We start from the raw sequence: 57671 nt of genomic DNA, 5'->3' as shown, positions 1-57671 counted from the left end.
GGACTGGGCCAGCGGTTTCCTCGCGGATCACAACCTGACCAACGCCGCGCAGATCCAGAAAAAACTCTCCGATGTCGCTCTGCAGGGCGGGCAGTATCTGGCGGGCAGCGCGTTTCTGATCGGCAAAGGGACGTTCGGCTTTGCCATTAGCTTCGGCATCATGCTGTATCTGCTGTTCTTCCTGCTGAAAGACGGGCCGTTCCTGGTGCGCCAGATCCTCGACTCCCTGCCTCTGTCCGATTTCGCCAAGCAGCACCTGTTCGCCAAGTTTGTCGGCGTCTCGCGGGCGACGGTAAAAGGCACGGCGGTTGTCGCTGTGGTTCAGGGTACGCTTGGCGGGATTGCGTTTGCCATTGCCGGTATCGACGGCAGCATCCTCTGGGGAGCACTGATGGCCTTCCTCTCCCTGGTGCCTGCGGTGGGGTCGGCGATTGTCTGGGTTCCGGCCGCCATTTTCCTCTTCGCGACGCATCAGATCTGGCAGGGGCTGTTCATTGTCGGCTTCTTCGTGATTATCGTCGGGCTGGTGGACAATATCCTGCGCCCGCTGCTGGTAGGCAAAGACACCAAAATGCCGGACTACCTGATTTTGATCACCACGCTCGGTGGTATGGAGCTGTACGGCATTAACGGTTTTGTGATTGGCCCGCTGATTGCCGCGCTGTTTATCGCCTGCTGGAACCTCTTCTCCGGGCGCGATCACGAAGGCAATGCCGAGGAGCTGGACGCAGACTTTATCGAAGAGGGAAGAAACCCTCGGGATCTCTGAAAGCAGACATTCCGAAAGGCGGCCGCATGCCGCCTTTTTTTTCGCCATAAATCAGCGGTTTTCTATAATCTTAAAAGAACGCTCTTCCATTTTTGTCGCAGAGGAAATCAACAGGTGCGAATCGCCACGATCACAAACTGGGCTTATGGCGTCACGGTGTGCCTGACCATTGCCTCCGGCATCGTCATGCTGATGGCTTCCCATGCCGATAACATCGAACGTGAAGCCGTTAAACAACGGCAAATCTTCGATCAGATTACGGAAGAGATCGAGATAGATACCTGGATGCTCTCCGATCTGGCGCGCCTTTACGTGATCAAAAAAGAGCCCGATGTACTTAAGAAATATCAGACGAAAGAAGCTGAACTGAAGAATATTGAACACACGCTGCGCCAGCTCAAAAACACGGGAGCATCGGGCGAAGAGCTGGGACTGCTGTATGACGGACTGAAAATAGTAGACGAACTCCAGGATGAACAGCAGGCGGCCATTGACGGCATCGCCCGGGGCGAAGAACAGCAGGCCGTTGCGCTGCTTTTTGGTAACAGCTATGAGCTGGAACTCGAACGGGCACAGAACAATATTGAACGCTTTCGTATGCTGCTGGACAAACGCATTATTGCCGACGTGCAGGCTGCGACCAAAACGTCGAAAACGCTTCGCACTGCCTCTGAGGTGATGGTCGGCCTGACCGCCCTGCTCTTCTTGTTTGTGATGGGCTTTATCCTCAAGCGCCGCGTGCTCCGTCCGGTGGTACGTCTGAGTGACGTGGTTCATCGTCTGGCATCGCAGGATTACGCCGTCGAAACGCCAAACTTCACCCAGGTTGATGAAATAGGCGATATGGCGCAGGCCATCCGCATCTTCCGCGAGAACGGGCTGGCAAGGCAGCGGCTGGAAAAAGAGCGCGATGCTGACTGGGCCATCCGCGAGCTGCTGGCGCGAATGACCCAGCGGCTTCAGGGCTGTGAAAACTTTGCCGACGTGATGAATGTGGCGGAGCTGTTTGCGCCCAATATCGCGCCGGGGGTTTCCGGGCGTCTGTATATTCTGGAGCGCGATCCGTGGCAAATGCGCTGCGCGGCTGAATGGCTGTCGCCTGAAGGGGAGAAAAATCCCTTCCATCCTGACGAATGCTGGGCCGTCCGGCGTGGTCAAAGCCATCCGCCGGTGAACGGCGAGCCGGATATCGGCTGTTATCATCTGCCTGAATCACAGGCACAGCAATCATTGTGCGTTCCGTTAATTGCTCAGGGCGAAGCGATTGGGTTGCTCTCATTCCAGAACATCACGCCTGAAACGGCACCGTCCCGCGCTTATCTGGAGCTGATGGCTGAAGCGCTCGGCCTGGCGCTGGCCAACCAACGTCTGCGCGATGCCCTGCTGGAAAAAGCCCTCTTCGATCCGCTCACCGGCTTGCGTAACCGTCATCATCTGGAAGATACCCTGCGCACCCAAATGGCGCAGGCGGTGCGCAATGAAGAGCCGGTAAGCTGCCTGATGATCGACATCGACCACTTTAAAAGCATCAATGATCGCTTTGGTCATGAAGCGGGCGATCAGGTCATCAAAAGCGTGGCCACCATCATACAACGCGCCGTACACGACAGCGGGCTGGCATTCCGCTATGGCGGCGAAGAGTTTCTGGTGTTGCTTTCCGGCGTCGATGAAGAGGCGGCGCAGGCGTGCGCCAAAGAGATTTATAACGGCGTGCATGAACTGTCGCTGCGCTATGGGCTTTCAGAGATTGGCCCGGTGGATGTGTCGATTGGCGTCGCCAGCTATCCGCAGCACGCTCAGAGCGATAACCTGCTGCGCGCTGCCGACGTGGCCTTATACCGGGCGAAAGAGCTGGGCCGTTCGCGTATTGTGAGCTTTGGGATGCTGGAAGCGGGCTGACGGTGATTTTCGCGCCCTGAGCTTCACCGATTCAGGCGCGCGTGATCGCCCAGAGCACCACAATCCCCAGCGCATTACTCCGTTTTTCCACGTACAGGGTAGAGTTGGAATAAACGTTACCCTTCGGGTTACAGATGCGGATCTCTTTTTTTAACTCCGGCTCGTAGACTTCTGCCCCCGAGCAGCTGTGGCGGGTACTGGATTCATACCGGTAAGGTTTGCTCCATGAGGAATAGTCTCCCTCCAGTAGCCAGGCCGTTGTAAAAATCACGAACATGGCAACCGGCAGGCTGCAAATGAAGAAGCCGAGGTATAGTTTTATCGCGCCAGCAACACGCTTGCCTTTGAGTCGTCCCTTTCTGATAAAAATAACCATCGGCACCAGCGCCAGCAGCAACGCCCCTCCGGCCAGATACTGCTCCCCGCGGATCGTAAGGTACGTCACGCGATAAACGTTAACTGACCAGACCACAAAACCAGATAGCAGGGCTATACCGCCCGCGATGAGTGGGAGCCAAAAGGTATAAGTCTCTTTTTTCATGGTGGACATATCCTTGTCATTTTTGGTTGGTGAGAAGATCAATCATCGCCCGGGTGGCCGCCGACTGGCGTCGGTGTGGCGCGAAGAGCACGGAGAACGGCCGCGACCGTCCACGCAGGTGTGGCAGCACCTCGACTAACTGCCCGCGCTGTATCCTGTCGCGGACGATAAATTCATAGCTCTGACAGATCCCCATCCCCTGCTCTGCCAGCGAAACCACGCCGAGTACATCGTCTGAGATTTCGATAGTTGAACCCGGCAGCCAGTCAATATCACGTTCCTCATCACGAAACACCCATGGGGCAATGCGCCCGGTACGCGGCATGATAAAGGGCAGACAGGTGTGGCAATGCAACTCCTCCAGCGTCTGCGGGCTCCCCATGCGGTGCAGGTAATCAGGCGATGCAACCAGCAGCAGCGCTGCGTCTTCCAGCTTGCGCGCGACTAACCCACTGTCGGGCAACTGCCCCAGGCGAATCGCCAGATCGAATCCCTCCGCAATCAGATCAACGTTGCGATTGGTGATGTTCAGCTCCACCTGGACGCGTGGGTAGTGTTGGGCAAAGCGCGCCAGCAGCGGCGGCAGACGGTAGTGCCCATAGGTGGTTGGAACGCTCATTCGCACGCGACCGGTCAGATCGCCTTCCTGGCCCCGCCCCTCGCGTTCGGCGTCATCAAGCAGTGCAAACGCAGACCGCGCCTGCTCCAGATAACGGCGTCCGGCCTCCGTCAGCCCCACGCGGCGGGTCGTTCGCTGTAATAACTGCCGTCCAAGACGCGCTTCCAGGCGGGAAACCGCACGGCTCAGGACAGAGGGTGTGGTGGAAAGGACAACCGCTGCGGCCGTAAAAGAGCCGTGTTCAACGACAGTAATGAAGACTTCAACGTCTCCGAGATAATCGAATTTGCGGCTCATTTTGCTCTTTCAGGAACAAATGTTTTTCAATCTTGCTAATTTATCCCCTCCGGAGTGATGAGTAAAGTGAGCTGCATTCATCACCAGAGGGTAAACACTATGGATCTTCAACTCACCGGTAAGACCGCGCTGGTTACGGGCGCAACCGCAGGCATTGGTTTGGCCATCGCCCGCACGCTCGCTCAAGAAGGGGTTGCCGTCACCCTTACCGGACGCGACCCGGCAAAGCTGCAAAAAGCCGCGGCCACCATCACCGACGCGACGCCTGACGCACAGGTCTCCACCGTTGTCGTTGACCTCGGTACCATGAATGGAGCAGAAACCCTGTTCGCCGCCTGCCCTGATACCGATATTCTGATTAATAACCTGGGGTTCTACGAAGCCAAAGCCTTCGCGGATATTAACGACGAAGACTGGCTGCGCATGTTCAACACCAATGTGATGTCCGGCGTCCGCCTCTCACGCCACTACTTCCCGCGCATGCTGGAACGGAACTGGGGACGGGTGATTTTTATATCCAGCGAAGTGGGCGCCTTTACGCCGCCAGACATGGTGCATTACGGCGTCAGCAAATCAGCGCAGCTTGCTGTTTCGCGCGGTATGGCCGAACTGACCCGGGGAACCGGCGTGACGGTTAACAGCGTGCTGCCGTCGGCGACGCGCTCGGACGGCATTATTGAGTACCTTCGCCAGACCGCGTCTGCCCCGGATATGACCGATCGGGAGATCGAAGCGCATTTCTTCCAGACCTACCGCCCCAGCTCGTTGATTGCCAGAATGATTGAGGCAGACGAGATCGCGGCGATGGTCGCTCTGTTAGCCAGCCCACTGGGCGCGGCATCCAACGGGGCGGCTGTACGCGTCGAGGGCGGCACGTTCCGTTCCATCCTTTAATGCTGAACTCACCGGAGCCTTTTCATGTTCATTCGCACCCGTAGTCTGTCCGCCATTGCGCTGGCGGCGCTGATCGCTTTCCCGAGTCTCGCCAGTGCGGCGACGCTCCAGCCCCTGGAACGCTGGCGCAGCTATGCTGGCGTGAGCTGGGATACCCCGCAGAATGGGCAAACGCCGACGCGGTTTTCCGGCTCGGTTAACGCGCCCATTGCCGGTATCCATTTTGATGCAAAGGGCCGGGCCTTTGTCAGTACGCCCCGGCTGGTTTCTGCCGCCGCCCCCGCCACGCTGAGCATTCTGGATACGACTGTTCAGTCCGGCCCTGCCCGCCTGACGGCGTTTCCGTCACGCGAGGGGAACGCGGTAAACACCGATCCCGCGCAGAACCTGCGCAACGTGCTTGGCTTTTATATTGATCGTCAAAACGGCTGGCTATGGGCGCTGGACATGGGGTTTGTCGCAGGCGAAGCGGAGTCGCCCGTGGGCTCGCAGAAACTGGTCGTGCTGGATCTCAACACGGGCCGCACCCTTAAACGTATCGCCCTGGATGGCGTGGCGGACCGCAAAGCCAGCTTCCTGAACGATGTGGTTGTCGATGAGAAACGCCGTGTCGCCTATATCTCCGACAGCGGCTCGCGGAGCGCACCGGAAAACCGCGTGGGCCTTATCGTCGTTGATTTCGCCACCGGCACGGCGCGACGCGTGCTCGACCGTCACCCTGCGCTACAGATTGAGCCGGGCGTCAAGGTGGTTTCACACGGTGCGGAGGTCTGGCCGGGTAAACCCTTATTAATTGGCATCAACGGTATTGCGCTCTCCCCGGATGCGGACACGCTGTACTGGACGGTCACAACGGGAACCCATGCCTGGGCAGTGCCCACGGCATTGCTGAGGCAGGCAGGATCAACCGATGCGCAGATTGCCGCCAGTATCCAGGATCTTGGCGTGGTGGGCGGTAACACCGACGGTCTTGTAACCGATGCAAAGGGCAACCTCTATATCACGGATGTCACCCGCAACGGCATTGTCCGGTTTGATCCGAAGCACCGCGCTATGTCGCTTATCGCCGCCAGCGAAGACGTTTACTGGCCAGACACACCGGCAATCCGTCCGGACGGGGATTTGATCTTTACCTCGAGTCGCCTCAATGACCACTTCGCGGGGGCCGTTAAACCCGGAGAGGAACGCTATGATTTGTGGCGTTTGCCTCTCGGTACCTGGCAGAATAAAAGCGAACAATAAAATGCCCGTGCAGGGCGAATACTGAATGACTGCGACGCCACCCATCGGGTGGCGTTCATTTTGCGTTTACTGTCAGCCTGGCAAAAAAGATAAACTTTTCGTGATATTCTTTTGTTAACCCACACGCCTTATATAATCAAATTAACCCGGTCTGACGCACGCGTTAAATCTATTACCCTCCATGACGGGTATTTATTCTGGGTTAGTCCTGCCGAGATGAGATAAAAATAATCGTCTCATCTTTCATCCTTAAATTAATCACTGTTGCGCACACTCGTAATATGCGCGTGGCGTGCATTACTGTTTTGCAATGGAAAAACGTCTATGTCGAAACTGGATTTGAGATCCAAAAAAACCTGGGGAGCGCTGGCGTCTATCGCCGTTGTCGCGGGCACACTGGCAGGCGCATTTGCGTGGACAGCAGGATGGTTTGGATCACGTACTGTCAGTCAGGCACTGGTCGGTGAAACACCAACGCCATTTCCGCCAGGCTTTCGCCGCGCACATGGCAAAGGGATCTGTTTTGCCGGAACGTTCGTTCCGAATGGTTCCGCAGTTTCGCTGTCATCCTCTCGTCTCTTCTCGCAGCAGAAAGTTCCCGTGGTGGGACGATTCTCCATTGGTACTGGCGATCCCCATGCTCCGGATAGCACGACGAAAACCCTGAGCATGGCACTGCTGCTGAAGACGGACGATAAACAGCAATGGCGGATGGCGATGAACAACGAGCCTTATTTCGCCACCCACAACCCGGAAGGATTCCTGGCCTTGCGCAAAGCAACCGCTGTTGACGCGGCCACCGGCAAGCCGGATCCGCAACGTATCGCAGACTTTTTGCAAGCGTACCCGGAAGCGGAAAAATACCTTAAATGGGCGGCACAAAAACCCGCTCCCGGCAGCTTCGCCGGTGCGACGTTTTACAGCATTAACGCCTTCTACCTGGTGAACGCGCAGGGGGATAGACAACCGGTTCGCTGGATGATGCGCCCGCACGATCCTTTCATGTCGCTGAGCGATGAACAACGGCAGAAAGCCGATGACAACTTCCTGTTTGAACACCTGCAACAGAGGCTGGAGCAGAAGCCCCTTTACTGGGATTACGTTCTACAGCTCGCACAACCGGGCGATCCGGTGGATGACCCTTCTCAGCCATGGCCGAACGATCGCAAGCAACTCGTGGCCGGCACGCTGGAAGTGACTCGTGTCGAAGCGCAATCCCAGGGTGCGTGCCGCGACGTTAACTTTGACCCCTCGATCGTTCCTGCGGGTGTGGCGGTATCGAACGATCCCATCTTAAACGCGCGTTCCGCTGCCTATTCGCACTCGTTCAGTCGCCGTGAGCGGGAAATCGGCTACGGCAAGGCAACCGAAGCCGTGCAAAAGCAGGAGGTTAAATGAACACGAATAAAGGTATGCGAGAGCACGCGCCACAGCATTTCAACACCCTGGCGCGAAGCCTGCACTGGCTGATGGCGGCGATGATCCTGGCCATGCTGTTCATCGGCGCCGCCATGATGACGTCATTACATCATCGGATTTGGTTAATTGACCTGCACCGGCCCCTGGGTATCGCCATTTTACTGCTGGCGGTGATTCGTCTGGCCAACCGTGTGTTTAGCCGGACGCCCCCTCTCCCGGCCGATTTGCCCGTATGGCAGGTCTTTGCAGCCAAAGCCTCGCACTGGGTGCTGTACGCGTTAATGCTGACAATGCCGCTACTGGGCTGGGCACAGCTGTCGGCAGCGGGAGTACCCATCGTGATGTTTGATGGATTCAACCTGCCGCCTATCGTTCCAGCCAATCCGGCCGTTTATGCGTGGTGCCATGACGCCCATCGTCTTCTGGCCAGGGTACTTTTTGCGGTGGTGCTGGTCCATCTTTCTGCTGCACTCGTTCATGCATGGATCTACCGGGACGCGGTTTTTGCCAGCATGGCGAAAGGCGGTAAGCCGTCTCAGAAACCCTGAAGAGGACAACATTATTGATGCGGGTCAAAGGAAGATGGCTGGCTGACTAAAGAACAGGGCTATGCGGTCGATATTTATCAGGATACTTGTCAGCCTGTTTCGCAGGCTGACAACAACTCCGGGCGATATTAACGGCCCTTTTCTGCTCAGAGTCATTCACGCGGCCACCTGAGTAAAATTATCTCATGGAGAGAAAATGAAAGTTCGTCTTCTGGCAATTGTATCTGCATCCTTAATTCTTGCGGGCTGTGCTGGCTCGGTGAAACCCGACACCGTGAAAGCGGCTAATGGCAGCGCAATTGATATTTACAGCGTTTCTGCACTACCGGAACTGAATGACAACCGTATTGCCGATAACACACTACGTGAAGTGACCCCGACGCATGCCGCAACAGGTATGGGGCTTGCCGTTCTCGGCGCGTTAACCGGTAACATTAACTCCGGTGACTTTGATAAAGAGAACTATAAAGGTACAGCGATCGAAACCCTGCAAAACCCGACGAACAGCTGGTTTGTTCCTAAAGCGAAACAAAATATCAGCAAGTGGCTGAACGAAAAAAGCAATGGCCACGTTTACAAGCAGCCACTCTATATTGGTAAAGCAACCTGGGCGCTGATCTATAAAGACGCCACCGCGACCACACCTCTCTATCAGCTGAAATACAAAGTCCTGTTCTATAAACGCCCGGAAAGCGGAAATATGTTCTCTGCATTTACGGTAGCGGAATGCGCCCCTACGCCAGTTGAAGCGCCACTGAGCGACTGGAGTGCAAATAATTACCAAAAAGTGACCACTCAAACCGAAAGCTATATGAAGAGCTGTCTGCTGGAACTGGATAACCAGCTGCCGCGTTTGCTGAAGCTGTAATGTGATTTGCTGTACGGCCCGCTTCGTGCGGGCTTGTATCGAGTATGCTCATCCTGAAATACCATGAGGTTTCAGGATGAGAAAGATTAATACCATTAGCCTGACAACCCAGGCAATTAAAGGTGCCAAGAGTGGGCATACTTTTAATCAGTTGCAACGTGACAAAAAACGCTGTGAGACACCTACCGGCCTTTCATGATTTTATGCGCTTTCCATGCAAGGCTAATAGGTATGAGATACCAAACCGCAATAACGCCAAAAACTGCAACAGGTAAGTAATATAACAAAAGAGAGAATGCATAGAAGACGGGAAGGAAAATCAGCGGTGTCAGAATAAGAACCAGACAAATAACCCCGCCATAAAAACGCTTGCTTAGATCATCCACTAATGTTGAAAGCGTTTCGTTGGCATTTTCATCTCTGCTCAGTACACCTTTCAGACGAGATAATTGCTTATTAGTGAAACCACTATCTTGCAGGTCCTTTTCTGTAAGTTCACTGGCCACATGCCCGCCTTGTTCATGATTATTATGCTTATAAAGAATAACTTGAAGGTGAGCCTTTTTAAACAGCATCGTAACTCTCTGGCTAGCGTTTGTGCATTACGTTCTCGCGGCCTGACAGATTCATTGCCCGGTGTCATGCCTGCCGGGAATACAACATTCTGGCGCCGCGCCTCCCCTTCGTGATCACATTTTTCCCCCCTGGCTATTCACTTACTAAAAAGAGGTGTTATCATTCACCTCGTAAATACCTTTCAACTCTACCGAGGCTTTGATGCTGGAGAATGTAATCATCTGATAATCAGCACCCCGCCCTTTCAGGCCGGACTGATTATCAATGCGCTGAAATCGAATGCGGACACCGCTGTGTGTTTGCACGTTTTGCACATGATGATTAAACAGGTTTTCCAGTATGAATTTATCCCGTCAGGAACAACGTACCTTACACGTTCTCGCTAAAGGTGGACGTATTGTGCACGTCCGCGATGCATCTGGCCGCGTCACTTCTGTTGAATGCTACAGCCGGGAAGGGCTTCTGCTCACCGACTGCACACTCGCCGTCTTTAAAAAACTCAAAACCAAAAAGCTGATCAAATCCGTCAACGGTCAGCCCTACCGCATCAATACCACCGGGCTGAACAACGTTCGCGCCCAGCCTGATAATCGATAAGGAGAGGATTATGGATATCCCACGTATTTTTACTATCAGCGAAAGTGAACACCGCATTCACAACCCCTTCACGCCAGAGAAGTACGCCACGCTGGGCCGCGTGTTACGCATGAAGCCAGGCGCGCGCATTCTCGATCTCGGCAGCGGCTCGGGAGAGATGCTGTGTACCTGGGCACGTGACTACGGCATTACCGGTACCGGCATCGACATGAGCCCGCTCTTCACCGCTCAGGCAAAGCTGCGCGCAGAAGAGCTTGGCGTCAGTGAACACGTTCATTTTATTCATAACGACGCGGCGGGCTATGTCGCGGATGAAAAATGCGACGTGGCGGCCTGCGTAGGGGCCACCTGGATTGCGGGCGGCGTCGCCGGGATGATCGAACTGCTGGCAAAGAGCCTTAAGCCAGGCGGAGTGGTGCTTATCGGCGAACCGTACTGGCGTCAGCTGCCTGCAACGGAAGAGATTGCCCAGGCCTGTGGCGTCTCGTCGGTGGCCGATTTCCTCACCCTGCCCGACCTTGTCGCCTCTTTCGATGAACAGGGCTATGACCTGGTCGAAATGGTACTGGCAGACCAGGAAGGCTGGGATCGGTATGAAGCGGCTAAATGGCTGACCATGCGCCGCTGGCTGGAGAAGAACCCTGACGATGACTTTGCGCATGAGGTTCGGGCAGAGCTGACGAATGCGCCTAAACGCCATGTGACGTATACGCGGGAATACTTTGGCTGGGGCGTGTTTGCCTTAATCGCACGATAAAAAGGAGCAGGCGATATAACCCAAAGGTTATATCGCCTTTTTGCAGAGTGCGCACAATATTATGCCTGTCGTATTTAATTATCGTTAATTGTTCCCTTTATTCGTCATCGTAATTACGGGTGGTTATTCTTTTACTGGCGCGAGATGAATACCAGGGGATCGTCTATTGAGAAAAACCGATGAGGCGAATATATTGCCCGTAAAACAGCCAGGCACATTAATGAAGGAAGCATGATGGATATTGCGCTGCTTAACAGGGGATGGAACAGAACCTGGTCAGATACGATGGTGAATCTGGAAGCCCGAAAGGTCATCGAAACTGCAAATCGACTGTCAGCTTACTATTTACAAGATGGTCTAACACGTATCAAGTTTGTTGAGGAAATAAAACAGGTCGTAGAAAAAGAGTTCGCGACAGCACGGCGGGCGAAAGCCGATGAAGAATGCATTGAGTGCATCCAAAATCTGCGTGCTGAAAAAGAGAATCTTCTTGAGCAAGAGCGCTTGTTAAGAACCAGGTCCGCTCAGCTTTATGCGAAAGTCGAGTTCGTCAGAGAAAATAACAAGATAGTCGGATATGTTATTTCAGCTGTGAATGTGGTGCTTTCAGGGATGGTTTTCTTTGGTGGTTTTATGATGTTATCCACTATGGGGCCAATTGGTATGCTGGCTGGGGCAGTCCTGATTGCCGATGGTATGAACGGATTAACGAAAGAAGTGCTCAACTTTGATCAGCCAGCAGGACATAAACCCTCGCAAGGTATCATTGCTGACTCCGCGATGCATACCGCCCAATTTATGGGATTTAATCCTAACACGGGCCTGGCTCTCTATAATGGTGTTTCTCTTGTAGCCAGTGTGTACAGCATTGTAGGACTCGCTCGAAAAACTGGAGCCTGGAGATTATTCCGCTGGCTTACACACGATTACTATCGCAAAGTCAGCACAATGAGCACTCCTACGCTAACAATGAAGATTGTCGGTTATGGTGTTAAAGCAAAAGTGATTTTCGACCTGGTGACAACAGAAAATGGAACCAGTTAATCCTTGATAGCTTTTCGGTAACGCCAGGATTTATAGGAAATTACCGGCGGCTGTGCAAAGGACATAATGGCAACCCCAAAGATCATCGCCAGCCCCCATGCAATTACTCTATCAGGTGAGCTGAAGACAACAAGTAGTAATAGGATAAAGGTACAAACAGCCACCACTCCCGCCAAGGTAACAAATCGTCTGGCGAGGTCATTTATGGCCTCTCCAAGCGTTCCCCCATATTTTTCAATATTGCTTTTTATTTTCTGCAATTCGGGCTGCGTAAACCCTGAACGTAACAAAGCCTCATCAGTCACTTTCATATCGTCTCGTCCCTTATCTCCCAGAAGTGCTTTCTCATCCGCTGATTGTGAAAATAATCATACTGATGGACTTTACAGCAATCCACTTGATGTTTGTGCAATGTATCAAATTTCAGGCAATAGAAGCTATAAAGCCCCGTTAGTGTTACAAGCAACAAGCGAAGCGTAGCGACTGCATCAGTGTTCAGAAGGAGCACACCTTATCAGGGTGCTCGTGTACCTTTCGGAGCGTGAGCGAAGCGCTGGCAGAGACTGCGTATCGTGTGCAGGTACGTTACCACTATTCACATGTTTACGTGGTTTGATCTTACCCAGCAATAGTGGGCACGCGACTAAGTGAGTTGGACTGACCCCGCCCCGGTAGACGATCCTGCCCTATAGTAACACTCCTCGCAAGGGCAAAAAAACCGCTTCAGGATGCAGATTGGTTCATGAGTTTGCCTGCAAATGAAATAGCCCGGGAGACGGAAAAACTGACAAAAAGCCTTTCCTCCGACTGGCAGTCACGAATAATCGACCTTTACCAAAAAATGCAGGCCTGGGAGGAGGCCAGACAGGCCGAAGAAGCAGCCATTGAGAACTTCAGGGCTCTGCGCCAGCATCAGACCGAAACTGAGCAGGCCAGCAAAGACAATAGGGCGCAGTTCAGGGAATTGCTTAACCAGAGCGGCGGCATCGTAACACCGGAGAGGAAAGCTCTTCGGGCTGAGTATCTGGAACAACAGGAAACAGCCACAGAACTGGCCGGGCTGATTACTGAAAAAGAAGAGCTGCTGCCGGTACTGGCTGACGCGACCGCATGTAAGGCAAACGCCTATGTGAACTGCCATCATGGCATCACTGAGGAGCGTATCGATAAGCTTTTACGAGACTTTTTTATTTTCCACGGTGCCGAATTGAGCAGCCTGCTCAGGATGAAGTACAGACAATTTGAGCGGAATAGCTCAGCGCATATACCGGGCATTATTGAAGGGACAAATGATGCAGATACGTTGTATCGTGAATTTATCCTGAATCTAATGCTGAAGTGGAAGAATGAAATATTGCCGTTGAGATTCCGGGACGACGTGATGAGTCTGACCGGTTCAGCACCGGTATCAGGATCACATGACGACAGAAAAAAAAGAAAGCTGTTCTGACCTGAACAGAAAAGCTCACTTAAGCCCGGCCAGTGCCGGGTTTTTTTATGTCTGTAGCCTGACTGCATGTCTATACTGCATGAAATCGCATGACTTTATGCACTTGCATTTTCACTTCCTAGGCCAGATAAGGCGCGGTTAAGAGCCTATCATGCAACTGCATGAAAACCACTCCATAAAGTGGACAGGCGTGGCGGGGCTACGAGCGCGCCATTTGGGGTAAAAGCGTAATAAATTCCTTTTTGTTCCTGCTGGCATTTTTACAACCCAAGAGTCTTATTCTAATATGTTTAGTCAGGTTCTCTAATAAAGAAAGGACTAACTTTTCTTCGATCATCTATAAATATATTCATATAATCCTTAGCTCTAGAAAAAGCCACGTACATTAATCTATTAGCAATATCGCGAGCATATTCATTTCCTTTTTCAAAAGATGATTGATGAGGCACCACCTGATCATGATACCCAATAGAGATTACATAATCATATTCCTCACCCTTCGAACCATGTATAGTAGATACAGAGACAACATTTTTGTCTTTGTTAATCATCTTACTAATTGCGCCCATACCAGCCCTGATTTTTGCCACAGAAGCCGCTGCATTACATATTTTGTAATCTGTCTCAAGTTTAATGGATTTTTGATACTTCATTTCTAAAAAATCATATAACTCCCTCAACCACAATATGAAATTATTTTTTACTGACTGAAACTCCTTTAAATCACGCTTAAGTTGTAATGGCGTCAAATGACTCAATTCAGGAACAGAATCAACAATTTTCCTTGCAAGAGAACTTCTTCTTTGGTAGTTAATAACATTTACATCCAAAACAACCAAACTTATCAACTCGTAAAATACAGTATTCCTAGCACAATATAGGGGGTTTGTTGATTGAAAATCATAAACGAAGTTTTCTGAAAGGTCATATAAAGCATTAATTAGCGCCATAAGATAGTACTTATCAGGCCCTATAATAGCAATACCGGAAACGCTATTATATTTTGCCTGGTATTGATTTATTAAATTAAACACTCTTTGTGGCAATTCATCTTGAGAAATATCTTTGATTATTGGAGATTTCCCCTCAAATTCACGCAGAGAAGTAACATCATTTCGCGAAGCAGAATATTTTTTGTAATATTTAACCAGTAATTCAGAAGATCGATAGCATCCAGACAAAGTTTCATGCTTTAATTCAGATAATTGCAACTCAGATTTAATTATATCTTTATCCTTTATAGAAACGCCAAGATCTTGATAAATGGCTTGGTCATTATCACCGACAATAAATACTGAGACGCGATTATACCTAGTTATATATGACAATGCTTTAAGCTAAATCAGGCTTGTATCTTGTGATTCATCTAAATAAATATTACCAATTAACTTGGAAAGGTGCTCACATATGTTTTGATTGTTTTCAAGAAATTCCACTCCAAGCTTAATAATATCATCAAAATCAATCAGTCTATTATTTTCCTTAAAGGCATTATACTCCTGAATTACAAGTAACTCTTTGTTCTTATTATCTAACGAATGGCAATAAGGTTCCACAAATGCGTTACCTTGCTCATCACAATTATAACGTATTCTTACTCCTAGCTTTTTATCAGTTTCTATGCTCTGGATTATTTTTCTTTGTTTATATTCTGAAAGTAAAGAAAATCCATCTTTTAACCTTGATATAGCTCCAGCATACTTTTTAACAACCCACTCTAAAAGAAAAGAATGAATAGTCCCGCACCAAACTCTATCTACCTCTATACTTAGATTATCTATCCTGCTAGAGATCTCATCAGCTGCTGCGTTAGTGTGAGTTAACACAATATGCCAACGAAAACCTTCGTTTCGATATAAATTATCCTCTAACATACCAATCAATAGTTTTGTTTTACCAGCCCCAGGGCAAGCGCTGACCAATAGATTATCTTTAATATTAATTAATTGTCTCTTTTGATCATCCATGATGAACCTCAAGCAAAGAAGTTAAAGGATCGTTAGGGTAATGTGCTTTAAATATGTCCAAAGCAGCATCTATGTTATCTATAATAAATGCTAAATCATCCTGTCCCAATATATTATTTAATAAATCAGTCCCATCTCTATTCTTAATAACCTCACTACGATATCGAACCATCTTTGCTAGAGTGAATTTATTAAAATCACCAGTGAACCCTAACGACTGACAGAGTGCCTTAGGGATAGGAAAATCTGCATTAAGCTTGTCAACAAGCATCATTGCAAACCAACCTTTTTTATGCTTATTAGCTAACTTTAAAGCGTAGCAGCCTATTTTTTGTCTATCAGAGGATTGGAATGCTTCTTGGTATGGTATGTAATATGCTCTTTTCTCAAATGATTCAGCGGCTATCTCATCAAAGTATCTTACGGCGCCTGATAGCACTAAATCAATTTCGAAAGTATACTTAGAAAAATAGGCACGAATAAAAGCGTTATTTCTAACTATTTTATCTAGAATTACTTTACGAGCGACACCAGACTCTGCTGAGTTCACAGCTTTATTATAGTCATCTTGAGATAAATAATCAGGCTTATTATCTCCATACAAATTTATGTCGTCATCGGTCAAAATTGCACATTTCTTTTTAATTCGGTCTGAGTGAAATAAAGATGATAGCAATTCAAACCCAGTACCCCGTACAGATATCAAGGATATGCCAAGTTCGTCAAGTGTAATACCGAAACTATTTTTAACGAGATGAGGTATTAATATTTCTTCAGCATCACCTTCAATTAGGATAACATTCTTGGCAAAGAGAATATCTGTTCTTATGGCATCAAGGAATCTTTCAATGCGATTAATTTTCTCTTTTTCCAATCCGTTAGATGGAGAGCAAGAAATTGTTTCAAGACCATTTTTTACAAGCACATTTGTAGTGGATATATTTGATACTGAAGATATATGAGTTGAATGAGTAGATATAAAAACTTGCGTTTTGTTATTTTTCAGATTGCTAAATAAAGATTTTTGTATGTGCGTATGAATATGAGCCTCAGGCTCTTCAATTATTAAAAAATTAGCTAAGAGGTTTTTACTGATACCTTCTTCGTACTCATACAATTTCAAAGCTAAATATATTAAATTAGCGCCACCAAGACTCATCTCTGATAGCTCTGATACATATCCTTCACAAAGAGAGTCGCCAGCCTTGAGTTGAAGAACCTTTACCAACTCTTTTAGCTCACAGGGCAATTCAGATGTAACATTCAAAACTGGCGAGTAAGTGGTACCAACAGCATTAGTGATTGATAATAATATGCCCTCAGAAAGTCTCTTAACCTCTTCAATCGATGATATTCTGTCATTCACGCTCTTGATGTTTTCGCTCAATGTGTCATCATTATCAATTCCTTTAGAAACATATTCTAAAAGCTTTTGAAATGGGTTGAATCGATTATTCTTAAGTTCACTTACCACATCTCTCAAAGCACGAGCATAAGTACAACTGATATTATCCTGAATATTATACCCACGTTGTCTATTACCAATTAAATCAATCCGCTCTAATTTTGGGTCAGGGAATAAATAATCATTAAAATCACCAACCACATGAGTGTATAATCCATCATCGCTAAAATCTGCTGTGCCTTGACATAACACTAAGGATTCATACGTGGTCTTATCAATCGAATATTGTTCTTTCAGTATGTTATATGCGCTTCTACGCTCATCAACATCTCCAATATCATTTAAATTGAAAAGTTGTTCTCTGATGTAAAACTGCGGTCTGTAAATATAAGTTATTCGCCCTGTTCCACCACCATTAACGGTAGTATTTAATTGACATAGTAACTCTGACTCTTCATCCCCACCTATTTCATCAAACTCCAAACTAATTATAACCCAATGACCAAACGCTGTCCCTAGCCCTCGATGAAAGTCATTTTCTACAAGATATCGCTTATAATATGGCAAGGTATCGTCAAGTATAAGTCTCATCGCCTCAAAGACATTTGTTTTCCCCGATGAATTTTCACCTACAATTGTATTGACGCATTCTTTTTTGAAGGAAAGAGACGTTGCCTTAAAATTTCTAAAATTTCTTACCGAGAGGGTCTTAATAAACATATGCTTTTCATCCCTTAAATATAAAATCAGAATACCATTGCATCATTTTTTTTCTACCAATGAGATATTGAGCATGGTTATAAATACCTCTGATTGAATTTTTGTCAACATGGGCCAACTGAAGCTCAATCCAAGCAGTATCAAAATCATGATCGTGAAGAATAGTAGAAAAAGTATGCCGAAAGCCATGACCAGTCACTCTCCCAACATAGCCAATTCGCTTGATTAATTGATTAACACTAGCTTCACTCATAGGTTTGTTCGGATCATTCCGCCCTGGAAAAACATAACGATAGTTCCCTGTCATGACTTTGAGTTCATGGAGTAAATTTAACGCTTGAGTCGATAATGGCACAAGATGTGACCTACGCATTTTCATCCTTTCAGCAGGAATTTCCCAAATAGCGTTATCCAGATCAAATTCTTGCCATAATGCCGCGCGTAATTCGATGGTTCTCACGCCCGTAATCATCAGTAATTTCGTTGCAATCTGGACAAGCTTACTCCCGGAGTAACCCTCTAAGGCGCGCAGAAAATCAGGTATCTCATCAGCTTTTAGGAATGGGAAATGATTGGATTGGTGTACTTCGAGAGCGCTGGAGAGATCAGCCGCAGGATTGTACTCCGCCTGCCTGTTGCAATTGCGTAGCGAAACACTTCGGAGCAACGCTGCCGCACTTTGCACATTTTCTCCAACGCACCACGTTTCTCAATTTTACGCAGAACGTTCAGCAGCTCTAGCGGTTTAATCTCTCCCACTGGCCTTGTTCCGACATAAGGGAAAATGTCGTTCTTAAACGCTTCCACGATGTCTGATGCGTATCCTGCTGACCATTTAGCAGACTTCATTTGATGCCACTCTCTCGCTATCTTTTCGAACGAGCTTTCAGACTCTGTTTGCAAAGCAATCTTCTGCTCTTTTCGAACTTCACTCGGATTTTTTCCTTCGGCAACCAGTTTTCGGGCATTGACACAACGGGAACGGGCATCTGTAAGTGTGATGGTTGGATACACACCCAGCGAGATCATTTTTGGTTTACCTGCAAAACGATAACGGAACCGCCAGCTCTTGCTTCCATTGGTTTCTATAAGCAATGACAACCCTTGCCCATTTCCAAATGTATAGGCGGCTTAGCGCGGCGAATCTGCATATCGTTTAAAGGCATGTGTATAGGAATCAAAGATCGAACAGGATTCCTATACACAATCCGCCTCGGATTCTACTGGATGGTTACGGATAGTGAAGGACTAATAGGAAATAAATCCTTTATAAATCAGGTTATTAAAGGATTAATACACGCGTTTGAGGAAATTGAAATGGTGCCGATAATAGGAGTCGAACCTACGACCTTCGCATTACGAATGCGCTGCTCTACCAACTGAGCTATATCGGCCCTGGGAGGCCGGTTACGAGCGTAACCACGGGGCAAAAGGTTAGATCTATCCGGGTGATGCGTCAATGCCCTTTTGAATCAAACGGCTATTTTTGCATCACCCGTGATTATTTACGCACGAATCGTATCGTCGCCGATGCCGATCCACTTATAGGTGGTCAACGCTTCCAGGCCCATCGGACCACGCGCGTGCAGTTTCTGCGTGCTCACAGCCACTTCCGCGCCCAGACCAAACTGTCCACCGTCGGTGAAGCGGGTTGATGCGTTCACGTACACGGCAGAAGAATCCACTTCATTAACAAAGCGGTCGGCGTTGCGCAGCGTGCGCGTCAGGATGGCGTCAGAGTGCTGAGTACCATGCTCACGGATGTGCGCGATAGCGTCGTCGAGATCGGCTACGATCTTCACGTTCAGATCCAAAGACAGGAACTCGTCGTCATACTGCTCCGCGTTTACCGGCACCACCGTCGCCGGGCCGTCTTTCAGCAGCGCCAGCGCCTTCTCGTCCGCGTGCAGCGTGACGCCACTCTCGGCCATCTGCTTGCTCAAGGCTGGCAGGAAGGTGTTTGCGATACCCTGATGCACCAGCAGCGTTTCCACCGTATTACAGGTGCTTGGACGCTGGGTCTTGGCATTCACGATAATCTTCAGCGCCGGTGTAATTTCGGCGCTCTCGTCCACCACGATATGGCACACGCCGATACCGCCGGTGATCACCGGGATCGTCGACTGCTCGCGGCATAGCTTGTGCAGGCCCGCGCCACCGCGTGGGATCAGCATGTCGATGTATTTGTCCATGCGCAGCATCTCGTTCACCAGCGCACGGTCCGGGCTTTCGATGGCCTGCACGGCACCTGCCGGTAAGCCGCACTCCTGCAGCGCCTGCTGGATGACCTTCACCGTCGCGGCGTTGGTGCGCCAGGTCTCTTTCCCGCCGCGCAGAATAGCGGCGTTACCGGTCTTCAGGCACAGGGAAGCGACATCCACCGTCACGTTCGGGCGGGCTTCATAAATCACGCCGATAACGCCGAGCGGCACGCGGCGGCGCTCCAGACGTAAACCGCTGTCGAGCAGTCCACCGTCGATCACCTGCCCGACCGGATCGGCCAGATTACAAACCTGACGGACATCGTCGGCGATGCCTTTCAGGCGTGCCGGGGTCAACGCCAGACGGTCGAGCATCGCTTCGCTCAGGCCATTACGACGCGCTTCCAGCAGATCCTGTTCATTGGCGAGGAGGATTTCCTGCGACTGCGATTCCAGATAATCAGCGATTTTTTCCAGCACGCGGTTTTTCTCGCGGCTGGAAAGGAGCGCCAGTTTGTAAGAGGCGGCCTTGGCGGCGGCACCCATTTGTTCCAGCATGTTCTGGCTCCTTAACGAATAATCATGTCGTCACGATGCACGGCAACCGGGCCATACTCGTAACCCAGAATGGCGTCGATCTGCTGCGAGTGGTGACCCGCAATACGGCGCAGAGCATCGCTGTTGTAGCGGCTGACGCCGTGAGCGATGTCGCGACCTTCAAGGTTACGGATACGGATCACTTCACCACGGGAGAAGTTGCCTGTCACGTTTTTAATTCCTTTAGGAAGCAATGAACTCCCTCTTTCCAGAATCGCCGCGGTCGCCCCTTCATCCACGGTCAGTTCACCTGCCGGCGGCGCGCCGAAAATCCAGCGTTTGCGGTTTTCCAGCGGGGATTCCTGGGCGTGGAAGCGCGTGCCGACGGAAATGCCTTCCATCACGTCGCCAATGACGCCAGGACGGCTGCCCGCCGCAATGATGGTGTCGATCCCGGCGCGGCAGGCCACATCCGCCGCCTGCAGTTTAGTGCCCATGCCACCCGTTCCCAGGCCAGAGACGCTGTCGCCGGCGATGGCGCGTAGCGCATCGTCAATGCCGTGCACATCGGTAATCAGTTCAGCTTCCGGGTTGGAGCGCGGGTCTGCGGTAAACAGCCCCTGCTGGTCGGTCAGGAGCAAGAGCTTGTCGGCACCGGCCAGGATCGCCGCCAGCGCAGAGAGGTTATCGTTATCACCCACTTTGATTTCAGCGGTAGCCACGGCGTCGTTTTCGTTAATCACCGGGACGATATTGTTGTCCAGCAGCGCGCGCAGCGTATCGCGGGCGTTAAGGAAGCGTTCTCTGTCTTCCATATCCGCGCGCGTCAGCAGCATCTGCCCGACGTGAATGCCATAGATTGAGAACAACTGTTCCCAGAGTTGAATGAGTCGGCTTTGTCCCACGGCGGCCAGCAGCTGTTTAGAGGCGATCGTCGCGGGGAGTTCGGGGTACCCCAGATGTTCACGCCCGGCGGCAATCGCCCCGGAGGTCACAATAACAATACGATGCCCTGCGGCATGCAGCTGAGCGCATTGACGTACAAGCTCAACAATGTGGGCGCGATTTAGGCGGCGCGATCCGCCTGTTAAAACACTGGTGCCGAGTTTTACCACCAGCGTCTGGCTGTCACTCATGATTCTCTGCCGTTCAACGATAAGGGAAAGTGATGTCGAACGAACGTTTTAACAGGTGTCAGGCCCGTTGCCAACTGCCACAGCACATCGCGAAACACTTTGTTGCGCGGGATCAGGAAGCGTAGCGGCGGATTTTGACAATTTTATTACCGAAATAATAAATCACAGTTTTTTAAAATTAATCTTAATTTGTCATAAAAGTTTCATTCCGTAACGTTAAAACCCTTTCTGTTTTTTCACGGGACTTAAGCATGAGCTTATCGTCCAGCGAATTTTTAAGCGCGTTTATAAGACAGGATCGAAAATGAAAAAGAGCACTCTGGCATTAATGGTTATGGGCGTTGTGGCTTCCGCATCTGTTCACGCTGCCGAAGTTTATAATAAAAACGGCAACAAACTGGACGTGTACGGCAAAGTTAAAGCAATGCACTACATCAGCGATGACGATTCAAAAGATGGTGACCAGACATACGTGCGTTTCGGTTTTAAAGGTGAAACTCAGATTAACGATCAGCTGACGGGCTATGGCCGTTGGGAAGCGGAATTTGCAGGCAACAAAGCAGAGAGCGATTCCACTCAGAAAACGCGTCTGGCATTCGCCGGTCTGAAGCTGAAAGACTTTGGTTCTCTGGATTACGGTCGTAACCTGGGCGCGCTGTATGACGTGGAAGCGTGGACCGATATGTTCCCTGAGTTTGGCGGCGACTCTTCCGCGCAGACCGATAACTTCATGACCAAGCGTGCAAGCGGTCTTGCCACTTACCGTAACACCGACTTCTTTGGCGCGGTTGATGGTCTGGATATGACCCTGCAATATCAGGGTAAAAACGAAAACCGCGACGTCAAAAAACAGAACGGTGACGGTTTTGGTACGTCTCTGACCTATGACTTTGGCGGCAGCGATTTCGCGGTAAGCGGCGCGTACACCAACTCTGACCGTACCAACGCGCAGAACCTGCTTACCCGTGGCGAAGGCAAAAAAGCCGAAGCCTGGGCAACCGGTCTGAAATATGATGCGAACGATATCTACCTGGCGGCGATGTACTCCGAAACCCGCAATATGACCCCAATTTCGGGCGGCTTTGCCAATAAAGCGCAGAACTTTGAAGTGGTCGCACAATATCAGTTCGATTTCGGTCTGCGTCCATCCCTGGGTTATGTCCAGTCTAAAGGCAAGGATATCGAAGGTATTGGCGATGAAGATCTGGTGAAATATATCGACGTCGGCGCGACCTATTATTTCAACAAAAATATGTCCGCGTTTGTTGATTATAAAATCAACCAGATTGATGACGATAACAAACTGGGCGTGAGCAGCGATGATATCGTTGCCCTGGGTATGACCTACCAGTTCTGAGTCGGCAGTAATAAAAAAACCGGCATTAAGCCGGTTTTTTTGTGCCCGGTGGCGCTGCGCTTACCGGGCCTACGGGATCATCACCCGGCATTATTTCATCTTTACGCCGTCAATTTCGCCTTTTCACTGGAAAAATCATCGGCAGGCTCAAGCTTCAGGTCCAGCGTGGCCAGTAAATCGCGCGCCTTGTCGTGGAACTCTTTCAGGGTATATTCCAGGCGGTCAATCACTTCCTGATCTTTGATGGTGGTGGCCTGCCAGTTGCCGTCTTTATTAAACAGGCCAAACTGGTAGCTATAGGTAAAACGTTTCTCTTCTGCTTCCATTTCCATCCACCAGCCCCAGAATTCACGTTTTTCGGGTGCAGGCTTCACGTTGACGCATACAGCCAGGCAGTCGAAAAAAAAGCGATTCTCTTCACACTGCTCTTCTCGAATATACGGGCCAAGAGCCATGAACTTCTTAATCAATCTACTTTTCGGGTGTCCACTCGGTAACGTCATTACGATCTCCTTTTGTGAAGCCACTGTTTTACCAAACCATCAAAATTTAGCAATCTCTTAACACAATCTCTGGGCGATCCAACGCGTAATCTCTTTTAATGCTTTGTCAAAATTCTGATACACCGGGCTGAAGGGAACTTCCAGCAATTTGCCATCCGCAGATGACGATGTGATTAAGCGTGACTCCTCTTCCGGGCTGAACGGATCGTTTTTCCAGAAGCCGGACAGCATCGGCGTTGGACACCGGCGTCCCAGCAGGCCCTGCGTTTTTAACGAATAGCGATTGAGTTCCACGCGCAGCGCTTCGTCTGAAGCATCATGCATGCCAAGGCGGCTGGCCAGCACGTCGAGGTACATTTCCGGCACGCTGCCCTGACGGGCAGGATCGCTGAGCAGAGCGTGAACCACCGGCCCAAGACAGGCTACGGCCTTCAGGCGTGACGCCTCAAGATAGGCCAGACGCACGGCCACGTTCGCCCCAAAGCGGAAACCAAACGCCGCGACGCGGGTGTGGTCGACCCAGGGAATGTTTTCCAGCGCTTTCAGCGCATACTGGTGCAGAAGACTGGAATCCTGCGTCAGTTTCCATTTGGAGGAAAAACCGATAGAGGGCATATCAAGCGTCAGCATCGCGATCCCTTTTGGGGCGAAGTAACGCTCATACAGGCTGTAATAGTCGATTTGCAGCGAATCCAGCCCACCGCACATCAGCACGGTCGGAAACGGGCCGTCGCCTTCAGGCATATGCAGGAACCCAGTCACGGGCGCGCCGCCGGGGATGGTGAACTCAAGCTCGCGCATCCGGCCCGGCAAGCGTTGGGCAGCCTCTTCATAGGCACGGTTTGCCAGCGCCTGCGCCTGCTCTGCCAGCTCATCCCCTTTTAAGTGCGGATAGGCGGCAATGGCGTAAAGATTGGCTGCGTGCAGCCAGTGCTTGCCGCTGAGGGTGGCGTCCTCTTCCTGGCTGGCTTTTTGCTGCCAGAGCATCGCCTGTTTCGACCATTCGTAGATCCAGTTGCCGCCGCGGTAACCCACCACCGTATCGTAGAGTTCGCTGTCGGTACGCTCGGCTTCACTCATGACGATACGCGCCTGCACATCGAGGATTTCACGCGGATCAATACCACGCCAGATCCACATCAGGCGGTTAATCATGCGATACCAGTGAGGCACGTTTTTACCGTCTAATGCAGACTGGACGGCAGGCTGGTTCCCCGGATTGAAGCGACGCACCAGCGTCGAGGTTTCAGGGTGCTTGAAACGGGGTTTGAAGAGTGTCTCGGTGAGATTCGCCTGCGTCATTGCGTTGCCTCCATGGATACGTCATATAGTGTCCATTGTAACGCGTGGCAGAATAAAAAGAACAACGCCCGGCATAGCCGGGCGTGTAAAGTTACGTACGGAAATTAACGGCCGGAAATAGGCGGTACAAAGACCACGCCCATGTCCCATGGCTGTTCAATCCAGGTATCCTGTGGGATATCAATCACGTAATCATCCACCAGTGGGCGGCCCGCTGGTTTCGCGAAGATGGTGACGAAGTGCGCTTTTGGGTACATTTCGCGGATAGCCACCGCGGTACCGCCGGTATCCACCAGGTCATCAATAACGATGAAACCTTCACCGTCGCCTTCCGCGCGTTTCAGCACTTTCAGCTCACGCTGGTTGTCGTGGTCATAGCTGGAGATGCAGACGGTATCGACATGACGAATACCCAGCTCACGCGCCAGCAGCGCCCCCGGTACCAGACCGCCACGGCTAACGGCAATAATGCCTTTCCACTGTTCAGAAGGCATCAGACGCGCGGCCAGTTTGCGTGCGTGGATCTGCAACATGTCCCAGGTGACGACGTATTTTTCGCTCATGTGAAGTGTCCCAGCCTGTTTTTATACGGCTTAAAAAGTGTTCGAGGGGGAAATAGGTTGCGCGAGATTATAGAGATCTGACGCACTAAAAACCAGTGTTTAGCGCCCTCTGCCTGAGTTTTTACATGCTTTATGCTACCAGCCATCGGAGAAAGTGGTATTCTCAGTTGCATCTCGCAAGCCTGACTTGTGGTAACTATTAACCTGCTAACCCTGTGACCTGCAACTCGCTTTGCAGGGCATCGACAAGGAGACTTATCGTGTCTGAACTGTCTCAATTATCTCCCCAGCCGCTGTGGGATATTTTTGCCAAAATCTGCTCCATTCCACACCCGTCTTACCATGAAGAACAGCTTGCCGAACATATTATGGGTTGGGCGAAGGAAAAAGGTCTGCACGCTGAACGCGACCAGGTTGGCAACATTCTGATCCGCAAACCGGCGACCGCAGGCATGGAAAACCGTAAACCGGTTGTGCTGCAGGCGCACCTGGACATGGTGCCACAGAAAAACAACGACACCGTTCACGACTTCACGAAAGACCCGATCCAGCCGTACATCGACGGCGACTGGGTGAAAGCACGCGGCACCACGCTGGGTGCAGATAACGGTATCGGTATGGCCTCTGCGCTGGCGGTACTGGCGGACGACAGCGTTCAGCACGGTCCACTGGAAGTGCTGCTGACCATGACCGAAGAAGCGGGCATGGACGGTGCGTTCGGTCTGCAGGCGAACTGGCTGCAGGCGGATATTCTGATCAACACCGACTCTGAAGAAGAAGGCGAGATCTACATGGGCTGCGCGGGCGGGATTGATTTTATCTCTACCCTGCCGCTCTCCCGTGAAGCGGTGCCTGCTGGCTTCCAGACCTTCAAGCTGACGCTGAAAGGGCTGAAAGGCGGCCACTCCGGCGGTGATATTCACTTAGGCCTGGGCAACGCCAACAAACTGCTGGCACGCTTCCTGGCGGGCCACGCGGCTGAGCTGGACCTGCGTCTGGTCGATTTCAACGGCGGTACGCTGCGCAACGCAATCCCACGTGAAGCGTTCGCGACGGTAGCCGTTCCAGCTGCCAAAGCGGACGAGCTGAAAAAGCTCTCCAGCGTCTATCTGGATATCCTGAAAAACGAACTGTCCGCGAAAGAGAAGAACCTGACCGTAGTGCTGGAGTCTGTGTCCACGGATAAAGCCGCGCTGACCACCCTGTCTCGTGACACCTTTATTCAGCTGTTGAACGCGACGCCAAACGGCGTGATCCGCAACTCAGACGTCGCGAAAGGGGTGGTTGAAACCTCTCTGAACGTGGGCGTGGTCACCATGGGCGACGACAGCGCAGAGATCATCTGCCTGATCCGATCGCTTATCGACACCGGTAAAGAGTACGTAGTGAGCATGCTGGAATCTCTGGGCACGCTGGCCGGAGCGAAAACCTCTGCCAAAGGCAGCTACCCAGGCTGGCAGCCGGACGCAAGCTCTCCGGTGATGGCACTGGTGCGTGAAACATACCAGCGTCTGTTCAACAGCACCCCAAACATTCAGGTGATCCACGCGGGTCTGGAATGTGGTCTGTTCAAGAAGCCGTACCCGAACATGGATATGGTCTCCATTGGGCCAACCATTACCGGGCCGCACTCACCGGATGAGCAGGTTCACATTGAAAGCGTGGGCCATTACTGGACCCTGCTGACTGAACTGCTGAAAGCGATTCCTGCTAAGTAACACCCTCACCCCAGCCCTCTCCCAAAGGGAGAGGGTGAACAACGTCGTGCCACTGGCCTTTTTACAATCCCAATACCAGCTGACGTTCCAGCTGCGGATCCAGCAAGGTAACGTGTAACCCCACCAGCCTGACCCCTCGCCCGCCCCGACGTTCATCCCAGGCCTTTTTCGCCGTCGCGATGAGATCCTCTTTATTCAGACGCGGCCAGACGTGCTCCTGAGTCGTCTGCTGAAAATCATTGAACTTTAGCTTCACGCCCTGACGGGCAATCAGCAGGTCCGGTTTGACCTTGATTAAGCGCCGTTCCAGCTCAGGATAGAGCTGCTCCGTAATGATGGTTTCGCATTCAGACCAGTCATGAATATCTTCAATCAGTGTACGTTCAACTCCAACCGACTTTCGCAGCCGCTCGCTGCTGACACTGCGCTCGTCTATCCCCTGACTGCGCTCCCACAGCACGCGGCCAAATTTTCCAAAGCGTTTAAGCAGCATGGCTAAATCGCTGCGCTGCACATCTTCGCAGGTCCGCAGCCCCATGCTTTCCAGCTTTGCCGCAGAGACTTTGCCTACGCCCGGGATTTTGCCGAGCGGCAGCGTTTTTAAAAACGCCGGGACCTCTTCCGGGGTAATAACGTACTGGCCGTCGGGCTTGTTGAGATCGGACGCTATTTTGGCGAGGAATTTCACCGGTGCGACACCTGCCGACGCGGTCAGATTCAGCTCCTGGAAGATAGTCCGGCGGATCTCCTGCGCCATCAGCGTCGCGGAGCCGTGACAGTGCACGCTGTCGGTGACATCAAGATAAGCTTCGTCCAGCGACAGAGGTTCAATTAGTGAGGTGTAGCGAGAGAAGATTTCGCGGATATGCAGGGACGCTTCTTTGTACGCCTCAAACCGACCGGGTAAAAGCGTGAGATGAGGACAGAGCTTAAGGGCCATGGCGGTAGGCATGGCGCTGCGCACGCCAAATTTGCGCGCAGGATAGTTGGCGGTGCTGATTACACCGCGCTGGACACGGCTACCGCCAATGGCAATAGGAATATCCCGCAGCGCCGGGTTGTCACGCATCTCCACTGCGGCAAAAAAACAGTCCATATCGACATGGATTATTTTGCGCATTACGACCACCACACATGTATTTATATACAGTATATCAAAGTCTAAAAAATGCGACAGCAGATTTACCTTCTCTTATTTGTCATAAAAATATGATACAAAAAACAACACGTAACTTGTTGTATATATTAATTTTTTATGTGAATAAGGATATAAATTCATGAGAAAAATACTCGCGCTCTCTCTGCTGCTCGTGACGGGAACGAGCTACGCTGGCCCACAGATCGTTGCCCACCGGGGCGGAACAGCCGATGCGCCAGAAAACACAGTACAAGCGATCAAACTGGCCTTAGAGAATCAGGCTCAGGCAGTCTGGATAACCGTGCAGCTCAGTAAAGATGGCGTTCCGGTCCTGTATCGTCCTTCTGATTTAAAAGCGCTGACGAACAAAACAGGCAAAATCTCGGACTACACGCTTGCGGAGTTATCGGCAGTTGACGCTGGATGGAGCTGGGGCGGTGAAACCCATCCGTGGCGTGGCAAAGGGTTGACGATCCCCACCCTGAAAAGCGTGCTGGAAACCGGGCCACAAACCCGGTTTTATATTGATATCAAATCACCTGACGCCGATCCGGCCACGATGGGAAAAGCGCTTCTTGCGGTGCTTAATGAGACCCAGAGTCTGGGGCGGGTGAGGGTTTATTCTACTGAGGACCGTTATCTTGCCTCGCTTCCGGCAGCAATCCCACGCTTTGTTACCCGCAGTGAAACGCGCTCCAGGCTGGTAACGGTATCGCTGAGCCACCAGTGCCTGCCACCAGAGCAGACGATGCAGGAGTACTGGTACGCGCTAGAGCTGAACAGAACCGTTGACGTGGTTGAGAAATTTACCCTTGGTGAAGGGGTGTCCCGCTCAACCCTCACCTGGGATAAAGAATCCATGGACTGTTTCCGCTCGCAGGGCAACAGTCACGTTATCTTGCTGGGCGTGAACACCGCCGAAGATTATAAAAAGGCAGAGGCGCTGCAGGCGGATGCGGTGATGGTCGACTCGCCCGCCGACGCAAAAGCGTGGGCTAAATAAGCCAGCAGGCCGCAATAATGCGGCCTGCTGTTATCGTTACGTCGCGATTTACAAAATTCGGCGCTGCTGCTCCCGCGCCATCCTTTTTTTACGGGCATCGCACGGTTCCGGGCAGTCGCAGACCTTTTCCATGCCAATGGACGAGATCCCACCGCAGCTGCCCTGAATGCTTTTGCGCTTGATGATCCAGCCTAACGACATGCCGAATATGACCAGTACAAAGACCGCGAAGGTTGCCAGAAACGTCAGCATCATCAGCCTCCAAAATCATCCAGCAGGATGTTCTCATCTTCCACGCCCAGATCTTTAAGCATTTTGATCACGGCGGCGTTCATCACTGGCGGACCACACATATAAAACTCGCAGTCTTCCGGCGCAGGATGCTGTTTGAGGTAGTTTTCATACAGCACGTTGTGGATAAAGCCCGTATGGCCGGTCCAGTTATCTTCCGGCTGCGGATCGGAGAGCGCCACATGGAAGGTGAAGTTAGGGTTTTCACGCGCCAGCTGTTCGAACTCATCATCATAGAACATCTCACGCAGCGAACGCGCCCCGTACCAGAAGCTGATTTTACGCTGACTGCCAAGCCGCTTGAGTTGGTCGAAAATGTGCGAACGCATCGGCGCCATACCTGCACCACCGCCGATAAATACCATTTCGGCATCGGTCTCTTTCGCAAAGAACTCGCCAAACGGGCCGGAGATGGTCACCTTGTCGCCCGGTTTTAATGACCAGATATACGATGACATGACGCCCGGCGGCGCATGCGGTACCGCTGGCGGCGGCGTGGCGATACGCACGTTAAGCATGATGATACCCTTCTCTTCCGGGTAGTTCGCCATGGAGTAAGCACGAAGCGCGGGCTCTTTAACCTCAGAGACAAAGCGGAAGAGATTAAATTTATCCCAGTCGGCACGGTATTCGTCAGGCACATCGAAGTCAGCGTAGGCTACGGTGTGCTCCGGACATTCAATCTGGATATAGCCCCCCGCCCGGAACGGAACGCTCTCTCCTTCAGGCACCCGCAGTTTAAGCTCTTTGATAAAGGTGGCTTTGTTATCGTTGGAGATAACTTCGCATTCCCATTTTTTGACGCCGAAAATCTCCTCCGGCAGTTCAATTTTCATGTTCTGGCGCACCGCGACCTGACAGGCCAGACGGCAGCCCTCTTTCGCCTCACGCTTGGTGATGTGCGACAGCTCAGTGGGCAGAATATCGCCACCACCCTCTTTCACCTTTACGCGGCACTGCCCACAGGAGCCACCGCCGCCGCAGGCCGAAGAGACGAAGATGCCGTTGCCAGCAAGCGTATTCAGCAGTTTATCGCCGGCTGGCGTGCGGATCTGGTTTTGCGGTTCATCGTTGATATCGATAATGACATCGCCGGAATTCACCAGCTTCGCGCGCGCCACCAGAATCAACCCCGACAGCACCAGTACAATCAGCGTGAACATCGCCACGCCAAGCATAATTTCCATCAGTTAGCCCTTATAGCTGCACACCGGAGAAGGACATAAAGCCCAGCGCCATGAGACCGGTGGTGATAAAGGTGATCCCTAAGCCACGCAGGCCTGCAGGCACGTTGGCATATTTCATTTTTTCGCGGATCCCCGCCATGGTGACGATAGCCAGCATCCAGCCGATCCCGGAGCCGAAACCATACACAATTGATTCGCTGAAGTTGTAATCACGCTGAACCATAAACGAGACGCCACCGAAGATGGCGCAGTTCACCGCGATCAACGGCAGGAAGATCCCCAGCGCGTTGTAGAGTGACGGGAAATACTTATCAAGGATCATCTCAAGGATTTGCACCAGCGCCGCAATCACACCGATAAAGGTGATGAAGTTCAGGAAGCTGAGATCCACCCCCTCCACCAGCGCGCTGTCGCGCAGGACAAAGTTGTACACCAGGTTGTTGATCGGCACCGACAGGCCAAGCACCACGGTAACCGCTATGCCCAGGCCAAATGCTGTCGATACCTTTTTGGACACGGCAAGGAACGTACACATGCCGAGGAAGAACGCGAGCGCCATGTTTTCAACAAACACCGCGCGCACAAATAAACTCAGGTAATGAGCCATTGTCGGTTACTCCTTTTCCTGCTGTTCTGGCTTCAGGGTACGAATCAGCCAGATCAGCAAACCGATAATGAAAAATGCGCTTGGAGCCAGCAGGAACAGGCCGTTTGGCAGATACCAGCCGCCGTTCTGTACCGTGTCCAGCACCGTGATGCCAAACAGCTTACCGCTGCCAATCAACTCACGCAGGAACCCTACGGACAGCAGGATCACGCCGTAGCCGAGGCCGTTGCCGATGCCGTCCATAAAGCTCGCCAGCGGGGGCATTTTCATGGCATAGCCTTCTGCACGTCCCATCACGATACAGTTGGTGATAATCAGGCCCACAAATACCGAAAGCTGTTTCGATATTTCATAGGCAAAGGCTCGCAGCAGCTGATCGACCACGATCACCAGCGAGGCGATGATCGCCATCTGCACGATGATCCTCACGCTGTTGGGGATATGGTGGCGGATCATCGAGATAAACATGCTGGAAAACGCGGTTACCAGCGTTACTGCCAGCGTCATCACCACCGCCGTTTCCAGCTTGGTGGTCACCGCCAGGGCTGAACACACACCCAGCACCTGCAGCGTTATCGGGTTATTGGCTAAAAGTGGGCCAATCAGCACCTTTTTAACTTCTTTCAGTTCACCCGTATCAGCCATGGTTCAGCGCTCCTTCACGTACATTTTTCAGGAAAGGACCAAAACCGAGTTCGCCCATCCAGAAATCAAAACTGTGCTGCACCCCTTTGGAGGTGAGCGTGGCCCCGGATAGCCCGTCAACGGCATAGACATCGTCAGGACGCGCAGACCCTTTCATCACCTTCAGCGCAGGCGCTCCGCTGTCGTCGAGCACTTTCTTCCCGACAAACTGCGCGCGCCAGTTAGGGTTCTCCACTTCACCACCGAGCCCTGGCGTTTCGCCCTGGTCATAGTAGGTGATGCCTTTCACAGTGCGGCCATCCGTATCAAGCGCCACAAAGGCGTACATCATTGACCACAGGCCGTTGCCGTAGATGGGCAGCACCACTTCCTGCACCTGTTTTTGCTCATCACGTACGAGGTAGATTTCAGCCAGATTGCTGCGACGCTTAATGCCCGCCGGATCCTGAGATGCGTCCAGCGTCATGCTCATCTGCGGGTCTTTTAATGCCAGCGCCTGGTTATATTTCGCCGGATCTTTATCCAGCAGCTGGCCCGTTTTTAAATCCACCAGACGCGCGGTGATGCGCTCAGCAAAGACGGCCGACACATCGTCTGCACTCATCCCTTCCTGCATCAGCCCGGCTACGGCCAGGATGTTGCGCTGTTTATCCAGCGCGCGCTGCTCCTGCTGTCGCGGCTTTAACCCCACGGCAGAACCAGCCACCACAATGGAACAGACCAGACACAGCACCAGCACCACCAGCAGCGTTTTGCCGATGCTGTCGTTATTTTTGATTTCAGCCACGTGCCTTCCTCCGCTTAATGTTGGCGCGCACGACCAGATAATCGAACAGTGGTGCAAACAGGTTGGCAAACAGAATGGCCAACATCATCCCTTCCGGATAGGCCGGGTTGACCACACGAATCAGGACACACATCACCCCGATGAGCACGCCATAGCTCCATTTCCCTCTGTCAGTAAAGGAAGCAGAAACCGGATCGGTGGCCATGAACATCATGCCGAAGGCGAAACCGCCCAGCACCAGATGCCAGTACCAGGGCATGGAGAACATCGGGTTGGTGGCGGAACCGATAAGGTTGAACAGTGTGGCAGTCAGCACCATGCCGATCATGACACCGGCGACAATCCGCCAGGAGGCCACGCGACCAAACAGGATGATCGCCCCGCCAATCAAAATCATCAGCGTGGAGACCTCCCCAATGGAGCCCGGGATGTTGCCCATAAACGCATCAAACCAGGTCACGGGTTGGCCTGTCGCATTGTTCACCAGCGTTTCACCGCCGTGCGCTGCCCATTGTGAAAGCGGTGTCGCCCCAGAGAAGCCGTCCGCAGCGGTCCAGACCAGATCGCCGGAAATTTGTGCCGGATAGGCAAAGAACAAGAACGCACGCCCTGCCAGCGCAGGGTTGAGGAAGTTACGCCCGGTTCCCCCGAAGATCTCTTTCGCGATGACCACACCAAAGCTGATCCCCAGCGCGGCCTGCCAGAGCGGTAACGTTGGCGGGACAATCAGGGCAAACAGAATGGAAGTAACAAAGAAGCCTTCGTTGATCTCATGTTTACGAATAATGGCAAACAGCACTTCCCAGAACCCACCCACGATAAATACCGTGATGTAGATCGGCAGGAAGAACACCGCCCCCAGCGTCATCATGCTGATCCAGCCCGCGTCTGGGGCAAAACTCACGCCAAGCGACTGTGCCAGACGGTAATGCCAGTCAGACTGGATCACCTGCGCCAGTTGCTGAGCATCGTACAGATGATGCAGCGCCGGAATGGTCTGCAGCCCCACGTTGTACATGCCCCAGAACATTGCCGGGAAGACGGCAAACCAGACCAGAATCATCATTCGCTTCAGGTCGATGGCGTCACGAACGTGCGCCGCGCCTTTCGTCACCAGACCTGGCGTGTAGAAAATGGTCGTCGTCGCTTCATACAGCGGGTAGTACTTCTTCAGTTTACCCTCGGTAAAATGCGGCTCTATTTTTTCAAAGAGGTGTTTTAAGCCCATGGTTATCCTTCCTGCTCAATGCGGGTTAACACCTCGCGCAATACCGGTCCATATTCGTATTTTCCCGGACAGACATAGGTACAGAGCGCCAGATCTTCTTCGTCCAGCTCCAGGCAACCCAGCGCCTGGGCGCTGTCGGTGTCCCCGGCAAGCAGATCGCGCAGCAGCACGGTGGGCAGAATATCAAGCGGCATAACACGCTCGTAGTTGCCAATCGGCACCATGGCGCGCTCACCGCCGTTTGTGCTGGTGGAGAAGTTGAACAGCTTATGACGCAGGAAGTGGCCGAGCGTGGTGCGGGTGACGGAATACTTTTCTGCACCTGGCAGCACCCAGCCAAAGAGCTCTTTCTCACGCCCTTCCAGTACAATGCTCACCTGCAGATGGAAGCGTCCCAGATAGGCCTGCGGCCCAACGGCATGACGGCCGCTGAGTACCGAACCGGAAATCAGACGGTTTTCACCCGCTTTGGTTTCGTCGTCCAGCAGTTCATTGATATCCGCACCCAACAGCGTTGTCACCAGGCGCGGGTTTGCCGCCTGCGGCCCGCCAATCGCGATCACTCGCTCTGTGCAGAGCTTACCGGTGGTAAAGAGTTTGCCGATGGCAATCACGTCCTGATAGTTAAGGTGCCAGACCTGTTTTGTCAGGCTGACCGGCTCAAGGAAGTGAATATGCGTTCCCGCCAACCCCGCCGGATGCGGGCCTGCAAATTCATTGAACGTCACCTGTCCCTGCGGATGGCCGCCAAGTTTACCGGCACTGGCCTGGCACACGTGGACTTTCCCGGACGTCAGCCGCGTGAGTACGGTCAGCCCGGCATCAAAGGCCTGGCGTTGTGCCAGAATAACCGGCTGCGGGTCTGCACTGAGTGGGTTGGTGTCGATTGCCGTAACGAAGATAGCGGCCGGAACCGTGCCAGGCACAGGCGTTTTGCTGAAAGGGCGTGTGCGAAATGCGGTCCACAAACCGGCGTCCAGCAGTTGCGCCTGAACGATTTCACGGCTCAACGCCGCGAGGTCTGCGGCCTCATAATGGGCAAACTCACGCTGTTCATCCCCTTCAATGCGGATAACCACCGACTGCAACACGCGGCGTTCGCCACGGTTGATCGCCACAACGGTGCCGCTGGCAGGGGCGGTAAACATCACGCCGGGATTTTTTTTATCTTCGAAGAGCGCCTGCCCTTTAATGACGCGATCGTCCTGCTGGACCAGCATTGAGGGGCGCATCCCCACGTAATCGTCGCCCAGAATGGCAACATGGCGAACGCTTGCGCCTGCCGAAACGTGCTGTTCGGGCACGCCTGCGATGGGCAGGTCAAGTCCTTTTCTTATTTTAAACATGTGGTTAGCAAGTTTCCGTGAACAACTATTCTGAGGGCGTGAAGTGTACCATTTCCGGCGTTTTCCGGGCAGATAAAACTCAGCTGCAGGTGTCAAATTGCGAACTGATACGCAAAGTTCCTGGAGCCAGCGCGATTTTGATGGGTTATAAAGTAAAACTAATTTGTAAACTAACAGCTCCGCTCTTGCGAAAATCTATAGCGGTGCTAATGTGAGCGCTCCTAACAGATTAATCTGATTTCGGGTCTCTTTTGCCGTTCTGGCAAGTTGGTCTTAGTTTTATCAAGGAACTTGTAGTATGCGTAAAATCGCATTGTTCATTGCGATGCTCCTGATTCCGTGCGTGTCGTTTGCCGGGCTGCTCAGCAGCAACAGTTCAACCACGCCTGTGAGCAAAGAATATAAACAGCAGCTAATGGGATCCCCCGTTTATATTCAAATCTTCAAGGAAGAACGCACACTCGACCTGTTTGTGAAAATGGGTGAGACATATCAGCTGCTCGACAGCTACAAGATTTGTAACTATTCCGGTGGTCTGGGGCCAAAACAGCGTCAGGGCGATTTCAAAAGCCCGGAAGGGTTTTACAACGTTCAGCGTAACCAGCTAAAACCGGATAGCCGTTTCTATAAAGCGATTAATATCGGCTTCCCGAATGCCTTTGACCGTGCGCACGGTTACGAAGGTAAATATCTGATGATCCACGGTGCCTGTGTGTCCATCGGCTGTTACGCGATGACCGATTCCGGCATTGATGAGATTTTCCAGTTTGTCACGGGCGCACTGGTCTTTGGTCAGCCAAACGTTCAGGTCAGCATCTATCCGTTCCGCATGACCGATGCCAACATGGCGCGTCACAAGTACTCTTACTACGCGGATTTCTGGAAACAGCTAAAACCGGGCTATGACTATTTCGAGCAGACGCACAAGCCGCCTGTCGTCTCGGTTGTGGATGGCCGTTATGTGGTCAGCAAACCGCTGAGCCACGAAGTTGTCCACCCACAGCTGGCATCAAATTACACGGTCCCCGAGACAAAATAACACCCACTCGCCTGGCATAATCTTCTGCCAGGTCTCGTTGCCGGTCAGCGGCTGCGTGGCGATAACAGTGACCACATCATTTGGTGTGGTCTCTTTCTGAAAATCAATTTCCACATCCTGATCGAGCAGTTTTGCCACGCCAAACGGTGCACGGCGGGTGATCCAGAACAGGTTCGTCGAGCAGAACGCCATCACATAGCGCCCGTCAGACAACAGCATGTTAAACACGCCCTTCTCGCGCAGTTCAGACGCCAGCGACGCAATATATTTAAATACCGCCGCCATGTTGCCAGGGGTGCGCGGATAACGCTCTGTTAGCTTATGCAGCAGCCAGCAAAAGGCTTTTTCGCTGTCGGTTTCGCCAACCGGGCGAAAATTACCGGTCTCCAGCGACTTATAGCCCGTAAGTTGCCCGTTATGCGCGTAGGTCCAGTTACGGCCCCACAGCTCACGGGTAAACGGATGGGTGTTTTCGAGCGCCACTTCGCCGCGGTTTGCCTGACGAATATGGGCGATTACCGAACAGGATTTAATGGGGTAATCCTGCACCAGTTTGGCAATCGGTGAGTTAAAGCTGGGTTGTGGATCCTTGAACGTGCGACACCCTTTGCCTTCGTAGAAGGTGATACCCCAGCCGTCTTTATGCGGCCCGGTTCCCCCACCGCGCTGTACCAGCCCGGTGAAACTAAAGCAGATATCGGTTGGCACATTGGCGCTCATCCCGAGCAGTTCGCACATAGATTACCTCCACTCCACAACTGCGGGGGGCACCGGTGCCCCCCAGCGAAGCCTTACTTAACCATCTCTTTTTCGATCAGCTGGATCAGGATGTGGATCACTTTGATGTGAATTTCCTGAATGCGGTCAGCATAACCGAAGTGCGGAACACGGATTTCAACGTCCGCGGTACCGTCCATCTTACCGCCATCTTTGCCCGTCAGGGTGATGACTTTCATCCCTTTTTCACGCGCCGCCGCAATCGCTTTGATCACGTTACCAGAGTTGCCCGAAGTGGAGATACCCAGCAGCACGTCACCTTCACGACCAACCGCTTCAACGTAGCGGGAGAAGATGTAGTCGTAACCGAAATCGTTGCCCACGCAGGAGATGTGGCTCACGTCGGAGATCGCAATCGCCGGGTAGCCCGGACGGTTTTCACGATAACGCCCGGTCAGCTCTTCTGCGAAGTGCATAGCGTCGCAGTGGGACCCCCCGTTACCGCAGGAGAGCACTTTGCCACCGGCTTTGAAACTGTCGGCCAGCAGGACCGCCGCGCGCTGAATAGCGTGAATATTGGCATCATCTTTCAGAAAGTTAGCCAGCGTTTCCGCCGCTTCGTTCAGTTCGTTACGAATAAGATCCTGGTACATGAGGATAATCCTTCAGTATTGATGAGATAACACAGTGGAGTGTACCGGATAGCAATAAAAGCGAGAAGCTAAAGGGATGCGAATCGTCTGACGTTTTGCGTTTTCGTGCCGGCAAACAAACGAACAATGTGAACCAGGTTGTAATTATTTTGTAAACACATTGCTAAAGGAAATAACATCAACTACAACCATATCATCACAAGTGGTCAGACCTCCTACAAGCAAGGGAGCTTTTCTTTATGATGATTTTGAGCATTCTCGCAACCGTTGTCCTGCTCGGTGTGCTGTTCTATCACCGTGTAAGTTTATTCCTGAGCAGCCTGATTCTTCTGGCCTGGACGGCTGTGCTTGGCGTCGCAGGTCTCTGGAATATCTGGCTTTTAGTGCCGCTGGCCATCATCCTTCTGCCGTTTAACTTTGCCCCGATGCGTAAGTCGATGATCTCCGCGCCGGTATTCAAAGGTTTCCGCAAAGTGATGCCACCGATGTCGCGCACCGAGAAAGAAGCGATTGACGCCGGTACCACCTGGTGGGAAGGCGATCTGTTCCAGGGCAACCCGGACTGGAAAAAACTGCATAACTACCCGCAGCCGCGTCTGACAGCGGAAGAACAAGCCTTTATTGACGGCCCGGTAGAAGAAGCCTGCCGTATGGCCAATGACTTTGCCATCACCCATGAAATGGCCGACCTGCCGCCGGAGCTGTGGGCATACCTGAAAGAGCATCGCTTCTTCGCGATGATCATCAAAAAAGAGTATGGCGGTCTGGAATTCTCCGCGTACGCTCAGGCTCGCGTGCTGCAAAAACTGGCTGGCGTCTCCGGGATCCTGGCGATCACCGTGGGCGTACCTAACTCCTTAGGCCCGGGCGAACTGCTGCAGCATTACGGTACAAAAGAGCAGAAAGATCACTATCTGCCGCGTCTGGCACGCGGTCAGGAAATTCCATGCTTCGCACTGACCAGCCCGGAAGCGGGTTCCGATGCAGGCGCCATCCCGGATACCGGTGTGGTCTGCATGGGCGAATGGCAGGGCGAGCAGGTACTGGGTATGCGCCTGACCTGGAACAAACGCTACATTACGCTCGCGCCTGTCGCTACCGTGCTGGGCCTGGCGTTTAAACTCTCCGACCCGGAAAAACTGCTGGGTGGTGAAGAAGATCTGGGCATTACCTGTGCGCTGATCCCCACCTCTACCCCGGGCGTTGAAATTGGTCGTCGCCACTTCCCGCTGAACGTGCCGTTCCAGAACGGTCCGACCCGCGGTCAGGATATCTTTGTCCCGATTGATTACATCATCGGTGGGCCGAAAATGGCCGGTCAGGGCTGGCGTATGCTGGTGGAATGTCTGTCCGTTGGTCGCGGCATTACTCTGCCGTCGAACTCAACCGGCGGGCTGAAATCGGTGGCGATGGGGATTGGTGCCTACGCGCACATCCGTCGTCAGTTCAAAATCTCCATCGGCAAGATGGAAGGGATCGAAGAGCCGCTGGCGCGTATCGCAGGCAACGCCTACGTGATGGATGCCGCCGCGTCGTTAATTACCTACGGCATTATGCTGGGTGAAAAACCGGCCGTACTGTCCGCGATTGTGAAGTACCACTGCACCCACCGCGCACAACAGTCGATCATTGATGCAATGGATATCGCAGGTGGTAAAGGCATAATGCTCGGCGAAGGCAACTTCCTGGCGCGTGGCTATCAGGGCGCACCGATCGCCATCACCGTAGAAGGGGCAAACATCCTGACCCGCAGCATGATGATCTTCGGCCAGGGGGCGATTCGCTGCCATCCGTACGTGCTGGAAGAGATGGCCGCCGCGCAGAACAACGACGTGGATGCCTTCGACAAGCTGCTGTTCAAACATATCGGTCATGTAGGCAGCAATAAAGTGCGCAGCTTCTGGCTGGGTCTGACCCGCGGGCTGACCAGCGCCACGCCAACCCATGATGCGACAAAACGTTATTACCAGCATCTGAACCGGCTGAGCGCCAACCTGGCGCTGCTGTCCGACGTCTCCATGGCAGTGCTGGGCGGTAGCCTGAAGCGTCGCGAGCGCATCTCTGCCCGTCTGGGTGATGTGCTGAGCCAGCTCTACCTGGCTTCTGCGGTACTGAAACGCTACGACGACGAAGGCCGTCAGGAAGCGGATCTGCCGCTGGTGCACTGGGGGGTGCAGGATGCGCTGTATCAGGCCGAGCAGGCGATTGACGATCTGCTGGTGAACTTCCCTAACCGTCTGGTGGCAGGTGCCCTGCGCGTGGCGATCTTCCCGACCGGTCGTCATCATCTGGCGCCGTCTGACAAGCTGGATCATAAAGTGGCGAAAATCCTGCAGGTACCGAGCGCAACCCGCTCACGTATCGGCCGCGGTCAGTATCTGGCGCCAACGCCACATAACCCGGTGGGTCTGCTGGAAGAGGCGCTGCTGGACGTGATGGCCGCCGACCCGATTCACCAGAAGATCTGTAAACAGCTGGGCAAAAACCTGCCGTTTACCCGCCTGGATGAACTGGCGAAACAGGCGCTGGCGGGTGGCATCATTGACAACAGCGAAGCCGCACTCCTGGTGAAAGCCGAAGAGAGCCGTCTGCGCAGCATTAACGTCGATGATTTCGAACCGGACGAGCTGGCGACACAGCCGGTAAAGCTGCCGGAGAAACACCGCAAACCTGAAGCCGCTTAACGCGTTTCGTCCTGAAAAACCCCGCCACGTGCGGGGTTTTTTATTGCCATCTTTTCTCTTTATGTCGTGCTACAGTGTCAAAAAGGGTCGTTTGAGGAGTCTGAATTGTGCCTGGTCTGAAGATTTCTATTTTGCAGCAACCTTTAGTGTGGATGGATGGCCCTGCCAACCTGCGCCACTTTGATCGTCAACTGGAAGGCATTACCGGGCGCGATGTGATTGTCCTGCCGGAGATGTTCACCACGGGCTTCGCGATGGAAGCCGCACAACAGTCGATGCCGCAGGATGAGGTGGTCGCCTGGATGCACGCCAAAGCGCAGCAGACCAACGCGCTAATCGCCGGGAGTGCCGCCCTGCAAACGGAACGCGGCCCGGTGAACCGCTTCCTGCTGGTTGAGCCGGAGGGGAAGGTCCATTTTTACGATAAACGTCACCTGTTCCGCATGGCCGATGAGCATCATCATTATCAAGCCGGCAACGAACGCGTGGTGTTTGAATGGCGCGGCTGGCGTATTCTGCCGCTGGTCTGCTACGACCTGCGCTTCCCGGTCTGGTCGCGCAACCGCAACGATTACGACCTGGCGCTGTATGTCGCCAACTGGCCTGCGCCGCGCTCCCTGCACTGGCAGTCGCTGCTGGTGGCACGCGCAATTGAAAACCAGGCGTACGTGGTGGGGTGTAACCGCGTGGGAACAGACGGCAACGGACATCACTACCGGGGCGATAGCCGGGTGGTGAATCCGCAGGGCGAGATCATCGCCACCGCCGAACCGCATCAGGCGACGCGCATTGATGCCGAGCTGTCGTTGACGGCGCTGAAGGAGTATCGCGAGAAGTTCCCCGCCTGGCAGGATGCGGATCCGTTTAGTATTGGCTGAAAAAAGCCGGGTGGCGGCTATGCCTTACCCGGCCTACAAAAAGCACAGCGTAGGCCCGGTAAGCGCAGCGCCACCGGGCGTTAATCAACTCACCAGCGCCTGCCCGTCTTTGCGGCTCTCCGTCGCGGCCACGTAGTGCCCTTCCGGCATCCGGTAAATCACCTGCGCACCGCCAAAGTTATACTCCTGGAGCGGATCTTCCACGACGATGTGGTGGCCACGTTCACGCAGGGCAGCAATGGTGTTGCGATCGAACGTCGATTCGACGATCACCTCCCGGCCCTGCACCACGCGCCAGCGCGGGGCGTCGATTGCTGCCTGCGGGTTTTGCCCGTGCAGCATGATCCGCAGCGCCATCTGCATATGCCCTTGCGCCTGCATTGGCCCACCCATCACACCAAAAGACATCAGCGGCTGGCCGTTGCCGTCCATCGCAAAACCCGGAATGATGGTGTGGAACGGACGCTTGCTGCCCGCCAGCGCGTTCGGGTGCTTCGGATCCAGCACAAATCCGCAGCCGCGGTTTTGCAGGCTGATGCCGGTATCCGGTACCACAATCCCTGAACCAAAGCCCATATAGTTGGACTGGATAAACGAAACCATCATCCCGCTGGCATCCGCGGTGCTGATGTAGACCGTGCCGCTCTGCGTCGGCGAACCGTACTCAAAATCCGAGGCTTTATCAGGGTCGATAAGCGCCGCGCGCGATTTCAGATAATGGTCGCTCAGCAGCTCTTTAGCCGCAAACTCCATGTGCGCTTCATCCGCCACGTAGCGGTCGAGATCCGCCAGCGCCAGCTTCATCGCCTCAATGGATAAATGCAGGGATTGCACGGAGTCCGGATGATGGTGCTCAATGCCGCACTGCTCCAGAATGCCGAGCGCAATCAACGTGGCGATCCCCTGCCCGTTCGGCGGTAGCTCCTGCACCGAACCGCCGGCAAAGTCGCGCGACAACAGATCCACCCAGTCCACACGATGGTTCGCCAGATCCTCAGCCGTCAGATGGGCGCCGTGCGCTTTGGCGAAGGCGGCAATTTTCTGCGCCAGCTCGCCCCGATAAAACGCCTCGCCGTTGGTTTTTGCAATCAGCTCCAGCGAGTTCGCCTGCGCCGGGTTACGGAAGATCTCCCCTACGCGCGGGGCGCGGCCTTCCGGTGCGAAGCAGGCGCTAAAGCCCGGCTGGTCTTTGAGTTTGTTATAACCGCGCTGCCAGAGATGGCCAATCAGCGGCGAAACCGGGAAACCGTTACGCGCATACTCAATGGCAGGCTGCGCCAGCGTGGTCAGCGGCAGCGTGCCAAAACGTTCCGCCAGCGCCACCCAGCCCGATACCGCACCGGGCACGGTTACCGCATCCCAGCCGATTTCCGGCATCGCCGTTTTGCCAGCGAACAGATCCGCATGCCAGCTCGCAGGCGAGCGGCCAGAGGCGTTCAGGCCGTGGAGCTTTTCGCCATCCCAGACGATGGCGAAGGCATCGCTGCCAATCCCGTTACCGGTGGGTTCAACCACCGTCAGCGCCATCGCGGTGGCGACAGCCGCATCAACGGCGTTGCCGCCCAGCTGCAGCATCTTCATTCCCGCCTGCGCCGCCAGCGGCTGCGAGGTGGCAACCGCGTTATGGCCCATCATCGGCGGGCGTCGTGAAGCGTAACCGGACGTAAAATCAAGCGCTTTGGTCATCATGACTCCTTAGTCGTGGCGCGGATCGAGCGCATCGCGCAGCCCGTCGCCGAGTAAATTAAAGCCCTGCACGGCAAGGAAAATCGCCACGCCGGGGAAGACGGACATCCAGGGCGCCTGCTCAAGGAAGCCTTTGGCGGTGTTAAGCATTGAGCCCCAGGAGGGGTTCGGCGGCTGCTGCCCCAGACCCAGAAACGAGAGACTGGCTTCGGCGATAATCGCCGAGGCAATGGCCAGCGTGGCCTGCACCAGAATGGGTGACATCACGTTCGGCAGGACATATTTGATGATGATCCAGCGATCCGGCAGGCCAATTGCCCGCGCGCCGTCGATGTACTCTTCGTTGCGAATGGCGATCACCTGGCCGCGCGTGAGACGGGCGAAGATCGGCATCGCGGAAAGGCCAATGGCGATCATGGCATTGGTCAGGCTTGGCCCTAAAAACGCCCCGAGGGCGATCGCCATGATCAGAAACGGACAGGCCAGCAGCGCTTCGATAACGCGTGAGATCACCCCATCCCACATCTTCTGAAAGTAACCAGCCACCAGCCCCAGCGGCACGCCGATGATCACGGCGATGGCCACCGACATACACCCCGCCATCAGCGAGGTTCTGGCTCCCCAGATAATGCGGGATAAAATATCGCGCCCCAGCTCGTCGGTGCCGAACCAGTACATCGCCGAGGGCGCTTTACGCACCGCGAGGAAATTCGCCTTCACCGGATCGAACGGCGCGATCCACGGTGCAAGCAGCGCCACCAGCACAAAGAAGCCCACAATCACCGCGCCGATCACCGCGCTTTTATTGGCGAGAAATTTCTTCAGCACCCGGTTCTGCGCGCGGGGCAGAACCGGCGCAACGGTTTGAGTTGTCAGTTCCGCCATGGTTAACCTCGCATTTTCGGATTGATGAGAACGTACAGCACATCGGCCAGCAGGTTCAGCAACAGGAAGCCAATCGCCACGATCAGCACCACGCCCTGCACCACCGCGTAGTCGCGGTTAAACACCGAGTCGACGATCATTTTGCCAAATCCCGGAATGGTGAAGACCTGCTCGGTCAGCACCGCGCCGCCCAGCAGCTCGCCGAACAGCAGCGTGGTAAGCGTGATCACCGGTACCAGCGCGTTGCGAAACGCATGCTTGATAATGACGGCTTTTGGCAGCAGCCCTTTGGCCCGCGCGGTGCGGATGTAGTCAGCTTTGAGCACGGCGATCATGGAGGCGCGGGTATGGCGCATCAGCGTGGCCGCCAGCCCGGTGCCGAGCACGGCGGCAGGCAGCAGCAACGTCCGCAGGTTCTGCACCGGATCTTCACTAAACGGCACAAACCCGGACGCCGGCAGCCACTGCAGATTGACCGAAAAGACCAGTATCAGCAGGATCCCGAGCCAGAAGTGCGGTATCGAGATCCCGGAGATCGCCACAAAGTTCGCCCCGTGATCGACCCAGCTGTTTTTGTTCACCGCCGCGAGGATCCCCATGCTGATGCCGAACACCAGGGCGATGATCATCGCCAGCAGCGACAGCTCCAGCGTGACCGGCAGTTTGCTGGCGATAAGCTCGGTCACCGGTTCGTGCGTGCGTAAGGAGACCCCAAGATCGCCCTGCAGCGCGCGCGTCAGCCAGTGGAAATACTGCACCGGGATGGGCGCATCCAGATTGAGTTCAGCGCGCAGCTGGGCGATCACCGCCGGATCGCGCTCCTCGCCCGCCATGGCGATGAGCGGATCGCCGGGCAGCAGCTTCTGCAGCCCGAACACCATCATACTCACCAGCAATAGCGTCGGAATGGCCAGCAGTAGCCGTTTGCAAATCAGTTCCAGCATGGTCTCTCCTCGGGACGGTTATTTCGCCAGCGTCACACCGGCCAGACGCACGATGCCGTCCGGGTACGGCTTAAAGCCCTGCACGCTTTTGTTCAGGCCGAAAATGCGCGGCTCAAAGTAGAGGTAGGCAATCGGCATGTCGGTTTGCAGCTGCTTCACTACCTTGTCGTACAGCGGCTGGCGAACGGCTTTATCGTTGCTGAGACGCGCCTGGGTCAGCCACTCATCGACCTGCGCGTTGCTGTAACGGCCGTCGTTAGCGTCCCTTTGCTGTGGATAAAACCGTAGATGCTGCCATCCGGGTCCGGGCGTCCTGACCAGCCGGAGAAGCTCAGCTGGTAATCACCGCTCTGCTGGCGATCGAGCAGCGTGGCGAACTCGGTCATCTGCAGATTCAGGGTAAAGCCCGCCTCGGCCACCATCGCCTGCAATACCTGGCCGACCTGCTGCGAGGTTGGGTTGTTCGGCACCAGCAGATTCACGTTCAGCGGCGTCGCGACGCCTGCGGCTTTAAGCAGCGCTTTCGCCTTGTCGACGTCACGCGGGGGCACCGGCAGGTTGACGTGATACGGGCTTACCGTCGAAAACGGCTGGTTGGCAGGCGTATAGAGTCCTTCAAAGACCACCTGATTGAGCGCATCGCGGTCAATGGCCTGAGAGAACGCTTCACGCACGCGGGCGTCCTTGAACGGATCGTTCGCTGGCACCTTGCCATTATTGATATTGAAGGTGATGCCCTGATACCCGAGGCCGGTCACCTTCGCCAGCGCCAGCTTGCTGTCGGCTTCGACGGTTTTAACGTCGCTGGCAGCAATGCCCTCGGTCAGATCGAGATCGCCCGCGCGCAGGTTCGCCAGACGCACGGAGGCATCCGGGATCGGCAGGTAGATGATCTTGTCGAAGTGGTAAGCGTCTTTATTCCAGTAGTTGTCGAAACGAGTCAGAACAATGCGGTCCTGGGAGACGCGGCTGTCGAATTTATAAGGACCGGAGCAGACGGGATGGGCGGCAAAGTCCGGCTTTTTCGCCGCTTCGGGGGCCATCACTGCCTACCACCGCTGTACCAATCAGGTGTTTGCCGGAAGAGTCGGTGGTGTAGACAAAGACGGTGTTCCCTGCTTCACCGATACCACTGATGAGCGGTTTGCTGTCATCGGTGATGTCACCGCTGGCTACATTGCCCTGACGATCGCCTACGTCATCCGCAACGGCGGTAATATTCAGAACATTTGCTGAAGCATCAGGCGCGGTAGTGTCAACTTCAAACTCCAGCGCTTCCGAGGGGTCGCTGGTATTGCCCGCCTTATCCGTCTGCGTAACGGTGATGCTGTGGTCGCCTTCACCCAGCGGTTTCTCTGGTTTCAGCGTCCAGTTGCCTTTATCGTCAATAACGGTTGTGCCAAGCACCTCGTCACCATCATAAATGGTCACGGTGTCGCCCGGTTCGCCTTTACCGCTGAATACCGGACGGGTTTCATCCGTGACGTCACCGCCTTTCAGCTGGCCCGTAATCGGCCCGGTATTATCCAGGGAATCGGCCATATCCGGTTTGGCTGGCGGCGTGGTATCCACAATAATCTGAATCGGATCGGAAGGATCGCCTTCATTGCCGAGCGGATCTTCCTCAACGACCACGACATTATGTTCACCCTCGGCAAGTTCATCCTTAGGTGTAAATGACCATTTACCTTCGTCGTCGACGATAACCGAGCCGATCTCTTTATCATTGTCTTTGATAATGATGGTATTGCCCGGTGTTCCCTCTCCACTGAAAGAAGGCTGACTGTCATCCGTCACATCGCCCGGTTTGAGCGGACCGGTTACCGGACCGGTATTGTCAATCACCTCAGGCGTTTCTGCTTTTCCCGGAGGTTCAGTCAATACAATAAAATCACGCTCATCAGACGGTTCGCTGACGTTACCCGCTTTATCCGTCTGGCTGACCGTGATGCTGTGGCTACCGTCAGTGAGGTTTTCGGACGGTTTGAAATACCAACGGCCATCCTCATTAACGGTGGTTTCGCCGATCTTTTTACCGTTATCGTAAATTGCGATCGTTGCGCCAGCTTCACCGGTGCCGCTCATTTCCGGTTGAGGATCGTCGGTGTAAGCATCATCATGAATTTCACCGGTGGTTTTACCCACTTTGTCCATGATGTGTTCAATCGTTGGCGCTTTTGGCGCAACCGTATCAACAACGATGACAATCGGGTCTGATGGAGGACTCGCGTTGCCGTCAGGATCTTTTTCCACGACGGTCAGCTCGTGCTCGCCTTCGCCCAGTGGCTTATCAGGCGTATAGCTCCACTCGCCTTCATCATCGACGATAACGGAGCCGATCTCTTTGTCGTTATCGTAGATATGGATGGTATCACCAGGCTTACCTTTACCGGTCAGCGTCGGCGTTGAGTCATCGGTCGTATCACCTGATTTTAACGGGCCTTTGATTGAGCCTTCATCATCCATTGTGGTGCCGATGCTCGGCTTATCAGGCGTGGAGTGGTTATCGCCGTCGTCTTTGTCCATCTCAGACAGCGCGAAAGCAGCCCCTACACCCGCCGCCGCAAGTGCAAACCATCCCAGCATGCCAAACAGCATGTCGTTGTCGTCATCCGGTGCCGTCAGAAGAGGCCCACCCGCGCCTAACGGTTCTCCGCCTAACGCCACAGGAGACATGCTGCCGTCAGCCATCAGATAGCCGGTGTCGTAGCTTTCGCCCGACAGAGGAACATAGGCGTAGAGTAATCCATCTTCCGCCATGCCCATCAGCACCGGGTTGTTAGGATCACCATTGAAGTAATCTTCAATAATTATGCTTGGCTGTGTATCGCCTTCCTGGATAATGTGCAGCGCCTTGTCTACGCGCTGCAGCGTAATATTTTCTGGAGCGAAGTCGTCGTTAATATTCTTCAATAAATATTTATTGCCGGGGATAAGTTTTACCTTAACCGTCCGGCCTGCATCTGCGGTCAACAACCGAGTTTTTCCGTCTCCGTTATTGACCGCTAAAATGACTTTATTGTCCGTCATACTTAAAGTCCTTGGTGAATTTCACTCACTAAATTGTGGATATATAAACTTTTTTGTTGATACACCCTGAACTACCTTACGTTGAAACCTTTCTGAGATAATTCATGTCCACAGGGTTCATCGACATGATGCTTAAAACTATCATGTCTGACCTCTTTATATGGGTAGGAAAAAACCACGCAACGGTCTACGCCGCATTAGGAATAGTTGACATCAAAAAGCTATTAATGAGTGAACAAGGAAGGAGGAGGAAAAGAATAATTAACGGTTAAGAACTTACACGAAAAGAATAATAAATCAAATTGATTATTTTAATAAAAATAACAGAATGAGATTTTTAATAAAAAATAAATTAAACAGGAACTCAGCCGTTCACCGCGTGACGACAGCAACGGGCCGGGTAGACGAGAGAAATTCAGGATTGAGGAAACGCAGAAATGAAAAAGGCCCACGTTATAAATAACGTGGGCCTGAATAGTGGCGGAACGGACGGGACTCGAACCCGCGACCCCCTGCGTGACAGGCAGGTATTCTAACCGACTGAACTACCGCTCCGCTGTGTTCCCTTGGGAACGAGGCGCATATTACGGTTTGCCTCTGAACTCGTCAACGCTTTTTCTCACGTTTTGAATCGTTTGCTGCAAAAATCACCCGAACGGTGATTTTACAGGCATTCTGGCATGCCTTACGCACGCCACATACAGCTTCCGCCCTTCTTCTGGACCAGATCCAGACGAGATTCGTGGTTGAGAAGCTCTTCATCACTCGCTAAAACAACCCGCAAGCGGCTGGCCTGGCGAACAACACGCTGAATTCCCGCTTCGCCCTGCGTCTGCTGAGATTCATTCTCCATGCTGAACTTCATTGACGTTTGACCGCCGGTCATCGCCAGATAGACATCCGCCAGGATCTGGGCATCGAGCAATGCCCCGTGCAGCGTTCGCTTGGTGTTGTCTATTTCATAACGTGAACAGAGCGCATCGAGGCTGTTACGCTTGCCGGGGAACATCTTCCTGGCCAGCGCCAGGCTGTCAGTGACCTTGCAGAAGGTGTTCGTTTTGGGGATATCGCGCTGCAGTTTACTAAACTCGTAGTCCATAAAGCCGATATCGAACGAGGCGTTGTGAATGACGAGCTCTGCGCCTTTGATGTAGTCCAGAAATTCGTCCGCCACCTCCGCGAAGGTCGGTTTATCCAGCAAGAACTCATCGGCAATACCATGAACGCCGAACGCTTCGGGATCCACCAGCCGATCGGGTTTGAGATAGACGTGGAAGTTGTTCCCCGTCAGACGACGGTTCACCACTTCAACAGCACCGATCTCAATGATCTTGTGCCCTTCGTAGTGCGCGCCGATCTGGTTCATACCGGTGGTTTCGGTATCAAGAACAATCTGGCGAGTAATTGCAGTGCTCATAGCGGTCATTTATGTCAGACTTATCGTTTAACTGAACGTTTCAAATACAGGAAGTCTACCAGAGATGCGTAAACAGGTAGAAATTTTCACCGATGGATCTTGTCTCGGTAACCCAGGGCCTGGCGGCTATGGCGCGATTATGCGCTATCGTCAGCACGAAAAAACTTTTAGTGAAGGGTATTTCCTGACCACCAACAACCGCATGGAGTTGATGGCGGCCATCGTGGCGCTGGAAGCCTTAAAAGAACATTGTGACGTGGTGCTCAGTACCGACAGCCAGTACGTGCGCCAGGGGATCACCCAGTGGATCCACAACTGGAAAAAACGCGGCTGGAAGACGGCAGATAAGAAGCCCGTCAAGAATGTCGATCTCTGGAAACGGCTGGATGCGGCGCTGGGCCAGCATAATATTAAGTGGGAATGGGTAAAAGGCCATGCCGGCCACCCGGAAAACGAGCGCTGCGATGAACTGGCGCGGACGGCGGCCGCTAACCCGGCACATGAGGACGCGGGCTATCAGCCTGAATCCTGATTACGGTGTTCTGTACTGCCGCGTGGCCCCCACGGTCTGGCGGATTGGCGTTTTGGTTTTGCTCTGCTTCATCGGGTTAAGCGTCAGGGGAATGGTTCGCTTACGCGCAACGATAAACTGCATGCAGCCTAATGCGGGCAAATGGGTACTCAGCAAAACGCCCCCTTTTCTGGCCCAGGGCAGTACCTGAAATCCGCCGTAGCTGAGCACTTCAAAATTCAGCAGCGAAAGCCAGTCCAGCTGGCGCATCATGGTGAACATCCGGCTGTTATAAGGAGGAGTGCGGCGTAATACGGGCACCAGCTTGCGTAGCCCCATCAGGCTCAGCGGATTAAACCCGCTTATCACCAGCCAGCCGTCATCTATCAGCACGCGATCGGCTTCACGCAGCATGCGATGAGGATCGCTGCACCAGGGTATCGTATGCGCCAGCAGGCACGCATCAACCGACTTTTCCGCAAACGGCAGATGTAAAGGGTCTGCCTTCACCTGAACGGGCGATCCGCCGAGAGAGACATGGACCTGATGTGAGATAGCGCAGCTTTCGGTATTGATTTCCGCGCTGAGATTGCCAATCTTAAGCAGGTGAAAGCCATACATTTTCGCGAGCCAGGGCTTAAGCTGTAGTTCTAATGCTTCGCGATAGTATTCACCCCAGGGCAATTCCGCCCAACGTTCCGGTGCTGCGACAGTCTGAGGTATCCTTGCCGGTTTCATCAAAACACCCGCCACGCTATAAGAGGTAATGTATGAATCTTATCAGTATTCCTGCCTTTGAGGACAATTACATCTGGGTTTTAGTCGATGACGCGCGTCGATGCGTCATTGTCGACCCCGGAGAGGCCGCCCCGGTTCTGCAGGCAATAAAAGAGAACGGCTGGCAGCCTGAAGCCATCCTCCTGACCCACCATCACCACGATCATACCGGCGGTGTGCCTGAGCTGCGCGCCCGGTTCCCGCATCTGGTGGTTTACGGACCGGCAGAGGCACAAGATAAGGGAATCACGCAAGTAGTCGAAGAAGGCAAAAATATCCTCATACGTGAGTGGGAGTTTTCCGTATTTGCTACACCAGGTCACACTTTGGGACATCTGTGTTTCTACAGCAAACCTTATCTGTTTTGTGGCGATACGCTGTTTTCTGGCGGCTGTGGAAGACTGTTTGAAGGCACGCCAGCCCAGATGTATCAATCTTTACAAAAAATTAATGCCCTGCCTGACGATACTGTAATTTGTTGCGCGCATGAGTATACATTAGGAAATATGAAGTTTTCTGCCAGCATTTTACCTGAGGATCGTGCGATTCAGGATTACTATCAGAAAGTGAAGGAGTTACGTGCAAAAAACCAAAAAACACTACCCGTAATTCTGAAAAACGAGCGTAAAATTAATTTATTTCTTAGAACAGATGACATTGATTTAATTAATAAAATTAACCAAGAAACAAAATTGCAACAACCAGAACAGCGATTTGCATGGTTAAGGTCAAAGAAAGATAACTTCAGATAATTGCGGGTTGCCTTTTCAAAATTTCGCCGTTATCATCGCTCGTCTTTTAAGCAACTATTGACACACACATGAAGGCAAAAGCGATCTTACTCGCCTCTGTCCTGCTTGTTGGTTGCCAGTCGCAGAACGGCAGCAACGTACAACAGCACGCACAGAGCCTTTCTGCAGCTGGTCAAGGGGAAGCAGGGAAGTTTACAAGCTCAGCGCGTTGGTTGGACGATGGGACATCTTTCGCGCAGGATCAAAACTTGTGGACCTCTATTGGCGACGAGCTAAAGATGGGAATTCCGGAAAACAGCCGGATTCGCGAACAGAAACAGAAGTATTTAAGAAATAAGAGCTATCTCCACGATGTAACGTTACGGGCAGAGCCGTATATGTACTGGATAGCCGGGCAAGTTAAGAAACGTAACATGCCTATGGAGCTGGTACTCCTACCCATAGTGGAGAGCGCTTTTGACCCACACGCGACGTCTGGCGCCAATGCCGCAGGTATTTGGCAGATCATTCCGAGCACCGGGCGAAATTACGGTTTGAAACAGACCCGTAACTATGATGCGCGTCGCGATGTTGTCGCTTCCACGACAGCCGCTCTCGACATGATGCAACGTCTGAACAAGATGTTTGACGGCGACTGGTTGTTAACGGTTGCGGCGTATAATAGTGGCGAAGGTCGTGTACTGAAGGCAATGAAAGCGAATAAAGCACGGGGTAAATCCACCGATTTTTGGTCGCTCTCACTGCCACAGGAAACGAAGATTTACGTACCGAAGATGCTGGCATTGAGTGATATTCTCAAAAACAGCAAGCGTTACGGTGTACAACTGCCAACACCAGACGAAAGTCGTGCACTGGCGCGCGTTCGCCTCAGCAACCCGGTTGATATTCAACAGGTTGCCGATATGACGGGTATGTCAGTAAGTAAACTGAAAACCTTTAACGCGGGTGTTAAAGGCTCAACGCTGGGGGCGAGTGGCCCACAGTATGTGATGGTTCCGCAGAAACATGCTGAACAGTTACGTGAGTCTTTAGCGTCTGGTGAAATTGCCGCCGTTCAGTCAACGCTGATTGCGGATGCATCATCAGTCAACAGCCGCAGCTATAAGGTTCGTAGCGGTGATACGCTTTCGGGCATTGCATCACGTCTTGGCGTGACAGCAAAAGATCTGCAGCAGTGGAATAACCTGCGCAGCTCAGGCCTGAGAGTGGGTCAGACACTGACGGTGGGTGCGGGTAGCAGCGCACAGCGTCTCGCCAATAACAGCGATAGCATTACCTATCGCGTGCGTAAAGGCGATTCACTGTCCAGTATCGCAAAACGACACGGCGTGAACATTAAGGATGTGATGCGCTGGAATAATGATACTGACAATCTGCAACCAGGCGACCAGCTGACACTGTTTGTGAAAAACAGCGCCACGCCAGACTCCTGATTACACGATACAAAGATAAAAAGGCACCGATTCCCCTCGGTGCTTTTTTTTTACTTCGCTTTTTGCGCTTCAACCATGATGGTATCGCTGGTAAACGAACCGTCATCCTGCAATTCAAAGTAGGCCTTCACCTCTGAGGAAGCACTGTCCTGATACAACCGTATGGCCTGGCTTAACGCGTCCGGGGTGCGCATACGGGCGATCCACGAACTAAATTCCAGCGGTAAGCGATCGGTTATCAGTGAACGTGAAATTAAACCGGCCTCAGTGATAAACGTTAACCACTCTCCACTGGAATAATCCTGCACGTGCGAGGTGTCACGCAGCGCTTCAACCGTCTGCAGCCAGATGTTCCGTACAGGGTGACCCGGAGACATGACGTCCATAATGATGACGGTTCCGCCCGGCTTCAGCACGCGTTTGACTTCCCGTAATGCCTGGCCGACATCATGCCAGTGGTGCGCGGAGTAACGGCTGATAACAACGTCAAACGACGCCTCTTCGAAAGGTAAGGATTCGGCATAGCCCTGGCGCGTATCGACATTGTTGAGCCCTTTGGCTTTTGCCGCCTCCGCCACTACCTCCAGCATCTGGCTGGATAAATCATATGCCGTAACCTGAGCCACATGCTGCGCTGCTGTAAAGCTGGCATGCCCTGCTCCGCAGCCTAAATCCAGCACCGTCGCCTGCGGAAACGCCGAGAGACGCTCGCCGAGACGCACCAGATCGCGGCCAGAAGCATGTACGGCGCTGGTCAGATAGGCGCTTGCCTGGGAACCAAACTGTTTTTCGACGTTGTCGTGATGAGAGTATGTTGTTGTCATTGTACTGTCCTTGCGTTGGTTAAAGTAAAGGGCAGCACTCAACCGGCCTGCCCCACGGCAGACCTGACTCACCATATTAATCAGGTTTGCCGGGACTGAATTCCACTAGTAGCGGGTTGTGATCGGAGGCGCGAGTGACCAGAACAGAGGCATCATGCACGCTCAAACCACGATAGAAAACGAAATCGAGAGGACGACCGAACGCTTTCTTGCGCTGGTCATCACTAAAACGAACTTCACGCAGCGACATCTCCCGCGCAAAGCGATACAGCGCGTTCATGCGTGGACGGCTCCAGGCATTGAAATCCCCGGCCATAATAATAGGCCCACTGTGATGGGCTATCTGGTCACCAATCGGAAGTAACTGCTTACTATACACATCCACGCCCAGACTGAAGTTTACCGCATGGATGTTCACGACCATCAGCAGCCGCGTGTCAGGCAGTGGGTAGACCGTCACCAGCGCCGATTTTGCCAGTCGCAGGATAGGCTCGCGCTCGCGCAGCGGGCAGCAGTAAACCGGATGCGCGGCAGAAAGGGTCATCACGCCAGAGGGATGTTGCGGCAATACAAATGCGGGCACCTGGTCGGCGGCGAGATAGTTAGTGGTCGCAAACCTTACCAGCTCAGGCGTGGTTTGCGCCTCCTGCAGCAGAACCAGATGGGCATCTTTACCAAAGTTCTTGAGGACGGATAACCAATCCGCGCGCTGCTGTTTAAAGATATTCCATACCAGCACCCGAATTTTTTCATCGCTGCTTAACGGTGTACCGGCAGGTAATGCCTGGCTGAGGCTCGCAAACGACCCGGGAGGCAAGATCCTCTCCGCGGGCATTCCGGCAACATAACGCATGGCATAGGTATTTTTTCGCACTTTTGGAAACAACCTCTGTAACATGAACCAGCCCGGAAAACGGACTGGTTCTAATGTTATAGGGATTTTAGGTCACACTTTCAACGCAATTACTGAGAAACCTCTTTCCAGTTTTGTAAGCAAGCACTTACTGAGGTTTAACCAAGCGCTACGCGAGAGGGTTTATCAAGGCGCCCGCTCAGACCAATCAGCAGGAAGGCAACGAGCACAATAACGGCACCAATCCACGGGGTTTGGGTTAATCCAAAGTGCTCCACCGTCTGCCCGCCAACGATAGAGCCGATCGCGATACCAATGTTGAAGGCGGCAATGTTCAGACCAGAAGCCACATCCACCGCATTTGGCGTATAGCGTTCGGCTTTTTGTACCACGTAGACCTGCAGGCCGGGTACATTACCAAAGGCAAAGATGCCCATGACCAGTACCGTTACCAGCGCGGCGTACTGAATCGATGCCGTGAACTGGAAGAGCATCAGCAGAATCACCAGTGCCGCGAAGATAAACTTAAGCGCTGGTACAGCACCATGCTTATCCGCGAGCTTACCTCCCCAGATGTTGCCAATCGCCACAGAGATACCATACCCCAGTAAAATCCAGCTTACCGCTGCAGGAGAGAAGCCGGCCAGATCCTGCATCATTGGAGCGAGGAAGGTGAATGCCGTGAACACGCCGCCGTAGCCCAGCGCCGTAACGGCATAGATGAGCAGCAAACGAGGATGTGTGAGCACCTTAATCTGATCGCTCAGTCTTGCGCTTGTACGGCCGGGAATATTCGACGGTACCAGCAGCAGGCTGGCCACCAGTGCAATCACGCCCAGTAAAGAAACGGCGAGGAAGGTTTCACGCCAGCCGAAATGTTGCCCGATGAACGTCCCTAATGGTACGCCGGTGACCAGTGCGACGGTCAATCCGCCAAACATAATGGCAATGGCTGATGCAGCTTTCTCTTTGGGTACCAGGCTGGTTGCAATGGTGGAGCCAATCGAGAAGAACACCCCATGAGCAAGGCCAGTTAGCAGGCGGGCAATGACCAGCGTCGTGTAGTCCGGCGCCTGCCAGGCCAGTATATTGCCGGCCGTGAAGAGCACCATCAGCGCGACCAACAGTTGCTTACGCGGGAATCGCCCGGTTAATGCCGTCAGGACGGGTGCGCCGACAGCGACACCCAAAGCATAGATGGAGACCAACAGCCCGGCTGAAGGTAATGAGATAGCAAGCTGGTTAGCGATGGTAGGAACCAGTCCTACGATAACAAATTCGGTCGTGCCAATTGCAAAGGCACTGATCGTCAGGGCAAGTAGCGCCAGTGGCATAAAATACTCCGTATCATAAGGATTAAGATGACAGGCAGTATGCGCCAGTGGTTAAATAACAAAAATGGTCAAAATCTCAATAGAATTTTGCAGGTGGTGCAACAATGAAAGCAACCTCGGAAGAGCTGACAATCTTTGTCGCCGTCGTCGAAAGTGGCAGTTTTAGCCGCGCGGCAGAGCAGTTAGGGCAGGCAAACTCTGCTGTAAGCCGCTCGGTGAAAAAGCTTGAGATGAAGCTTGGGGTGAGTCTTCTCAACCGCACGACGCGGCAGTTGAGCCTGACGGAAGAAGGTGAACGGTACTTCCGCCGGGTGCAGTCTGTCTTACAGGAGATGGCTGCAGCAGAGACCGAGATCATGGAAACGCGCAGCACACCGCGTGGGCTATTGCGTATTGATGCGGCCACACCGGTAGTTCTGCACTTTCTGATGCCGCTGATTAAACCTTTCCGTGAACGCTATCCTGAGATGACGCTCTCTTTGGTCTCCTCTGAGACCTTTATCAATCTTATCGAACGTAAAGTCGATGTGGCGATCCGGGCGGGAACCCTGACGGACTCAAGCCTGCGCGCGCGTCCTCTGTTTGCCAGCTACCGTAAAATCATCGCCTCACCACAATACATAGCTGAACACGGCAAACCTGAAACCGTTGAAGAGCTGAAGCAGCATCTGTGTCTGGGTTTCACCGAGCCGTTATCACTGAATACCTGGCCTGTCGCCTGCCCTGACGGTCAGTTGCATGAGATCACCTGCGGGTTGTCGTCCAACAGCGGGGAAACGCTGAAGCAGCTGTGTCTTGAAGGAAACGGGATCGCCTGTTTGTCTGATTACATGATTGATAAAGAAATTGCGCGCGGTGATCTCGTGGAGTTAATGGCGGACAAGCGTCTGCCGGTAGAGATGCCCTTCAGTGCGGTTTACTACAGTGACAGAGCGGTGAGCACGCGTATCCGTGCCTTTATCGACTTTCTGAGCGAGCATATAAAAACAGCTCCCGAAGGAGCTGTATGAGGGTTAAGCGTACAGAGGGTGGGTCGATATTAATCCCAGTCTGGCGCTAAACCTTCCGGGCTCACCAGGCGATCGTTGCACTCCAGGGCAGCGATCGCTTTTTTGTCTTCGTCATCCAGCTGGAGATCAACAGCTAACAGGTTGCTGGCCAGGTTTTCACGCTTCGTTGAAGATGGAATAACGGCATAACCTTCGCCCATCGCCCAGGCCAGGATCACCTGTGCAGCCGTTGCGTTATGTTTATTTGCAATACGTGCAATGACCTCATCTTTCAGCGCTTTACCGTATGCCAGCGTCATGTAAGAAGTGATGTGAATGCCGTGCTGTTTGGCCCACGCCACCACATTGCGGTTTTGCAGATAAGGAGAGAGCTCAATCTGGTTGGTGGCAATGTTCTCTGCGCCAACGGCAGCGATGGCTTTTTCCATCAACGGAATGGTGAAGTTCGAAATACCAATTTGACGGGTTAAGCCCTGCTCTTTCGCTTCCAGCAGCGCCTGCATAAATTCTTCTACAGAAACGGCATCATTCGGAGATGGCCAGTGGATCAGGGTCAGATCGACATAGTCAGTACGCAGCTTCTTCAGGCTCTCTTTCAGGCTTGGGATCAGCTTGTCTTTACTGAGGTTCTCGATCCAGATTTTGGTGGTGATAAACAGTTCGTTACGCGGTACACCGCTTTCTTCAATCGCCTGGCCAACCGCAGCTTCATTTTCATAAATCTGCGCGGTATCAATTGCGCGATAGCCAAGCTCAAGGGCGGTTTTGACCGATGCGATAACAACGTCGTCTTTCAGGCGGAAAGTGCCCAGGCCTAATGCAGGGATAGTCATGTCATTCCTCGTTATTCGTAATGTTCGTTAACTGAGGAAGATTATCGCTGCTGGCGTTATGCTGAAAAAGGTCGTAAAACGCAGAGGATTTTTGCTGATTTAGCAATAATTGGTAAGCAGATAAGAAAAAAGCCCTGAGCGTTAAATCAGGGCTTTTAATAAGTGGCGGAACGGACGGGACTCGAACCCGCGACCCCCTGCGTGACAGGCAGGTATTCTAACCGACTGAACTACCGCTCCACCGAAGACT

Annotated in this window: 53 protein-coding genes, 3 tRNA genes and 2 pseudogenes (1 of these 58 running past the window's edge); 21 read left to right on the top strand and 37 right to left on the bottom strand. The window is 52.9% G+C overall.

What is annotated here, in order from left to right:
* Together ACOTZF_RS22590 and ACOTZF_RS22585 are read left to right on the top strand one after the other, a co-directional pair.
* Positions 1-769, top strand: the 3' portion of a protein-coding gene (locus ACOTZF_RS22590) for an AI-2E family transporter (protein ID WP_061772244.1). Its footprint begins 341 nt before the window's first position; the window shows 769 of its 1110 coding nt (coding positions 342-1110); its start codon lies beyond the left edge, outside the window; the stop codon is at positions 767-769.
* A gap of 114 nt (positions 770-883) precedes the next feature.
* Positions 884-2668 (top strand): diguanylate cyclase, encoded by a 1785-nt coding sequence (locus tag ACOTZF_RS22585; protein WP_129253409.1) that lies wholly within the window; start codon positions 884-886, stop codon positions 2666-2668.
* 31 nt (positions 2669-2699) lie between these two features.
* Here the strand turns inward: ACOTZF_RS22585 and ACOTZF_RS22580 are convergent, their stop codons facing one another.
* Positions 2700-3209 carry a hypothetical protein gene (locus ACOTZF_RS22580; protein ID WP_045292999.1) on the bottom strand — a complete coding sequence of 170 codons (510 nt, stop codon included), beginning with the start codon at positions 3207-3209 and terminating at the stop codon, positions 2700-2702.
* Positions 3210-3225: 16 nt separating this feature from the next.
* A complete protein-coding gene (locus ACOTZF_RS22575; RefSeq protein WP_129253411.1) occupies positions 3226-4125 on the bottom strand; it encodes a LysR family transcriptional regulator in 900 nt (299 codons plus the stop codon).
* A gap of 99 nt (positions 4126-4224) precedes the next feature.
* Here ACOTZF_RS22575 and ACOTZF_RS22570 point away from each other — a divergent pair, with 99 nt between their 5' ends.
* The 5 genes from ACOTZF_RS22570 (at position 4225) to ACOTZF_RS22550 (ending at position 9096) form a co-directional block, all read left to right on the top strand.
* Positions 4225-5019, top strand: coding sequence for an SDR family NAD(P)-dependent oxidoreductase (locus ACOTZF_RS22570; RefSeq protein ID WP_129253413.1), 795 nt, complete (start codon positions 4225-4227; stop codon positions 5017-5019).
* Between the two features lie 24 nt (positions 5020-5043).
* Positions 5044-6261 carry an L-dopachrome tautomerase-related protein gene (locus ACOTZF_RS22565; RefSeq protein WP_129317935.1) on the top strand — a complete coding sequence of 406 codons (1218 nt, stop codon included), beginning with the start codon at positions 5044-5046 and terminating at the stop codon, positions 6259-6261.
* Between the two features lie 324 nt (positions 6262-6585).
* The gene (locus ACOTZF_RS22560; RefSeq protein WP_129253417.1) at positions 6586-7659 is read left to right on the top strand and encodes a catalase family peroxidase; all 1074 of its coding nucleotides are present in this window, start codon (positions 6586-6588) and stop codon (positions 7657-7659) included.
* On the top strand, positions 7656-8228 hold the full coding sequence (locus ACOTZF_RS22555; RefSeq protein WP_129253419.1) for a cytochrome b: 573 nt from the start codon (positions 7656-7658) through the stop codon (positions 8226-8228). Before ACOTZF_RS22560 ends, ACOTZF_RS22555 begins: the two co-directional genes overlap by 4 nt.
* A 196-nt stretch (positions 8229-8424) precedes the next feature.
* Entirely contained in the window at positions 8425-9096 is a 672-nt protein-coding gene (locus tag ACOTZF_RS22550; protein ID WP_129253421.1) for a hypothetical protein, read from the top strand.
* Between the two features lie 182 nt (positions 9097-9278).
* On the opposite strand, the gene ACOTZF_RS22545 is transcribed toward ACOTZF_RS22550, so the two are convergent.
* Positions 9279-9671 carry a hypothetical protein gene (locus ACOTZF_RS22545; protein WP_229284381.1) on the bottom strand — a complete coding sequence of 131 codons (393 nt, stop codon included), beginning with the start codon at positions 9669-9671 and terminating at the stop codon, positions 9279-9281.
* 340 nt (positions 9672-10011) lie between these two features.
* On the opposite strand from ACOTZF_RS22545, the gene ACOTZF_RS22540 reads away from it, so the two are divergent.
* The 3 genes from ACOTZF_RS22540 (at position 10012) to ACOTZF_RS22530 (ending at position 12070) form a co-directional block, all read left to right on the top strand.
* The gene (locus tag ACOTZF_RS22540) at positions 10012-10269 is read left to right on the top strand and encodes a YjhX family toxin (protein WP_013095761.1); all 258 of its coding nucleotides are present in this window, start codon (positions 10012-10014) and stop codon (positions 10267-10269) included.
* A gap of 10 nt (positions 10270-10279) precedes the next feature.
* Positions 10280-11026, top strand: coding sequence for an SAM-dependent methyltransferase (locus ACOTZF_RS22535; protein ID WP_129253423.1), 747 nt, complete (start codon positions 10280-10282; stop codon positions 11024-11026).
* Between the two features lie 234 nt (positions 11027-11260).
* Complete coding sequence (locus ACOTZF_RS22530; protein WP_058661772.1) at positions 11261-12070, top strand: DUF4225 domain-containing protein; 810 nt, start codon at positions 11261-11263, stop codon at positions 12068-12070.
* Here ACOTZF_RS22530 and ACOTZF_RS22525 read toward each other — a convergent pair.
* Entirely contained in the window at positions 12067-12381 is a 315-nt protein-coding gene (locus tag ACOTZF_RS22525; protein ID WP_129253425.1) for a hypothetical protein, read from the bottom strand. The genes ACOTZF_RS22530 and ACOTZF_RS22525 overlap by 4 nt on opposite strands.
* 431 nt (positions 12382-12812) lie before the next feature.
* Here ACOTZF_RS22525 and ACOTZF_RS22520 point away from each other — a divergent pair, with 431 nt between their 5' ends.
* On the top strand, positions 12813-13520 hold the full coding sequence (locus tag ACOTZF_RS22520; RefSeq protein WP_227440343.1) for a hypothetical protein: 708 nt from the start codon (positions 12813-12815) through the stop codon (positions 13518-13520).
* A 290-nt stretch (positions 13521-13810) separates the two neighbouring features.
* Here ACOTZF_RS22520 and ACOTZF_RS22515 read toward each other — a convergent pair whose 3' ends face one another.
* The 7 genes and pseudogenes from ACOTZF_RS22515 to proB all read right to left on the bottom strand — a co-directional run bounded on the left by ACOTZF_RS22515 (position 13811) and on the right by proB (position 21486).
* On the bottom strand, positions 13811-14848 hold the full coding sequence (locus ACOTZF_RS22515; protein WP_241692335.1) for a 3'-5' exonuclease: 1038 nt from the start codon (positions 14846-14848) through the stop codon (positions 13811-13813).
* A gap of 9 nt (positions 14849-14857) precedes the next feature.
* Positions 14858-15487 (bottom strand): UvrD-helicase domain-containing protein, encoded by a 630-nt coding sequence (locus ACOTZF_RS22510; protein ID WP_241692336.1) that lies wholly within the window; start codon positions 15485-15487, stop codon positions 14858-14860.
* Complete coding sequence (locus ACOTZF_RS22505; protein WP_129317936.1) at positions 15480-17612, bottom strand: ATP-dependent nuclease; 2133 nt, start codon at positions 17610-17612, stop codon at positions 15480-15482. Before ACOTZF_RS22505 ends, ACOTZF_RS22510 begins: the two co-directional genes overlap by 8 nt.
* 7 nt (positions 17613-17619) lie before the next feature.
* Positions 17620-18778: pseudogene (locus tag ACOTZF_RS22500) on the bottom strand (tyrosine-type recombinase/integrase).
* A 152-nt stretch (positions 18779-18930) separates the two neighbouring features.
* Positions 18931-19006, bottom strand: a tRNA-Thr gene (locus ACOTZF_RS22495).
* Positions 19007-19117: 111 nt separating this feature from the next.
* Positions 19118-20371 carry a glutamate-5-semialdehyde dehydrogenase gene (proA, locus tag ACOTZF_RS22490; RefSeq protein WP_038418737.1) on the bottom strand — a complete coding sequence of 418 codons (1254 nt, stop codon included), beginning with the start codon at positions 20369-20371 and terminating at the stop codon, positions 19118-19120.
* 11 nt (positions 20372-20382) lie between these two features.
* Positions 20383-21486, bottom strand: coding sequence for a glutamate 5-kinase (gene proB, locus ACOTZF_RS22485; protein WP_013095745.1), 1104 nt, complete (start codon positions 21484-21486; stop codon positions 20383-20385).
* Positions 21487-21790: 304 nt separating this feature from the next.
* On the opposite strand from proB, the gene phoE reads away from it, so the two are divergent.
* Positions 21791-22843, top strand: a complete 1053-nt coding sequence (gene phoE, locus ACOTZF_RS22480) for a phosphoporin PhoE (protein ID WP_013095744.1) — start codon at positions 21791-21793, stop codon at positions 22841-22843.
* A gap of 101 nt (positions 22844-22944) precedes the next feature.
* On the opposite strand, the gene crl is transcribed toward phoE, so the two are convergent.
* The 3 genes from crl to gpt all read right to left on the bottom strand — a co-directional run bounded on the left by crl (position 22945) and on the right by gpt (position 25211).
* Positions 22945-23346 carry a sigma factor-binding protein Crl gene (gene crl, locus ACOTZF_RS22475; RefSeq protein ID WP_023620943.1) on the bottom strand — a complete coding sequence of 134 codons (402 nt, stop codon included), beginning with the start codon at positions 23344-23346 and terminating at the stop codon, positions 22945-22947.
* A gap of 57 nt (positions 23347-23403) precedes the next feature.
* Positions 23404-24648: an esterase FrsA gene (gene frsA, locus ACOTZF_RS22470; RefSeq protein WP_129253442.1), complete on the bottom strand. Its 1245-nt coding sequence runs from the start codon at positions 24646-24648 to the stop codon at positions 23404-23406.
* 104 nt (positions 24649-24752) lie between these two features.
* Positions 24753-25211 (bottom strand): xanthine phosphoribosyltransferase, encoded by a 459-nt coding sequence (gene gpt / locus ACOTZF_RS22465; protein ID WP_003863205.1) that lies wholly within the window; start codon positions 25209-25211, stop codon positions 24753-24755.
* A gap of 260 nt (positions 25212-25471) precedes the next feature.
* Between gpt and pepD the strand changes: the two genes are divergently transcribed.
* Positions 25472-26929: a cytosol nonspecific dipeptidase gene (gene pepD / locus ACOTZF_RS22460; RefSeq protein ID WP_058678567.1), complete on the top strand. Its 1458-nt coding sequence runs from the start codon at positions 25472-25474 to the stop codon at positions 26927-26929.
* A 61-nt stretch (positions 26930-26990) separates the two neighbouring features.
* Here pepD and dinB read toward each other — a convergent pair whose 3' ends face one another.
* On the bottom strand, positions 26991-28049 hold the full coding sequence (gene dinB / locus ACOTZF_RS22455) for a DNA polymerase IV (RefSeq protein WP_013095738.1): 1059 nt from the start codon (positions 28047-28049) through the stop codon (positions 26991-26993).
* Positions 28050-28206: 157 nt separating this feature from the next.
* Between dinB and ACOTZF_RS22450 the strand changes: the two genes are divergently transcribed.
* Positions 28207-29070 carry a glycerophosphodiester phosphodiesterase family protein gene (locus ACOTZF_RS22450; protein WP_129253444.1) on the top strand — a complete coding sequence of 288 codons (864 nt, stop codon included), beginning with the start codon at positions 28207-28209 and terminating at the stop codon, positions 29068-29070.
* Between the two features lie 48 nt (positions 29071-29118).
* Here ACOTZF_RS22450 and nqrM read toward each other — a convergent pair whose 3' ends face one another.
* The 7 genes from nqrM to ACOTZF_RS22415 are packed head-to-tail and all read right to left on the bottom strand — an operon-like array spanning position 29119 to position 35161.
* Positions 29119-29325 carry a (Na+)-NQR maturation NqrM gene (gene nqrM, locus ACOTZF_RS22445; RefSeq protein WP_020686315.1) on the bottom strand — a complete coding sequence of 69 codons (207 nt, stop codon included), beginning with the start codon at positions 29323-29325 and terminating at the stop codon, positions 29119-29121.
* Positions 29325-30548 carry an NADH:ubiquinone reductase (Na(+)-transporting) subunit F gene (gene nqrF, locus ACOTZF_RS22440; RefSeq protein ID WP_014830784.1) on the bottom strand — a complete coding sequence of 408 codons (1224 nt, stop codon included), beginning with the start codon at positions 30546-30548 and terminating at the stop codon, positions 29325-29327. The genes nqrM and nqrF overlap by 1 nt, the downstream gene beginning before the upstream one ends.
* Before the next feature lie 10 nt (positions 30549-30558).
* Positions 30559-31155 carry an NADH:ubiquinone reductase (Na(+)-transporting) subunit E gene (gene nqrE / locus ACOTZF_RS22435; protein WP_013095734.1) on the bottom strand — a complete coding sequence of 199 codons (597 nt, stop codon included), beginning with the start codon at positions 31153-31155 and terminating at the stop codon, positions 30559-30561.
* 6 nt (positions 31156-31161) lie between these two features.
* Positions 31162-31800 carry an NADH:ubiquinone reductase (Na(+)-transporting) subunit D gene (locus ACOTZF_RS22430; protein ID WP_013095733.1) on the bottom strand — a complete coding sequence of 213 codons (639 nt, stop codon included), beginning with the start codon at positions 31798-31800 and terminating at the stop codon, positions 31162-31164.
* Positions 31793-32587, bottom strand: coding sequence for a Na(+)-translocating NADH-quinone reductase subunit C (locus tag ACOTZF_RS22425; protein ID WP_013095732.1), 795 nt, complete (start codon positions 32585-32587; stop codon positions 31793-31795). Before ACOTZF_RS22425 ends, ACOTZF_RS22430 begins: the two co-directional genes overlap by 8 nt.
* The gene (locus ACOTZF_RS22420; protein ID WP_013095731.1) at positions 32580-33815 is read right to left on the bottom strand and encodes an NADH:ubiquinone reductase (Na(+)-transporting) subunit B; all 1236 of its coding nucleotides are present in this window, start codon (positions 33813-33815) and stop codon (positions 32580-32582) included. Before ACOTZF_RS22420 ends, ACOTZF_RS22425 begins: the two co-directional genes overlap by 8 nt.
* 2 nt (positions 33816-33817) lie before the next feature.
* Complete coding sequence (locus ACOTZF_RS22415) at positions 33818-35161, bottom strand: Na(+)-translocating NADH-quinone reductase subunit A (RefSeq protein WP_129253447.1); 1344 nt, start codon at positions 35159-35161, stop codon at positions 33818-33820.
* 298 nt (positions 35162-35459) lie between these two features.
* On the opposite strand from ACOTZF_RS22415, the gene dpaA reads away from it, so the two are divergent.
* Positions 35460-36200: a peptidoglycan meso-diaminopimelic acid protein amidase gene (gene dpaA / locus ACOTZF_RS22410; protein ID WP_013095729.1), complete on the top strand. Its 741-nt coding sequence runs from the start codon at positions 35460-35462 to the stop codon at positions 36198-36200.
* Here dpaA and ACOTZF_RS22405 read toward each other — a convergent pair.
* Together ACOTZF_RS22405 and lpcA are read right to left on the bottom strand one after the other, a co-directional pair.
* Entirely contained in the window at positions 36171-36938 is a 768-nt protein-coding gene (locus ACOTZF_RS22405) for a class II glutamine amidotransferase (RefSeq protein ID WP_013095728.1), read from the bottom strand. The two genes, dpaA and ACOTZF_RS22405, sit on opposite strands and share 30 nt — an antisense overlap.
* 53 nt (positions 36939-36991) lie before the next feature.
* Positions 36992-37570 (bottom strand): D-sedoheptulose 7-phosphate isomerase, encoded by a 579-nt coding sequence (gene lpcA / locus ACOTZF_RS22400; RefSeq protein ID WP_013095727.1) that lies wholly within the window; start codon positions 37568-37570, stop codon positions 36992-36994.
* Positions 37571-37809: 239 nt separating this feature from the next.
* Here lpcA and fadE point away from each other — a divergent pair, with 239 nt between their 5' ends.
* Together fadE and ACOTZF_RS22390 are read left to right on the top strand one after the other, a co-directional pair.
* A complete protein-coding gene (fadE, locus tag ACOTZF_RS22395) occupies positions 37810-40254 on the top strand; it encodes an acyl-CoA dehydrogenase FadE (protein ID WP_020686311.1) in 2445 nt (814 codons plus the stop codon).
* A 107-nt stretch (positions 40255-40361) separates the two neighbouring features.
* Positions 40362-41132 (top strand): amidohydrolase, encoded by a 771-nt coding sequence (locus tag ACOTZF_RS22390; protein WP_029882429.1) that lies wholly within the window; start codon positions 40362-40364, stop codon positions 41130-41132.
* A gap of 84 nt (positions 41133-41216) precedes the next feature.
* Here the strand turns inward: ACOTZF_RS22390 and ACOTZF_RS22385 are convergent, their stop codons facing one another.
* The 7 genes and pseudogenes from ACOTZF_RS22385 to dnaQ all read right to left on the bottom strand — a co-directional run bounded on the left by ACOTZF_RS22385 (position 41217) and on the right by dnaQ (position 49094).
* Positions 41217-42818: a gamma-glutamyltransferase family protein gene (locus tag ACOTZF_RS22385; RefSeq protein ID WP_020686309.1), complete on the bottom strand. Its 1602-nt coding sequence runs from the start codon at positions 42816-42818 to the stop codon at positions 41217-41219.
* Positions 42819-42827: 9 nt separating this feature from the next.
* Entirely contained in the window at positions 42828-43703 is an 876-nt protein-coding gene (locus tag ACOTZF_RS22380; RefSeq protein ID WP_129253449.1) for an ABC transporter permease, read from the bottom strand.
* Between the two features lie 2 nt (positions 43704-43705).
* Entirely contained in the window at positions 43706-44647 is a 942-nt protein-coding gene (locus ACOTZF_RS22375; protein ID WP_013095722.1) for an ABC transporter permease, read from the bottom strand.
* Between the two features lie 18 nt (positions 44648-44665).
* Positions 44666-45696, bottom strand: a pseudogene (locus ACOTZF_RS22370) (ABC transporter substrate-binding protein); the annotation flags it as partial.
* Complete coding sequence (locus tag ACOTZF_RS22365) at positions 45626-47113, bottom strand: Ig-like domain-containing protein (protein ID WP_241692344.1); 1488 nt, start codon at positions 47111-47113, stop codon at positions 45626-45628. The pseudogene ACOTZF_RS22370 and the gene ACOTZF_RS22365, both read right to left, overlap by 71 nt.
* Before the next feature lie 1042 nt (positions 47114-48155).
* Positions 48156-48232: transfer RNA gene (locus tag ACOTZF_RS22360), tRNA-Asp, on the bottom strand.
* A 130-nt stretch (positions 48233-48362) separates the two neighbouring features.
* A complete protein-coding gene (gene dnaQ / locus ACOTZF_RS22355) occupies positions 48363-49094 on the bottom strand; it encodes a DNA polymerase III subunit epsilon (RefSeq protein WP_013095690.1) in 732 nt (243 codons plus the stop codon).
* 64 nt (positions 49095-49158) lie between these two features.
* Between dnaQ and rnhA the strand changes: the two genes are divergently transcribed.
* Positions 49159-49626: a ribonuclease HI gene (gene rnhA, locus ACOTZF_RS22350; protein ID WP_013095689.1), complete on the top strand. Its 468-nt coding sequence runs from the start codon at positions 49159-49161 to the stop codon at positions 49624-49626.
* Here the strand turns inward: rnhA and ACOTZF_RS22345 are convergent, their stop codons facing one another.
* A complete protein-coding gene (locus ACOTZF_RS22345) occupies positions 49627-50343 on the bottom strand; it encodes a class I SAM-dependent methyltransferase (RefSeq protein WP_129253487.1) in 717 nt (238 codons plus the stop codon).
* 32 nt (positions 50344-50375) lie between these two features.
* On the opposite strand from ACOTZF_RS22345, the gene gloB reads away from it, so the two are divergent.
* Together gloB and mltD are read left to right on the top strand one after the other, a co-directional pair.
* Entirely contained in the window at positions 50376-51134 is a 759-nt protein-coding gene (gene gloB, locus ACOTZF_RS22340) for a hydroxyacylglutathione hydrolase (RefSeq protein ID WP_029882852.1), read from the top strand.
* A 68-nt stretch (positions 51135-51202) separates the two neighbouring features.
* Complete coding sequence (gene mltD, locus ACOTZF_RS22335; RefSeq protein ID WP_013095686.1) at positions 51203-52567, top strand: murein transglycosylase D; 1365 nt, start codon at positions 51203-51205, stop codon at positions 52565-52567.
* A gap of 50 nt (positions 52568-52617) precedes the next feature.
* On the opposite strand, the gene ACOTZF_RS22330 is transcribed toward mltD, so the two are convergent.
* The 3 genes from ACOTZF_RS22330 to ACOTZF_RS22320 form a co-directional block, all read right to left on the bottom strand.
* Positions 52618-53391, bottom strand: coding sequence for a class I SAM-dependent methyltransferase (locus ACOTZF_RS22330; RefSeq protein WP_129318023.1), 774 nt, complete (start codon positions 53389-53391; stop codon positions 52618-52620).
* 76 nt (positions 53392-53467) lie between these two features.
* Entirely contained in the window at positions 53468-54265 is a 798-nt protein-coding gene (locus ACOTZF_RS22325; RefSeq protein ID WP_038420885.1) for an endonuclease/exonuclease/phosphatase family protein, read from the bottom strand.
* A 137-nt stretch (positions 54266-54402) separates the two neighbouring features.
* The gene (locus tag ACOTZF_RS22320; RefSeq protein WP_029882849.1) at positions 54403-55578 is read right to left on the bottom strand and encodes an MFS transporter; all 1176 of its coding nucleotides are present in this window, start codon (positions 55576-55578) and stop codon (positions 54403-54405) included.
* A 104-nt stretch (positions 55579-55682) separates the two neighbouring features.
* Between ACOTZF_RS22320 and yafC the strand changes: the two genes are divergently transcribed.
* Positions 55683-56588: a DNA-binding transcriptional regulator YafC gene (gene yafC / locus ACOTZF_RS22315; RefSeq protein ID WP_129253484.1), complete on the top strand. Its 906-nt coding sequence runs from the start codon at positions 55683-55685 to the stop codon at positions 56586-56588.
* 29 nt (positions 56589-56617) lie between these two features.
* On the opposite strand, the gene dkgB is transcribed toward yafC, so the two are convergent.
* Positions 56618-57421, bottom strand: a complete 804-nt coding sequence (gene dkgB, locus ACOTZF_RS22310) for a 2,5-didehydrogluconate reductase DkgB (protein WP_013095681.1) — start codon at positions 57419-57421, stop codon at positions 56618-56620.
* 163 nt (positions 57422-57584) lie between these two features.
* Positions 57585-57661, bottom strand: a tRNA-Asp gene (locus ACOTZF_RS22305).
* Positions 57662-57671: the final 10 nt, after the last annotated feature.

It is taken from the genome of Enterobacter cloacae complex sp. SHL021 (assembly GCF_049237765.1).
GTDB classification, from domain to species: Bacteria; Pseudomonadota; Gammaproteobacteria; order Enterobacterales; family Enterobacteriaceae; genus Enterobacter; species Enterobacter cloacae.
The sequence above is the reverse complement of the archived record's forward strand: the minus strand, read 5'-3'. Positions and strand labels throughout refer to the sequence as shown.

Coding starts and splice junctions, on each gene's coding strand:
- gpt (WP_003863205.1), bottom strand. CDS start 25,211: ATGAGCGAAAAATACGTCGTCACCTGGGACATGTTGCAGATCCACGCA.
- dinB (WP_013095738.1), bottom strand. CDS start 28,049: ATGCGCAAAATAATCCATGTCGATATGGACTGTTTTTTTGCCGCAGTG.
- frsA (WP_129253442.1), bottom strand. CDS start 24,648: ATGACGCAGGCGAATCTCACCGAGACACTCTTCAAACCCCGTTTCAAG.
- ACOTZF_RS22420 (WP_013095731.1), bottom strand. CDS start 33,815: ATGGGCTTAAAACACCTCTTTGAAAAAATAGAGCCGCATTTTACCGAG.
- ACOTZF_RS22405 (WP_013095728.1), bottom strand. CDS start 36,938: ATGTGCGAACTGCTCGGGATGAGCGCCAATGTGCCAACCGATATCTGC.
- ACOTZF_RS22530 (WP_058661772.1), top strand. CDS start 11,261: ATGGATATTGCGCTGCTTAACAGGGGATGGAACAGAACCTGGTCAGAT.
- ACOTZF_RS22545 (WP_229284381.1), bottom strand. CDS start 9,671: ATGCTGTTTAAAAAGGCTCACCTTCAAGTTATTCTTTATAAGCATAAT.
- ACOTZF_RS22560 (WP_129253417.1), top strand. CDS start 6,586: ATGTCGAAACTGGATTTGAGATCCAAAAAAACCTGGGGAGCGCTGGCG.
- fadE (WP_020686311.1), top strand. CDS start 37,810: ATGATGATTTTGAGCATTCTCGCAACCGTTGTCCTGCTCGGTGTGCTG.
- ACOTZF_RS22345 (WP_129253487.1), bottom strand. CDS start 50,343: ATGAAACCGGCAAGGATACCTCAGACTGTCGCAGCACCGGAACGTTGG.
- ACOTZF_RS22320 (WP_029882849.1), bottom strand. CDS start 55,578: ATGCCACTGGCGCTACTTGCCCTGACGATCAGTGCCTTTGCAATTGGC.
- ACOTZF_RS22520 (WP_227440343.1), top strand. CDS start 12,813: ATGAGTTTGCCTGCAAATGAAATAGCCCGGGAGACGGAAAAACTGACA.
- ACOTZF_RS22380 (WP_129253449.1), bottom strand. CDS start 43,703: ATGGCGGAACTGACAACTCAAACCGTTGCGCCGGTTCTGCCCCGCGCG.
- ACOTZF_RS22330 (WP_129318023.1), bottom strand. CDS start 53,391: ATGACAACAACATACTCTCATCACGACAACGTCGAAAAACAGTTTGGT.
- dkgB (WP_013095681.1), bottom strand. CDS start 57,421: ATGACTATCCCTGCATTAGGCCTGGGCACTTTCCGCCTGAAAGACGAC.
- crl (WP_023620943.1), bottom strand. CDS start 23,346: ATGACGTTACCGAGTGGACACCCGAAAAGTAGATTGATTAAGAAGTTC.
- gloB (WP_029882852.1), top strand. CDS start 50,376: ATGAATCTTATCAGTATTCCTGCCTTTGAGGACAATTACATCTGGGTT.
- ACOTZF_RS22375 (WP_013095722.1), bottom strand. CDS start 44,647: ATGCTGGAACTGATTTGCAAACGGCTACTGCTGGCCATTCCGACGCTA.
- ACOTZF_RS22525 (WP_129253425.1), bottom strand. CDS start 12,381: ATGAAAGTGACTGATGAGGCTTTGTTACGTTCAGGGTTTACGCAGCCC.
- ACOTZF_RS22415 (WP_129253447.1), bottom strand. CDS start 35,161: ATGTTTAAAATAAGAAAAGGACTTGACCTGCCCATCGCAGGCGTGCCC.
- phoE (WP_013095744.1), top strand. CDS start 21,791: ATGAAAAAGAGCACTCTGGCATTAATGGTTATGGGCGTTGTGGCTTCC.
- ACOTZF_RS22555 (WP_129253419.1), top strand. CDS start 7,656: ATGAACACGAATAAAGGTATGCGAGAGCACGCGCCACAGCATTTCAAC.
- ACOTZF_RS22450 (WP_129253444.1), top strand. CDS start 28,207: ATGAGAAAAATACTCGCGCTCTCTCTGCTGCTCGTGACGGGAACGAGC.
- ACOTZF_RS22580 (WP_045292999.1), bottom strand. CDS start 3,209: ATGAAAAAAGAGACTTATACCTTTTGGCTCCCACTCATCGCGGGCGGT.
- ACOTZF_RS22365 (WP_241692344.1), bottom strand. CDS start 47,113: ATGGATGATGAAGGCTCAATCAAAGGCCCGTTAAAATCAGGTGATACG.
- ACOTZF_RS22575 (WP_129253411.1), bottom strand. CDS start 4,125: ATGAGCCGCAAATTCGATTATCTCGGAGACGTTGAAGTCTTCATTACT.
- proB (WP_013095745.1), bottom strand. CDS start 21,486: ATGAGTGACAGCCAGACGCTGGTGGTAAAACTCGGCACCAGTGTTTTA.
- ACOTZF_RS22570 (WP_129253413.1), top strand. CDS start 4,225: ATGGATCTTCAACTCACCGGTAAGACCGCGCTGGTTACGGGCGCAACC.
- nqrF (WP_014830784.1), bottom strand. CDS start 30,548: ATGGAAATTATGCTTGGCGTGGCGATGTTCACGCTGATTGTACTGGTG.
- nqrE (WP_013095734.1), bottom strand. CDS start 31,155: ATGGCTCATTACCTGAGTTTATTTGTGCGCGCGGTGTTTGTTGAAAAC.
- rnhA (WP_013095689.1), top strand. CDS start 49,159: ATGCGTAAACAGGTAGAAATTTTCACCGATGGATCTTGTCTCGGTAAC.
- dnaQ (WP_013095690.1), bottom strand. CDS start 49,094: ATGAGCACTGCAATTACTCGCCAGATTGTTCTTGATACCGAAACCACC.
- mltD (WP_013095686.1), top strand. CDS start 51,203: ATGAAGGCAAAAGCGATCTTACTCGCCTCTGTCCTGCTTGTTGGTTGC.
- yafC (WP_129253484.1), top strand. CDS start 55,683: ATGAAAGCAACCTCGGAAGAGCTGACAATCTTTGTCGCCGTCGTCGAA.
- dpaA (WP_013095729.1), top strand. CDS start 35,460: ATGCGTAAAATCGCATTGTTCATTGCGATGCTCCTGATTCCGTGCGTG.
- ACOTZF_RS22535 (WP_129253423.1), top strand. CDS start 10,280: ATGGATATCCCACGTATTTTTACTATCAGCGAAAGTGAACACCGCATT.
- nqrM (WP_020686315.1), bottom strand. CDS start 29,325: ATGATGCTGACGTTTCTGGCAACCTTCGCGGTCTTTGTACTGGTCATA.
- proA (WP_038418737.1), bottom strand. CDS start 20,371: ATGCTGGAACAAATGGGTGCCGCCGCCAAGGCCGCCTCTTACAAACTG.
- lpcA (WP_013095727.1), bottom strand. CDS start 37,570: ATGTACCAGGATCTTATTCGTAACGAACTGAACGAAGCGGCGGAAACG.
- ACOTZF_RS22430 (WP_013095733.1), bottom strand. CDS start 31,800: ATGGCTGATACGGGTGAACTGAAAGAAGTTAAAAAGGTGCTGATTGGC.
- ACOTZF_RS22510 (WP_241692336.1), bottom strand. CDS start 15,487: ATGGATGATCAAAAGAGACAATTAATTAATATTAAAGATAATCTATTG.
- ACOTZF_RS22385 (WP_020686309.1), bottom strand. CDS start 42,818: ATGACCAAAGCGCTTGATTTTACGTCCGGTTACGCTTCACGACGCCCG.
- ACOTZF_RS22565 (WP_129317935.1), top strand. CDS start 5,044: ATGTTCATTCGCACCCGTAGTCTGTCCGCCATTGCGCTGGCGGCGCTG.
- ACOTZF_RS22540 (WP_013095761.1), top strand. CDS start 10,012: ATGAATTTATCCCGTCAGGAACAACGTACCTTACACGTTCTCGCTAAA.
- ACOTZF_RS22505 (WP_129317936.1), bottom strand. CDS start 17,612: ATGTTTATTAAGACCCTCTCGGTAAGAAATTTTAGAAATTTTAAGGCA.
- ACOTZF_RS22550 (WP_129253421.1), top strand. CDS start 8,425: ATGAAAGTTCGTCTTCTGGCAATTGTATCTGCATCCTTAATTCTTGCG.